General features: G+C 71.1%; 56 protein-coding genes and 1 tRNA gene (2 of these 57 cut by a window edge). 46 read left to right on the top strand and 11 right to left on the bottom strand.

The window, feature by feature from the left end:
* Positions 1-223, bottom strand: partial view of a GmrSD restriction endonuclease domain-containing protein gene (locus tag ACSURM_RS17375; RefSeq protein WP_436956094.1) — the 5' end (the start) only. Its footprint begins 1,442 nt before the window's first position; the window shows 223 of its 1,665 coding nt (coding positions 1-223); it begins with the start codon at positions 221-223; the stop codon falls past the left edge of the window.
* 100 nt (positions 224-323) lie between these two features.
* A complete protein-coding gene (locus ACSURM_RS17370; protein WP_436956093.1) occupies positions 324-1,649 on the bottom strand; it encodes a hypothetical protein in 1,326 nt (441 codons plus the stop codon).
* A gap of 533 nt (positions 1,650-2,182) precedes the next feature.
* Here ACSURM_RS17370 and ACSURM_RS17365 point away from each other — a divergent pair.
* From ACSURM_RS17365 to ACSURM_RS17295, 15 genes are all read left to right on the top strand, one after another.
* A complete protein-coding gene (locus ACSURM_RS17365) occupies positions 2,183-3,064 on the top strand; it encodes a hypothetical protein (RefSeq protein ID WP_436956092.1) in 882 nt (293 codons plus the stop codon).
* A 24-nt stretch (positions 3,065-3,088) separates the two neighbouring features.
* On the top strand, positions 3,089-3,625 hold the full coding sequence (locus ACSURM_RS17360) for a hypothetical protein (RefSeq protein ID WP_436956091.1): 537 nt from the start codon (positions 3,089-3,091) through the stop codon (positions 3,623-3,625).
* A 411-nt stretch (positions 3,626-4,036) separates the two neighbouring features.
* Complete coding sequence (locus tag ACSURM_RS17355; RefSeq protein WP_436956089.1) at positions 4,037-4,885, top strand: helix-turn-helix domain-containing protein; 849 nt, start codon at positions 4,037-4,039, stop codon at positions 4,883-4,885.
* 95 nt (positions 4,886-4,980) lie between these two features.
* Positions 4,981-5,370: an ATP-binding protein gene (locus ACSURM_RS17350; protein WP_436956087.1), complete on the top strand. Its 390-nt coding sequence runs from the start codon at positions 4,981-4,983 to the stop codon at positions 5,368-5,370.
* A gap of 175 nt (positions 5,371-5,545) precedes the next feature.
* Positions 5,546-6,397 (top strand): sigma-70 family RNA polymerase sigma factor, encoded by an 852-nt coding sequence (locus ACSURM_RS17345; RefSeq protein ID WP_436956085.1) that lies wholly within the window; start codon positions 5,546-5,548, stop codon positions 6,395-6,397.
* The gene (locus tag ACSURM_RS17340) at positions 6,394-7,215 is read left to right on the top strand and encodes an integrase (protein WP_436956083.1); all 822 of its coding nucleotides are present in this window, start codon (positions 6,394-6,396) and stop codon (positions 7,213-7,215) included. Before ACSURM_RS17345 ends, ACSURM_RS17340 begins: the two co-directional genes overlap by 4 nt.
* Positions 7,216-7,398: 183 nt before the next feature.
* Positions 7,399-7,746 carry an SCO3933 family regulatory protein gene (locus ACSURM_RS17335; protein WP_436956082.1) on the top strand — a complete coding sequence of 116 codons (348 nt, stop codon included), beginning with the start codon at positions 7,399-7,401 and terminating at the stop codon, positions 7,744-7,746.
* 5 nt (positions 7,747-7,751) lie between these two features.
* The gene (locus ACSURM_RS17330) at positions 7,752-9,113 is read left to right on the top strand and encodes an FtsK/SpoIIIE domain-containing protein (RefSeq protein WP_436956080.1); all 1,362 of its coding nucleotides are present in this window, start codon (positions 7,752-7,754) and stop codon (positions 9,111-9,113) included.
* Positions 9,114-9,200: 87 nt separating this feature from the next.
* Positions 9,201-9,899 carry a DUF2637 domain-containing protein gene (locus ACSURM_RS17325; protein WP_436956079.1) on the top strand — a complete coding sequence of 233 codons (699 nt, stop codon included), beginning with the start codon at positions 9,201-9,203 and terminating at the stop codon, positions 9,897-9,899.
* A 13-nt stretch (positions 9,900-9,912) separates the two neighbouring features.
* The gene (locus ACSURM_RS17320) at positions 9,913-10,092 is read left to right on the top strand and encodes a mobile element transfer protein (RefSeq protein WP_030734401.1); all 180 of its coding nucleotides are present in this window, start codon (positions 9,913-9,915) and stop codon (positions 10,090-10,092) included.
* Between the two features lie 14 nt (positions 10,093-10,106).
* On the top strand, positions 10,107-10,262 hold the full coding sequence (locus ACSURM_RS17315) for a hypothetical protein (RefSeq protein WP_365946786.1): 156 nt from the start codon (positions 10,107-10,109) through the stop codon (positions 10,260-10,262).
* Between the two features lie 19 nt (positions 10,263-10,281).
* Positions 10,282-10,581 (top strand): SpdD-like protein, encoded by a 300-nt coding sequence (locus tag ACSURM_RS17310; protein WP_436956077.1) that lies wholly within the window; start codon positions 10,282-10,284, stop codon positions 10,579-10,581.
* Positions 10,582-10,672: 91 nt separating this feature from the next.
* Positions 10,673-12,016: a replication initiator gene (locus tag ACSURM_RS17305; RefSeq protein ID WP_436956076.1), complete on the top strand. Its 1,344-nt coding sequence runs from the start codon at positions 10,673-10,675 to the stop codon at positions 12,014-12,016.
* The gene (locus tag ACSURM_RS17300) at positions 12,013-12,225 is read left to right on the top strand and encodes an excisionase family DNA-binding protein (protein WP_181797371.1); all 213 of its coding nucleotides are present in this window, start codon (positions 12,013-12,015) and stop codon (positions 12,223-12,225) included. Before ACSURM_RS17305 ends, ACSURM_RS17300 begins: the two co-directional genes overlap by 4 nt.
* Positions 12,225-13,394: a tyrosine-type recombinase/integrase gene (locus ACSURM_RS17295; protein WP_436956074.1), complete on the top strand. Its 1,170-nt coding sequence runs from the start codon at positions 12,225-12,227 to the stop codon at positions 13,392-13,394. Before ACSURM_RS17300 ends, ACSURM_RS17295 begins: the two co-directional genes overlap by 1 nt.
* 49 nt (positions 13,395-13,443) lie before the next feature.
* Here ACSURM_RS17295 and ACSURM_RS17290 read toward each other — a convergent pair.
* Positions 13,444-13,517 (bottom strand) — tRNA-Gly (locus tag ACSURM_RS17290).
* Between the two features lie 236 nt (positions 13,518-13,753).
* Between ACSURM_RS17290 and ACSURM_RS17285 the strand changes: the two genes are divergently transcribed.
* The 3 genes from ACSURM_RS17285 to ACSURM_RS17275 all read left to right on the top strand — a co-directional run bounded on the left by ACSURM_RS17285 (position 13,754) and on the right by ACSURM_RS17275 (position 15,106).
* Positions 13,754-13,912 carry a hypothetical protein gene (locus tag ACSURM_RS17285; RefSeq protein ID WP_181797373.1) on the top strand — a complete coding sequence of 53 codons (159 nt, stop codon included), beginning with the start codon at positions 13,754-13,756 and terminating at the stop codon, positions 13,910-13,912.
* 101 nt (positions 13,913-14,013) lie between these two features.
* Positions 14,014-14,589: a dCTP deaminase gene (gene dcd / locus ACSURM_RS17280; RefSeq protein ID WP_318202246.1), complete on the top strand. Its 576-nt coding sequence runs from the start codon at positions 14,014-14,016 to the stop codon at positions 14,587-14,589.
* A 13-nt stretch (positions 14,590-14,602) separates the two neighbouring features.
* The gene (locus tag ACSURM_RS17275) at positions 14,603-15,106 is read left to right on the top strand and encodes a phosphoribosyltransferase (protein WP_181797374.1); all 504 of its coding nucleotides are present in this window, start codon (positions 14,603-14,605) and stop codon (positions 15,104-15,106) included.
* A gap of 62 nt (positions 15,107-15,168) precedes the next feature.
* Here the strand turns inward: ACSURM_RS17275 and ACSURM_RS17270 are convergent, their stop codons facing one another.
* On the bottom strand, positions 15,169-16,218 hold the full coding sequence (locus ACSURM_RS17270; protein ID WP_436956071.1) for a YIP1 family protein: 1,050 nt from the start codon (positions 16,216-16,218) through the stop codon (positions 15,169-15,171).
* Between the two features lie 51 nt (positions 16,219-16,269).
* On the opposite strand from ACSURM_RS17270, the gene ACSURM_RS17265 reads away from it, so the two are divergent.
* Together ACSURM_RS17265 and ACSURM_RS17260 are read left to right on the top strand one after the other, a co-directional pair.
* Positions 16,270-17,099, top strand: a protein-coding gene (locus ACSURM_RS17265) for an IS5 family transposase (protein WP_436961122.1) whose coding sequence is annotated in 2 segments (ribosomal slippage) — positions 16,270-16,600 and positions 16,600-17,099 — 831 coding nt in all. Because the reading frame shifts where the segments join, the coding sequence is not laid out codon by codon here.
* A gap of 99 nt (positions 17,100-17,198) precedes the next feature.
* The gene (locus ACSURM_RS17260; protein WP_436956070.1) at positions 17,199-17,537 is read left to right on the top strand and encodes an antibiotic biosynthesis monooxygenase family protein; all 339 of its coding nucleotides are present in this window, start codon (positions 17,199-17,201) and stop codon (positions 17,535-17,537) included.
* 99 nt (positions 17,538-17,636) lie between these two features.
* Here the strand turns inward: ACSURM_RS17260 and ACSURM_RS17255 are convergent, their stop codons facing one another.
* Entirely contained in the window at positions 17,637-19,904 is a 2,268-nt protein-coding gene (locus tag ACSURM_RS17255) for a (Fe-S)-binding protein (RefSeq protein ID WP_436956068.1), read from the bottom strand.
* Between the two features lie 200 nt (positions 19,905-20,104).
* Between ACSURM_RS17255 and ACSURM_RS17250 the strand changes: the two genes are divergently transcribed.
* The 7 genes from ACSURM_RS17250 (at position 20,105) to ACSURM_RS17220 (ending at position 28,152) form a co-directional block, all read left to right on the top strand.
* A complete protein-coding gene (locus ACSURM_RS17250; protein ID WP_436956066.1) occupies positions 20,105-21,130 on the top strand; it encodes an MraY family glycosyltransferase in 1,026 nt (341 codons plus the stop codon).
* Positions 21,131-21,224: 94 nt separating this feature from the next.
* Positions 21,225-23,060, top strand: coding sequence for a molecular chaperone DnaK (dnaK, locus tag ACSURM_RS17245; protein WP_189755733.1), 1,836 nt, complete (start codon positions 21,225-21,227; stop codon positions 23,058-23,060).
* Positions 23,057-23,728, top strand: a complete 672-nt coding sequence (grpE, locus tag ACSURM_RS17240; protein WP_436956064.1) for a nucleotide exchange factor GrpE — start codon at positions 23,057-23,059, stop codon at positions 23,726-23,728. The genes dnaK and grpE overlap by 4 nt, the downstream gene beginning before the upstream one ends.
* Positions 23,729-23,761: 33 nt before the next feature.
* On the top strand, positions 23,762-24,928 hold the full coding sequence (dnaJ, locus tag ACSURM_RS17235) for a molecular chaperone DnaJ (protein ID WP_436956063.1): 1,167 nt from the start codon (positions 23,762-23,764) through the stop codon (positions 24,926-24,928).
* A gap of 5 nt (positions 24,929-24,933) precedes the next feature.
* Positions 24,934-25,401 (top strand): heat shock protein transcriptional repressor HspR, encoded by a 468-nt coding sequence (locus tag ACSURM_RS17230; protein WP_359050656.1) that lies wholly within the window; start codon positions 24,934-24,936, stop codon positions 25,399-25,401.
* A 370-nt stretch (positions 25,402-25,771) separates the two neighbouring features.
* On the top strand, positions 25,772-26,878 hold the full coding sequence (locus ACSURM_RS17225) for a sugar ABC transporter substrate-binding protein (protein ID WP_436956061.1): 1,107 nt from the start codon (positions 25,772-25,774) through the stop codon (positions 26,876-26,878).
* A gap of 233 nt (positions 26,879-27,111) precedes the next feature.
* Positions 27,112-28,152: a LuxR C-terminal-related transcriptional regulator gene (locus ACSURM_RS17220; protein ID WP_436956060.1), complete on the top strand. Its 1,041-nt coding sequence runs from the start codon at positions 27,112-27,114 to the stop codon at positions 28,150-28,152.
* Positions 28,153-28,167: 15 nt separating this feature from the next.
* Here ACSURM_RS17220 and ACSURM_RS17215 read toward each other — a convergent pair whose 3' ends face one another.
* Entirely contained in the window at positions 28,168-29,172 is a 1,005-nt protein-coding gene (locus tag ACSURM_RS17215) for a helix-turn-helix transcriptional regulator (RefSeq protein ID WP_436956059.1), read from the bottom strand.
* Between the two features lie 346 nt (positions 29,173-29,518).
* On the opposite strand from ACSURM_RS17215, the gene ACSURM_RS17210 reads away from it, so the two are divergent.
* Positions 29,519-29,854: a hypothetical protein gene (locus tag ACSURM_RS17210; RefSeq protein WP_359050645.1), complete on the top strand. Its 336-nt coding sequence runs from the start codon at positions 29,519-29,521 to the stop codon at positions 29,852-29,854.
* Between the two features lie 145 nt (positions 29,855-29,999).
* Here the strand turns inward: ACSURM_RS17210 and ACSURM_RS17205 are convergent, their stop codons facing one another.
* Complete coding sequence (locus tag ACSURM_RS17205) at positions 30,000-30,413, bottom strand: TIGR03618 family F420-dependent PPOX class oxidoreductase (RefSeq protein ID WP_436956057.1); 414 nt, start codon at positions 30,411-30,413, stop codon at positions 30,000-30,002.
* A gap of 113 nt (positions 30,414-30,526) precedes the next feature.
* Between ACSURM_RS17205 and clpB the strand changes: the two genes are divergently transcribed.
* Positions 30,527-33,124, top strand: coding sequence for an ATP-dependent chaperone ClpB (gene clpB / locus ACSURM_RS17200; protein WP_436956055.1), 2,598 nt, complete (start codon positions 30,527-30,529; stop codon positions 33,122-33,124).
* 164 nt (positions 33,125-33,288) lie between these two features.
* Complete coding sequence (locus tag ACSURM_RS17195) at positions 33,289-33,822, top strand: YbjN domain-containing protein (protein WP_359050639.1); 534 nt, start codon at positions 33,289-33,291, stop codon at positions 33,820-33,822.
* A 54-nt stretch (positions 33,823-33,876) separates the two neighbouring features.
* Here ACSURM_RS17195 and ACSURM_RS17190 read toward each other — a convergent pair whose 3' ends face one another.
* On the bottom strand, positions 33,877-35,061 hold the full coding sequence (locus tag ACSURM_RS17190) for a pyridoxal phosphate-dependent aminotransferase (RefSeq protein WP_436956053.1): 1,185 nt from the start codon (positions 35,059-35,061) through the stop codon (positions 33,877-33,879).
* Between the two features lie 785 nt (positions 35,062-35,846).
* Here ACSURM_RS17190 and ACSURM_RS17185 point away from each other — a divergent pair.
* From ACSURM_RS17185 to ACSURM_RS17115, 15 genes are all read left to right on the top strand, one after another.
* Positions 35,847-36,371 (top strand): DUF2617 family protein, encoded by a 525-nt coding sequence (locus ACSURM_RS17185; protein ID WP_436956051.1) that lies wholly within the window; start codon positions 35,847-35,849, stop codon positions 36,369-36,371.
* 111 nt (positions 36,372-36,482) lie between these two features.
* The gene (locus ACSURM_RS17180) at positions 36,483-38,117 is read left to right on the top strand and encodes a polyamine aminopropyltransferase (protein WP_436956049.1); all 1,635 of its coding nucleotides are present in this window, start codon (positions 36,483-36,485) and stop codon (positions 38,115-38,117) included.
* A 105-nt stretch (positions 38,118-38,222) separates the two neighbouring features.
* Positions 38,223-39,149, top strand: a complete 927-nt coding sequence (locus ACSURM_RS17175; RefSeq protein WP_436956047.1) for an SRPBCC family protein — start codon at positions 38,223-38,225, stop codon at positions 39,147-39,149.
* 43 nt (positions 39,150-39,192) lie between these two features.
* Positions 39,193-39,981, top strand: coding sequence for an aldose 1-epimerase (locus ACSURM_RS17170; RefSeq protein WP_189998942.1), 789 nt, complete (start codon positions 39,193-39,195; stop codon positions 39,979-39,981).
* 10 nt (positions 39,982-39,991) lie between these two features.
* Positions 39,992-40,543 (top strand): orotate phosphoribosyltransferase, encoded by a 552-nt coding sequence (pyrE, locus tag ACSURM_RS17165; RefSeq protein WP_030620592.1) that lies wholly within the window; start codon positions 39,992-39,994, stop codon positions 40,541-40,543.
* 141 nt (positions 40,544-40,684) lie between these two features.
* Entirely contained in the window at positions 40,685-41,707 is a 1,023-nt protein-coding gene (gene fbaA / locus ACSURM_RS17160; RefSeq protein WP_030790871.1) for a class II fructose-bisphosphate aldolase, read from the top strand.
* A gap of 273 nt (positions 41,708-41,980) precedes the next feature.
* Positions 41,981-42,394: a DUF3151 domain-containing protein gene (locus tag ACSURM_RS17155; protein WP_436956045.1), complete on the top strand. Its 414-nt coding sequence runs from the start codon at positions 41,981-41,983 to the stop codon at positions 42,392-42,394.
* Positions 42,395-42,549: 155 nt separating this feature from the next.
* The gene (locus ACSURM_RS17150) at positions 42,550-43,398 is read left to right on the top strand and encodes a tryptophan 2,3-dioxygenase family protein (RefSeq protein ID WP_436956043.1); all 849 of its coding nucleotides are present in this window, start codon (positions 42,550-42,552) and stop codon (positions 43,396-43,398) included.
* The gene (kynU, locus tag ACSURM_RS17145; RefSeq protein ID WP_436956041.1) at positions 43,391-44,575 is read left to right on the top strand and encodes a kynureninase; all 1,185 of its coding nucleotides are present in this window, start codon (positions 43,391-43,393) and stop codon (positions 44,573-44,575) included. Before ACSURM_RS17150 ends, kynU begins: the two co-directional genes overlap by 8 nt.
* A gap of 218 nt (positions 44,576-44,793) precedes the next feature.
* Positions 44,794-45,705, top strand: a complete 912-nt coding sequence (locus tag ACSURM_RS17140) for an alpha/beta hydrolase (RefSeq protein ID WP_436956040.1) — start codon at positions 44,794-44,796, stop codon at positions 45,703-45,705.
* A gap of 124 nt (positions 45,706-45,829) precedes the next feature.
* Positions 45,830-46,975, top strand: coding sequence for an alpha/beta hydrolase (locus ACSURM_RS17135; RefSeq protein ID WP_436956038.1), 1,146 nt, complete (start codon positions 45,830-45,832; stop codon positions 46,973-46,975).
* Positions 46,968-48,245: an acyltransferase family protein gene (locus ACSURM_RS17130; RefSeq protein WP_436956037.1), complete on the top strand. Its 1,278-nt coding sequence runs from the start codon at positions 46,968-46,970 to the stop codon at positions 48,243-48,245. Before ACSURM_RS17135 ends, ACSURM_RS17130 begins: the two co-directional genes overlap by 8 nt.
* Positions 48,238-49,638 (top strand): sensor histidine kinase, encoded by a 1,401-nt coding sequence (locus tag ACSURM_RS17125; RefSeq protein WP_436956035.1) that lies wholly within the window; start codon positions 48,238-48,240, stop codon positions 49,636-49,638. The genes ACSURM_RS17130 and ACSURM_RS17125 overlap by 8 nt, the downstream gene beginning before the upstream one ends.
* The gene (locus ACSURM_RS17120; RefSeq protein WP_436956034.1) at positions 49,635-50,315 is read left to right on the top strand and encodes a response regulator; all 681 of its coding nucleotides are present in this window, start codon (positions 49,635-49,637) and stop codon (positions 50,313-50,315) included. The genes ACSURM_RS17125 and ACSURM_RS17120 overlap by 4 nt, the downstream gene beginning before the upstream one ends.
* Before the next feature lie 181 nt (positions 50,316-50,496).
* Entirely contained in the window at positions 50,497-51,717 is a 1,221-nt protein-coding gene (locus ACSURM_RS17115) for a cytochrome P450 (RefSeq protein WP_436956032.1), read from the top strand.
* A gap of 25 nt (positions 51,718-51,742) precedes the next feature.
* Here ACSURM_RS17115 and ACSURM_RS17110 read toward each other — a convergent pair whose 3' ends face one another.
* Positions 51,743-52,582 (bottom strand): diacylglycerol kinase, encoded by an 840-nt coding sequence (locus ACSURM_RS17110; RefSeq protein ID WP_436956030.1) that lies wholly within the window; start codon positions 52,580-52,582, stop codon positions 51,743-51,745.
* Between the two features lie 197 nt (positions 52,583-52,779).
* Here ACSURM_RS17110 and ACSURM_RS17105 point away from each other — a divergent pair, with 197 nt between their 5' ends.
* Entirely contained in the window at positions 52,780-54,063 is a 1,284-nt protein-coding gene (locus tag ACSURM_RS17105; RefSeq protein ID WP_189755710.1) for an adenylosuccinate synthase, read from the top strand.
* A 99-nt stretch (positions 54,064-54,162) separates the two neighbouring features.
* Here ACSURM_RS17105 and ACSURM_RS17100 read toward each other — a convergent pair whose 3' ends face one another.
* A complete protein-coding gene (locus tag ACSURM_RS17100) occupies positions 54,163-54,813 on the bottom strand; it encodes a hypothetical protein (RefSeq protein WP_289966208.1) in 651 nt (216 codons plus the stop codon).
* A 110-nt stretch (positions 54,814-54,923) separates the two neighbouring features.
* Positions 54,924-55,556, bottom strand: partial view of a GntR family transcriptional regulator gene (locus tag ACSURM_RS17095; protein WP_436956028.1) — the 3' portion only. It continues 63 nt past the right edge of the window; the window shows 633 of its 696 coding nt (coding positions 64-696); its start codon lies beyond the right edge, outside the window; its stop codon occupies positions 54,924-54,926.

The raw sequence follows: 55,556 nt of genomic DNA, 5'->3' as shown, positions 1-55,556 counted from the left end.
CGGGAACCTGGACCCCGTTGATGGGCCTGTACTTAAAAGGTGGATCACCTTCAACTTGGAGAACAAACATTGAGCCGACTGGCAGCTCGTTCAGCACGCTTTCAAGCAAGCTTGCAATTTGGCCGTAACTCCAGGCTTCGAAGCGCTGAAAGCGGGGAAGCTGAACCTGTCCCCGGCTGATAGCAGAAACCCAATCCTTCAAGTCTCGGTTACGTGCTTCCATCGTTCCTCCCCCTGGCGTGATGCCATGTTGCGTTCAAACCAATTAGACCAGCAGTACTGCAAATTGGTGCGGCGAATAACGATGCTGCTCGACGTTTGCGCTACGACAGGACGTCATCTTCTTTGCCAGGCCAGGCCAACGTGATGCCCACTCTGCGGCACAGGTCAACCCACCTCGCGTCAGACGGCTCGCGCTCCACCCAGAGAACGGCTCTTATCGCTGATGCGCGGCGGCTGAGTTGGTCGTGGTAGTCGAGGACCTGTCCGAGGCCTGTACGGAGTTGACGGACCTCATTGGCACTCGTCAGTGACTTGACTTCGCAGACCGTCACGCGGTCCTCAGCGTCGCGCCATGCAATGTCGAAGTCGGGGTCCGCTGCGCCGGGCGACAAGGTTGCGAAGCCACGCTTCTGCGCCTCCTCAGCAAGGGCGTTTTGCAGCCGCCGGTGCGTCGACAGGTTCCGTCCGGCTAGGTCAGGGTCGGGGGCGCTCGGTGTGGCAGGGGCCGGTATCACGCTTTCGTCTGGTGCCACGTAGCTGCGCCCGATCTGTACGTCGGGGTCAGTGATTGTGGCCTTCACGGGAACCAGGTGGAAGCGGATGACCTTCCGTTCAGGGCCGCCACCTGTGGCCGGCGCCAGGCCTTCGGAATAGGGCTGCTCTGGGTCGAGGACCCACTCGCCGAGATAGCGAACCGTTCCGCGGGCGCCCTCGAACAGACGCAGCCGCTTGCCAGTTTCACGGTGTTCGTGAATGGCCTTGTTGCCACGGATCATCTTCTGATCACCGGTTTGGCCCTCACCGGTGTAGTGGAACGTGCCGTCTTCGTTCCAGGTGTCGTAGTAGCCGTGCTGGTGCCCCGAGCTTGGTGCGGTGAAGATGAGGATGTTGTTCGTCGTTCGTGACGGACTGATTCCGTTCTGGGAGCTCCCGCCGTAGCGCTCGTGCAGCTCAACCCGTCGAATCTCATCGCCAGGAGCCAAGTGCCAGTTCGGGTCCTCGCCCTTCGAGGCGTGGATGGCTGCCTGGATGGCTTCCCACTGTGCGTCGGCCAGGCGGTGAGGATTGGCCGCCCACGGCTGGGTAAAGATGCTCGCTCCGGCCATATGGGGATCACCAGCGAGCTGACTCTTGGGTACCAATCGGTCCAGCCACTCAGTCACTTCGAGGGGAACGTAGTCCCGGACTCCGGGGTCCGTCGCCCAGTACTCTGGGTCTGAGACGGTACCGCGGGCGGTCCCACCGGTGAAGCGACCGTAGGCGATCACGCCTGCATTGGGGCCGGTAGTCCAGATGGCGAAGTCGTCACCCGCGGCTACATCAGCCTTGTGACGTGCGATGGTCCATGAGTCGAGTACCTGGCCATCGCTACGGAAGCGCCCGATGTCGAAGACGTCAGGATTGCAGGTCAACAGCCACGCGGCCACGGTTCCCCCAAGGTCAAGAGGCAGGTGTGCGAACACTACGACACCCCTCTGACACTCGGGCTGTGACCGGGCAACCTCGCCTAGGGTGCTGGCCCTTGTTGACGATCAGCCCCTCGATGCGAACTGCGGGCGGGGAGTTCACTGAGGTCTGCTCGGCTGGTCAGCCGTGGTCGTGAAAGTACTGCCAGTCGTCCGCGGTCTCTGCGGTTGCTGTACCCCGCTTTGTACAGCCACAACTGATCACGGGCGGCCGTGACCTGCGGCCGGCTAACCGACCACGTCCTGACCTGTTGCCGAGCTGTCGGCACCTGTCGATGTCGGGCACCATTGAGCGCCTTTCCATGGCCCGAGGACGGCCCGGGAGGGGCGCTCGTGCGTGAGCTCCCAGTGTTGGTCACTGCGTCGGGAGTCCAGGCGAACGGTTACGGACTTCGGCGGAAGGGTCACGCACCGTCGCCGGCTAGGTCTATCATCTGCACATCACACGGAGGTGGCATATGCCGAGGCATCAGTTCGCGCTGTACGAAATTCGGGTGCGCAAGATCCAGGAACCGAAGTCGTATCGCCAGGTATATTGCTTCAATCCGCGAAAAGATGATCTTTTCGAGATCTATACGAAGTTCCTGGTGGATGGTATCGGCACGAAGGGTGCGACCGTCCAGAGGTCCGAGCGCTATGCGCGGCTGCACTCGATGGAGGAAGACCGGCGCACGCTCTGGTTCACTGTCGAGTCCGGCAGGTATGGAACCCGGGGCAAGGTTGTCGACACCGAGACTGGCGACGACGCGTACGAGATACAAGATGATGACGCGGCGGCTTACCCGCTAAGGCAAGCATTGTTCGTCCCCACGGTTGGCGACTTCGCGCTGTGGGCCACTGAAGTTATCGGCCACACGAGCGCGATCGGCTCACTCACTCCAATGTTCCGTGACTGGTTCAAGGAGCGTTACGACTCTGAGAGGCTTTCGGTCGACATCAACTACTTCCAGGACACAAATGCCTGGACGAAGTTCATCGAGGAATCCAGCCTTCAGGAGATAACCTACATCACGCGCGAGCGCGACGGTGAAGATCGAAGCGTAGGTACGCGTGTTCAGGAGCACCGCATCAAAGCCGCTCGGCGTCTCCGGCTGCCTCGCGAGTGGATCACGCGAGCGATCGAGAAGCGGCTGCCGCCCGACTCCGTTTTCTCCGTGAGTGGACTGCCGGAAGCGGATGAGGTGCGTCTCCAGATCGAGCGGGGCGGCAGGTCCCGTACCATCGTCGTCGACCGGGACTGGCCGCGCTTCAACTATGCACTTGAGGGGCCTCGTAACGGTCCCCCTGGGGACGACGTGTTCCGGCGTGAGGTGTTGTCAGAGGTAGGTGCTTCACTGGACTACCTAGGTGCGGACCGGGGTGCCTGGATGATCTAGCTAACGTCGCATGAGGGGGCCGCCGTGAGTGGTAAGTGGGATGTACGAGACATCGCGGCGGCTAACTTTCGCACCTATGTAGATGCCGATGGTAAGAGGCGAGCAGGCGACGTTGTTGTCTTCATCGGCCTCCCTTTGATGCTGGGCGTTACATGCGGGCTGCTACGGCATTTTGGTCACCTTCACATTCTTGACGTCTCTAAATTTATTGGCGGAGTCGGTGTTTTCACCGGCCTTTTGTTTGGGCTTTTGACGAACGTCTTCACTCTTAGTCTTCGTGTTCGACGTGACGAGGGGCTAGACCCTGATCACGTCGTCATCCGTAATGTCCGTGAGCTCTTTGCAAATTTGAGCTGGGCCGTGCTTGTTGGCCTACTGCTTGTTGTCCTCCTCGTTGTCGTCACCGCCACGCATGATCCAAAAAAATCCATCGGAGTGGCGTGGACGGGAATCTTGGTGACTACGTTTTCTCACCTTATTTTGTCGCTACTCATGAGCCTTAAGCGTTTGTGGTTCGCGCACCAAAACGTATCCAACCTGCCACCTAAAGTGGCATCATAGGTCGGTGGAGCGGCTTTGGGCTGGAGCTGCTTTGGCGCGAGTGATCATGGCCCCGTAAGCTTCCGGCGCGTCGGGCAGTCTGTGGACCTGCCCGCTAAAGCACGACGTTGGGGCCATGATCTGCGAGGCTCGCGCCAAAGTGGCTGCCTAAAGCCGTGGAGCCGACCGCCCCAGCCACGACGTACCCCTTCTCTGACGCCAGGCGGCTGATTGCTGTGCGCGCGGCACGGGCGCCGGCCGGGCTGGAGCGGGGCGGAGACAGGAGCGCAGGCCCGGCCGGGGGCCGGGCCGCGCGCGGGGAGCGGAGCGAGCCGCCTTGAACCAGTAGAGAAAGTTTGAATCACGCTCGGCTGGTGGTCGCTGCGTCCGGTCGTACCAGTGGCTGCTGGCTCGTGGTGTAGAACCCTGGACATGGGGAGTGAGCGGCGGGAGCGGATGAAGGCGCTGGGTGCGCGTCTTCGTGTGCTTCGTGGAGAGTCGGGTCTGACGGGTGCCGTGCTGGCGCAACGGGCCGGCGTAGGTCAGCCGACCGTGTCGAAGATCGAGACCGGGCGCATGGTGCCGAGCCGGGATGTGCTCGACCGGCTCCTGGGCGCTCTCGACGTGGATGAGTCGGTCTTTCGTGAGGTGCGGGAGCTGCTGGCGGGCGTCGTTGCCGCCGAGGACGACGAACCGACCGCTGTTGACGTCGCTGAGGGCACGACCGTTGACGAAGAGGTGCGGTCCGCTCAGTCGGTCCGCTCGTTCCAGTGCGTCGTTCTGCCGGCCATGTTGCAGAGCGCGGAGTACGCCCGGCACGTCTTCCAGAGCGCCCCGCGCTCGACGCCCGAGGCTGTTGGTCGGGCTGTCGCTGCCCGTGTGGATCGGCAAGGCGTGTTGTACGAGCCGGGGCGGGAGTCGGTGTTCGTGGTCACCGAGGCCGTGTTGCGGACCTGGCCGGGGAGTCCGGCGCTGATGCTGGCGCAGTTCGACCGGTTGCTGGCGGTGGAGAGTCTGAGCACGGTACGGCTCGGGGTGATCCCCTGGCGCCGGCCGGTGCCGATGCTGCCGCGGCACGGTTTCACCTTGTGCGACCAGCGGGCGGTCGTGATCGAGACCTTCGACAACGAACGGGTGTCTACTGACGCCGCTGAAGTGGCCGCCTACGAGGAGACCTTCGAGTGCTTCGCGCGCGCTGCCGTCTTCGGTGATGAGGTGCGCGAGCTGTTGTTGCGGGTGATGAAGGAGTTCCGCGACCTGGGGGACACCCTCATCCCTTAGAGGAATAATTCCTCGGCATGCCTAGAATGCTGCTTGCTGCTAGGAATACTCTGCCGTCACGCTGTCTAGCCCCCTAGACGAACGGAGAGGTTCCCATGCTCACCAAGTGGTGCCGTGTCTTCCCCGGCCTGCCGGAAGAGGTGTCCAATGCCCGTCACTTCGTGGCCTCCCTGCTCGGGGACCGTGGCCCGGTCGAAGACGCCGTTCTGGTCGTGAGCGAGCTGGCGACCAACGCCCTGCGGCATACGCGGAGTGGCATGCCTGGTGGGTGGTTCTTGGTGGTCGTCGGCCTTGGCGACGATCTCGTTCGCATCAAGGTGGTCGACCAGGGCGGCGACCGCGTGCCTCACCTGTGCCCCGTCACCAACCGTGAAGAGGGAGGTCGTGGGCTACGGCTGATCGATGCCTTGGCGAAGAACTGGGGCTACACGATCCTGCCTGACGGGCGCTTCGTCTGGGCCGATCTGGTGCGGGCGAGCGCATGAGCGCACAGAAAGCGGTGCGATCGCGGGTTCGCATAGTCGGCGGTGAGGTGTGAGCCCGAGAGGTGTCCCCCGGAGGAGATCGCGCTTCTACGTGATCGATGTGCGTACCGGGCGGCGGCTGCCTCCCATTCCGTCTAGGGCCCTAGACTCCTGGGTACTGCTAGGAGGTGAGGTCATGTCGGACGAGCTCCAACGGATCATGACGATCGATGATCCGTACCTGCTGTTGCGCGAGGTGACGACTCGCTTGGCGGACGCGCAGCAAGAGGTCACCGAGCTGGCCCGCCTTCGTCGCCGAGTGGTACAGGACCTGCACGCCCAAGGATTGTCGTACGCGCAGATCGCCGCGAAGGCCGGCCTGAGCCGCGGGCGGATCCACCAGATCCGGCACACCGGCCCGGCGCCCGAAGGGGCCTTCCTCGGTCGGGGCGCCGTCACCGTCGCCACACCGCTGCGGCGGGACGACGAACGCGGCCGGACCGTCGTCGCCGTGGACGACGTCAGTTCCGGCAAGAGGCTCGAAGACCTGGCGCGGTCGTACGGGCTCGACGTCGCCTCGGAGCATGTGCCGGTGACCGGCGAGATCGACCTCAACCGGGACGGCCTGATCGTGGTCTGCGGCCCCCGCATGTCCCAGGCCATGTGGGACACGTACGCCCAGGACCCGGTTTTCCACTGGGAGCGTGCGGAAGACGGGCCCTGGACCGTGGTGGACCGGCAGACCGGCACCGTGTACCGCTCGGGGCAGGACAGCGACCCGGCCCGGCCGTACGACGTCGGCTACCTCGGCCGGCTGCCGCGACCGGACGGCAACGGCTCGCTGCTCGCGATCGCCGGTATTCATACGCAAGGTTCCCTCGGCGTCGTGCAGCTCCTCGCCAACGACCTGAACGTGATGTGGGGCCAGGTCGGCGACCGCCGGTTCTCCACCCTGGTGGGTGTCGAGTACGACCCCGAGACCAGCGAACCGCAGTCGGTGGAACTGCTCTGCCCCCTGTACCGGCACGACGAGGAGTCGGCGGCGTGAGGGTCGACCTCGCCACGCTCCCCGCCGACCCCGAACGAGAGAACGAGGACTTCGCCGCCGCCGCTCCCGGCGCGGCCGTGCTCCTCGACGGAGCCGGCGTCGGCGGTGCCGAGACCGGGTGCACACACGGTGTCGCCTGGTTCTCCGGGACGCTGGGCGGCCTGCTGCTCCAAGCCATCACCGCGTCCCCCGCCCGACCGCTCACCGAGTGCATGGCCGACTCGATCGACCGCGTCCGCTCGCTGCACGGCGACAGCTGTGACCTGATGTACCGGGCCAGTCCCACCAGTACGGTCGTCGCCGCACGGATCAACGGGGAAAGGCTGGAGTACCTGGTCCTCGGCGATTCCTCCTTGCTCCTGGAGGGGAAGGACGGCAGTACGACCGTCGTCACCGACCGGCGCCTGGACGAAGTCGGCAAACGACTGCGCGGGCCGGTCGACGCGCTGCCCACCGGCTCACCCGAGCATTCCGCCGCGCTCGCCGAATACCGGGAGGCTCTGACCGGTCTGCGTAACCGGCCGGGAGGCTTCTGGATCGCCGGCCCCGATCCGCGGGCGGCCGAACACGCGTTGACCGGCACGGTGGCACTGGACTCGCTGTCCACCGTGACGCTTCTGAGCGACGGTGCGACTCGGCTCGTCGATCGCTTCCAACTCGCCGACTGGGCGCAGTACTTGGACGTGCTCGCTTGCTCCGGTCCGGACGAACTGATCCGCCGTGTCCGAGAGGCCGAGAAGAGTGACCCCGACGGCCGGCGCTGGCCGCGAGGTAAGGCGCACGACGACGCGACCGTCCTCCACTGGGCCGTTCGGTAGTACTTTCGCGCGCTTGCGCGGCTACACCGTATACCCCCCTAGACAGTTGATGGGCTGTCGGCTACCTTCACTGTCAACCCCCCTAGACAGTTGGGGGTGGTTGCCCCCGCTGCTGTCTAGGGGGCTATTCAGCTCGCTCGGCGCCGATCTCAGGGCGCCCGAAGACTCCGTGAGGTACTGACAGTGCGTGTGATCCCCGTAGACACCTCCGCCGCGACGCTGCTCGTCACCAAGCTCCCCGAGGTCAAGGTCAGGGACCGTCAGACCGGCGAGGTCGCCGTGGACCCGGTGACCAACCAGCGGCTCATGACGCTGGAGCTGGTGTTCATCTCGGCCGGCGGCTCGGACATGATCAAGGTGACCATTCCCGAAGAGGGGATCGGAGACGGCCTGGTCATGGGCGCGCCGGTCATCCTGTCGGGCCTGGTCGCCCGGCCGTGGGAGAGCGAGTTCGGCGGGCGTAGCCGTCACGGCATCGCCTACCGGGCCGACGCGGTCATGGTCAACACCCCGGTTGCGTCCCAGGGTTGATCGCCATGACTGACGTCGCTTGGGTGCTGCTGGTCCTGCTCCTCGTGGTCGTGCTGCTGGTAGTCCGTCGGCGGATGCCGGTGGTGTTCTGGTGGCTGGTCGGGTATCCGGTCGTCGCGTTGCGGGTGCTGCTGTCGTACCGGGCGACGATGGACGCGTGCGGCCTGACGGTCCCGGCTTCCGCCGTCCGGGTCGCCACGGCCCGGGTGATCGGGCGGCACGCGGCCCCCGTGCCGCCACGGCGGTCCTTCCCCCGGCCCAACGCATCCGGACTCGTCATGCGGCTGCGCATGGCGACCGGGCAGGCGCCCGAGGACTTCACCGCCTCGGCCGACCGACTGCGCCATGCCTGGGGCGCTCACGCCGTCCACGTACGCCCCACGAAACCGGGCTGGCTCGAACTGCGGCTCGTTGGGTGGGACGTGCTCGCCGATGTGCGGCCCGCCCGGCGGCAGGCTTCGGCCGAGCCGCTTCGCCTGCCGCTGGCGCTGCGAGAGGACGGCGACTGGCACGTACGCGACTTCCGCATGGTGCCGCACGAACTGATTCTCGGCGCCACGCAGTCCGGAAAGTCCGTCTACCTGCGCAACTTGCTGTGCGGCCTGGCCCGGCAGCGGGTCGTCCTCGTTGGGATCGACTGCAAATGGGGTGTGGAACTGGCGCCCTTCGCACCCCGGTTGTCGGCGCTGGCCGACGACCCGGATCGGGCGAACGACCTCCTCGACGCGCTGTTGGAAGAGATGGAGGACCGGTTTCGGCTGATCGGGCTCAGTGGTGCCGATCCGGACGCTGTTCTCACCTCGGACGTCTGGGGGCTGCCGGACGCCGTGCGGCCAGTCCCGGTAGTGCTGGTCGTTGACGAGGTGGCGGAACTCTTCCTCGCCGCGAACCGGGACGACGAGAAACGGCGCGACGCGATGGTCACCAAGCTCATCCGCCTCGCCCAGCTCGGCCGCGCGGCCGGCATCTACCTCGAAGTCTGTGGGCAGCGCTTCGGCTCGGAACTCGGCAAGGGCGCCACCATGCTGCGTGCGCAACTGACCGGCCGCGTCTGCCACCGCGTCAACGACGAAGCCTCGGCGAACATGGCCCTGGCCGACATCTCTCCCGAAGCAGCTCTGGCCGCCACATCCATTCCTGCCGACCGGCCCGGCGTCGCAGTCGTCGGCGACTCGTCCGGCGGATGGTCCCGCGTCCGCTCTCCTCTTCTCTCGCTCGAAGATGCGGCGGCCGTCTGCCGTGACACCTCGGCTCTGGTCCCTGAACTGCCCCGGCTCGACCGCTTCCGGCCCGCCGTCGCCGTCGCCTGGGCCGGGCCGTCCTCCTCGACCGGCGCCACGCCCACCGTGCGCCCGGTGACCGAGTAATCCCCTCTCTTCCCCTGCGGCCGGCGTGACCGCCTCGCGCCATGTCCCTACCCCTCCCATGCCCGAGACAGAAAGGAACCGGAGCCGATGCGTGCCCACCTGGCCCGCGTGGACGCCGTCGTCGTCCAGGCCGTCATCGCGGGCGCCCTGTCCTTCTCCCACTTGCACGACCTCGCCGCAGCGGCCGGACAGGGCGGATGGAAGGCGTGGGCCTATCCCGTCAGCGTCGACCTGTTGCTGGTCGCCTCCTGGCGCCGGATGCGCCAGTTGCAGCGAACGGGGCAGGCGGCGGGCAGTCCACGGCTGTGGTTCCTGGTGGCCCTTGCCGCCTCCCTCGGTGCCAACGTCGCCACCGCCGGACTCCTCGACCTGGACCACGTTCCCGCCTCGCTCCGCGTGGTGGTCGCAGGCTGGCCCGCCGTCGCCTTCTTCGGCGGCACTCTGCTGGCCCACACACCGCCCGGCCAGGAATCCCTGGTGCTCCCAGACTCGCCGACAGCTACTCCGCACGAGCAACGGGACCCTGCTCCGGCTGCTGTCGACGGTCCGGAGCCGGAAGAACTGCCGGCACCTACCCCGGCTCCCGCCCCCGCCGAACCGGAAGCCGTTCCGGCTCCGCCTCCGCCCGGTCCCGCCGTCGCGCTCCCACCCGCCCTCATCCAGCGCGCCCGGGCCCTGGCCGACGAACACCGCTCGGCCACCGGCCGCCCCGCCGACCCCGACGCCGTCCGCGCACGGCTCGGCCTTCCCCCGTCCATGACCGCCTCCGTCGCCGCCCACCTGTGAGAGGAGCACCGCCATGAACCGCCGCTTCCGCAACGTCCGCCGTATCGGCCCCGTGAACGTCGCCTCCTACATCGACCGCGGCAGGCACCGCCATCTGGCCGCCTGCACCGCACCCCGCTGCGACTTCTCGGCCGAGTACGACTCCCGCGCCGCCGCCGAACTCGCCGCCCGCACCCACCGCTGCTCGGCCTGACAGGAGATCACCGCATGCGCGTCCCGCTCTGGCTCGCCCTGCTCTGCGTCGCGGTCCTGGGCGTCAAGCTCATCCGCCCGCCCTGGTGGCTCGTCGCCGTGCTCCTCCTCGGCGGCTACCTGCTGACCGACAGCCTGCTGGCCCCCGTCATCGACTCCCTCGTCAAGTGACCCGTAAGGAGCCCTGCTCATGATCCGGCCGAAGATCCCCACCATGCCGCAACCGACCGTCCCGGTCGCCGCGCCTACGACTGCCGTGGAACCGTCCGCAGCTACCCCGGTCACGCCCTCGACGCCCACTCCTCTGGTGCCGGCCCGCCCGACCATCCAGTTGACGCCCGGCACGGCGCTCGCCCTCGTTGGTGGTGGGACCGCCGTGGTCCTGGTCGTGGGTGCCGTCCTCGTCTCCATGCTGCTCGCCGTCACCGTGACCGCCACCTCGGTCGCCGTGTGCGCCGTCGTTCTCCGCTCTCTCCTCACCCGCCGCTGAACCAACGACTCCTTTCGTCTGCCCTGACTGTCTAGACCCCTAGACAGTCAGGGCGGGATCCAGCACCCGCACCACAAGGAGGAACCTGCACATGCGTCCACCGGCTCCCCTTGGAGCCATCCGTCACCTGGCCGCCCTCGCCCGGCACGGTGACCTCGGCTCCTACGCCCGGCAGATCCAGCGTCTTGGCGGCTGCGAGCGGCCCGTACGAATGGAGGGGCACCGGCTCGACGTCCACGCGACCACCGGTGAGATCGTCCGGGAGATCACCGACCGCGACCTTCCGGCGGGGCAGCTCCTCATCCGCTGCAACAACCGTCGCGCCACCAGGTGTGCCACCTGCGCGGAGACGTACCGCAAAGACACCTTCCACCTCGTCACGGCCGGGCTGAGCGGCGGCAAGGGCATCGGTCCGGCGGTCGCCCGGCACCCCCGCGTCTTCGCGACCTTCACCGCGCCGTCCTTCGGCCCGGTCCACAACCGCCCGGCCGGTGGGCGATGCCGCTGCGGGCGCACGCACGCCGAGGACGACCCCGCTCTGGGCACGCCGCTCGACCCGGAGCGCTACGACTACCGTGCGGCCGTCCTCTGGAACGCGCACGCGGGTGCGCTCTGGGGCCGGTTCGCTACCTATCTGCGCCAGCAGATCGCCTCCCGCGCGGGCCTCACCCGCTCAGCGTCACGCGACTGCGTCCGGGTGTCGTACGCCAAGGTCGCCGAGTACCAGCGGCGCGGCGCCGTCCATTTCCATGCGGTCATCCGCCTCGACGGTCCGGGAGGCGCGGAGGACGACCCGCCGGCCTGGGCGACGACCGAACTCCTCACCGACGCGATCCGCTCGGCCGCCCGCCTCGCCGAGACACCCGGCCCGGTCATCGACGGCCGCGCCTACGCCTTCCGCTTCGGCGACCAGCTCGACATCCGCCCCATCCGCTCGGCGGACTTCGCGGGCACCTCGGAGCTGTCCAGCCGGGCCGCGGCCGCCTACATCGCCAAGTACGCCACCAAGGGAGCCGAGACGGCCGGCACCCTCGACCGCCCCGTCCGCAACCCGATCACCGACCTGATCGGCTCCGGCGTCACCGACCACGCCCGCCGGATGATCCTCACCTGCTGGCACCTCGGCGCGCTCCCCGAACTGGAAGCGCTGCGCCTGCGCAAGTGGGCCCACATGCTCGGCTTCCGCGGCCACTTCTCCACCAAGTCCCGCACCTACTCCGTCACCCTTGGCGCCCTCCGCCAGGAACGCGCCGACCACAACGAAGCCCTGGCTCGTGCCCGCGCGGCCGAAGCGGGCCACCCCCTGCCCGACCCGGACACCGTCCTCGTCCTCTCCCACTGGCGCTTCGCCGGGACCGGGCTGACCTCCGCGGAAGCCTGGCTCTCCACCTCTCGCCCAACCGCAACCGGCACGGAAGGGGATCTCGCAGCATGAACGACCGCTACCTGTCCGTGGACCAGGTCGCCGAACTGCTCGGCACGACCGCTCGCTTCCCCCGGCGGCTGATCGAGGAGCGGCGCATCCGGTACGTGAAGGTCGGCCGGCATGTGCGCATCCCGGAGAGTGCGGTGGAGGAGTTCATCAGGGCCCGCACGGTGGAGCCGCTGAGGCGTCCTCGTACGCGCTACGGGCGGGCTGCCTGATGGCCAACAACAAGGGCAGGCGCCGCCGTTTCGGTGCGATCAGGCGGCTTCCCTCCGGCCGTTATCAGGCGCGGTATCCCGGACCGGACGGTGTGATGCGCCCGGCGCCCGAGACCTTCGCGACGATCGCGGACGCGGACGACTGGCTCGCGGAGAAGCAGACCGAGATCCGACGGGGAGAGTGGCGGGACCCGGAGGCCGGTGCGGTGAGCTTCCGGGCCTACGCCGACAAGTGGGTGGAGGAACGGGAACTGGCCCCGCTCACCCGCGACCTGTACCGCTACCTTCTCGACAAGTATCTGGCCGCCTTCGCCGACTCCGACCTGGACGAGATCACGGCGCCGCTCGTGCGTGAGTGGCGGGCCGAGCGGCTGCGGGTGACCGGGGCCAAGACCATGACGGCCAAGGCCTACCGCCTCCTGAAGGCCATCATGGAGACGGCCGTGGACGATGAGCTGATCACGCGCAATCCGTGCCGGATCAAGGGCGCCGGGAAGGAGAAGGCGGCCGAACGGCGCATTGCCACCGTGGCCCAGGTCGACGCGCTCGCCGAAGCGGTCGGGATGCGGTGGCGGCTGATGGTCTACCTCGGCGCCTACGGCCCGATGCGGCCGGAAGAGCTGGCCGGCCTGCGCCGCCGGGACGTCGACCTGGAGAACCTGCGGATCAGGGTCCGCCTTGCCGAACCCGAGCGGATGAACGGACGACGCGTCCGGGGCGAGACGAAGTCGGAGGCAGGGACCCGGACTGTGATTCTTCCCGCGTTTCTCCGCCGGGAGCTGCGCTGGCACCTGGAGTCGTACGCCGAGCCGGGGCCGGACGGGCTGGTCTTCGTGGGGGAGAAGGGCGCCCCCTTCCGCCGTAGCACCTTCGGGCGGAAGTGGCGTAAGGCACGTGAGATCGTCGGCATGCCCGAGGGCTTCCGGTTCTACGACCTCCGCCACACCGGGCACACGCTCTCCACCCGGTCCGGCGCCACCCTCAAGGACACGATGGTCCGCGCCGGGCAGTCCTCCGAGAAGGCCGCGCTGATCTACCAGCACTCCGACGAGGAGCGCCAGGAAGAGGTCGCCGCCGGCCTCGACGCCACCGTTCGGAAGGCTCGGGCGGAGGCTGCCAAGAAGAGGGCCGACAAGTCTTCTGGCACGGATCTGGCACGCGGCGACTGATCACCGGACACAACAACAAGGCCCAGGTCTCTGACCTGGGCCTTCAGCGTGGAGCGGGTGACGAGAATCGAACTCGCGCTCTCAGCTTGGGAAGCTGATGTTCTACCATTAAACTACACCCGCGTATGTACGGACATGGGGTTCGGGGAATCCCTTGTCCGGACGCTCGCTCACTCTACATCATCGCGGAGTCCTGGTGTTCCAGGGTCGGGGATCCGGCTGCGGGTGGCGTGAGTTGGGGCGTACCGTGGGGGCCGGAGTGCCGCCTGGAGAGTCGTCTCTTTGATCCCGTAATGTGGCTTTTGGCGTCCGGGTAGAACGCCGGACGCGGCTCTTGGGGAAGGGACTTGAGGGACTTGATGCAACGCACCGTCGTCCGCTGCGCGGACGGGCACGTCTTCAGCACCGCTTCGTTCCCGATGCAGCAGGCCGAGCGGCTCGGCCCCGGTCGGCTCGTGCGGTGTCCGCGATGCGCCCGGCTGCGGAGCGCGGTGCCCGTCGTACTGGAGAAGCGGTAGGCGGGAGAGCAGCGCACACCGGTCGTAGCCGGGGCGTGACAGGGAGCGCGCGGCGCCGTCGTGATTGCGATGGTTCCGCGCGCCTTGCGTATCCTCGCTACGTGCTTCTCTCAGACAAGGACATCCGGGCCGAGATCGACGCCGGGCGGGTACGGATCGATCCCTATGACGAATCCATGGTGCAGCCGTCGAGCATCGACGTGCGGCTGGACCGGTACTTCCGGGTGTTCGAGAACCACCGCTACCCGCACATCGACCCCTCGGTCGAGCAGGCGGACCTGACGCGGCTGGTGGAGCCCGAAGGGGACGAGCCGTTCATCCTGCACCCCGGGGAGTTCGTGCTCGCCTCCACCTACGAGGTCATCACGCTGCCCGACGACCTCGCCTCGCGGCTCGAGGGGAAGAGCTCGCTCGGGCGGCTCGGGCTGGTCACGCACTCCACCGCCGGGTTCATCGACCCCGGCTTCAGCGGGCACGTGACCCTCGAACTGTCCAACCTCGCCACGCTCCCCATCAAGCTGTGGCCGGGCATGAAGATCGGCCAGCTGTGCATGTTCCGGCTGACCTCGCCCGCCGAGTCCCCGTACGGCAGTGAGCGCTACGGTTCGCGGTACCAGGGGCAGCGCGGGCCGACCGCCTCGCGGTCCTTCCTCAATTTCCATCGGACCCAGGTGTGAGGGCCACTACAGCATGAGCAGCGCAGACGTGCGGGAGAACCTGACCTACGAGCGGTTCGGCACCGCCATCCGGGAACTGGCGCAGACCATCGCCGACGACGGGTACGAGCCCGACATCGTGCTGAGCATCGCCCGGGGCGGTGTCTTCGTCGCGGGCGGGCTCGCCTACGCCCTCGACTGCAAGAACATCCACCTGGTCAACGTGGAGTTCTACACCGGCGTGGGGACCACCCTGGAAATGCCGGTCATGCTCGCCCCCGTTCCCAACGTGATCGACTTCTCCGACAAGAAGGTCCTGATCACCGACGACGTCGCCGACACCGGCAAGACGCTCAAGCTCGTCCGCGACTTCTGCCTGGACACCGTCGCCGAGGTGCGCTCCGCGGTGGTCTACGAGAAGTCCCACTCGCTCGTGAAGTGCGAGTACGTGTGGAAGCGGACCGACGACTGGATCAACTTCCCCTGGAGCGTCGAGCCGCCCGTCGTGAAGCGGGCCGGGCAGGTTCTCGACGCCTAGCCTCCGGCGCGCAGACATGGGAAAGGGGCCCTCGCGGGGGCCCCTTTCCCATGCGCCGGTACCTAGAACGTGCCGAGCTTCACGATCGACAGCAGCGCGATCAGCTGGATCGCCGCCGCCCCCAGCGCCCTCGGCCAGGGCAGGTCGTGGGAGCGGGAGACCATCAGCGTCAGCAGGGCGCCGGCGCCGAGCCAGGTGGCCCAGCCGAGGATCTGGACGAAGCCGGCGTCGCCGCCGAAGAACATGGCCACGATCAGCCGGGGCGCGTCGGTGAGGGCCGTGATCAGCATGGACAGGCCGACCGTGGGCTGCCAGGCGCCGTCGCCGCCGAGCTGGCGGGCCAGGGTGTGGGTGACCGCGCCCAGGACGAACAGGCCCAGCACCATCACGATCGCCGTCACCAGCACGATGGGCACCGCGTTGGACAGGGTCGCGCTGATCGCGTCCTCGCGGGCGCCGTCGAAGCCGAAGACGGCGAGCAGGCCGTAGAGGAAGGTCACGATGAGGGCGGGGATCCACATCGTGTAGTCCCGCATGCGCAGGAACGTCTCGTTGGGGGCGAGCACGATCCCCTTCAGCAGGTCCTTCCAGTGCAGCGGCGGGCCGATCGGTGCGGCCGGCGCGGGGGCGGACCCGGCCTGGTAGGTCGCGCCCTGGGTGTAGGTCGCGGCCTCGTCGACCGAGAACGCCTGGGTGTGGCCCGGCTGGTTCGCCGCGTAGGGGTCGTGCCCGCCGTGGCCGCCGCCCTGGTGGCCGCCGTCGCCGAAGTACTCGGGGCCGTCGTCCGCGGGGCCCGGGTAGCCGTAGGGCTGTCCCTGATGCGGGTACGGCGGCTGTGGCGCCGACGGGTAGCCGTACGAGGGGCCCGCGGGACCCGAGGGGCCCGGGCGGCCGTACGGCGGCTGCCCGTACGCCGGTCCCCCGGGCTGTGCGGGGCCGTGCCCGTGTCCGTACGCCGGTCCCTGGGGCGCCTGCTGTCCTTGGGGGGTACGGTCGTCCCGGCCCCCGCGTCCGATCCTGAATCCAGCCACGTCATCGAACGTACCTGGTCCGGACGGCCCGCGTGACGGGGCCTGTGGCCTTCGCCCGGCTTTGCGGCCGACCTGTGACATCCCCTAGGCCGTGTCTTCAAATGATCTTGAGTAGTGGATCATGGTTGGGTGATACGTCGTCATGAACTGTCCGATGCTGAGTGGGAGTTCGTTCGACCGTTGTTGCCCGAGTCCTTGCGGGGGCGGAAGCGGTTGGACGACCGCACCGTGCTCAACGGGATCGTGTGGAAGTTCCGGACCGGCACCGCTTGGCGGGATGTGCCCGAGCGGTACGGTCCGTGGCACACGCTCCACACCCGCTTCCGCCGCTGGGCCCTGGACGGCACCTTCGAGCGGATGCTCCGTGCCGCCCAGGCGCGGGCGGACGCGGCCGGGAACATCGACTGGCTGGTGTCGGTCGACTCCACCGTCGTCCGTGCCCACCAGCACGCCGCCGGGGCCAGAAAAGGGGGCTGCGCGTCCCCGGCCTCGGACGCTCCCGAGGCGGACTGACCAGCAAGATTTACCTGGCCTGCGACGCCTTTGGCCGCCCGCTCGCCTTCACGGTCACGGGCGGGAACACCAACGACTGCACGCAGTTCACCGCCGTGATGGAGCAGATCCGCGTGCCCCGCATCGGCCCGGGACGGCCCCGCGTGCGGCCCGCCCACGTCCTGGGCGACAAGGGCTACAGCTCCAGGGCCATCCGGACCTGGCTGCGACGCCGGGGCATCAGCCACACCATCCCCGAGCGGGCCGACCAGGTCCGCAACCGGCTCCGGCGCGGCAGCCGGGGCGGGCGCCCGCCGGTCTTCGACAAGCAGCTCTACAAGCGGCGCAACGTAGTGGAACGGTGCTTCAACCGCCTGAAGCAATGGCGAGGCATCGCGACCCGCTACGACAAGACCGCCGAGTCCTACCAAGCAGCCGTCACCCTCGCATCGCTGCTGATGTGGGCGTGACATTTGAAGACAGGACCTAGGGGACCGTCCGGCGTCCCACCCCGAATTCCCTCGGGGTTCCGCGTCGTTCGGCGGGGGGTCATGGTCCAGGATGGGTCCATGAGCGTAGTGAAGATCAACGTGCTGACCGTTCCCGCCGAGCAGCGGGAGGTGCTGGAGAAGCGGTTCGCGTCGCGGGCCCACGCGGTGGAGAACTCCGACGGCTTCGAGTGGTTCGAGCTGCTGCGGCCCGTGGAGGGCACCGACCAGTACCTCGTCTACACCCGCTGGCGGGACGAGGAGTCCTTCCAGGCCTGGATGGAGGGGCCGATGAAGACCGCGCACCAGGGCGGCGGCGAGGGCGGCGGCGAAGGCGGCGAGCGTCCGAAGCCGGCGGCCTCCGGCTCGACCCTGTGGTCCTTCGACGTGGTCCAGCAGGCCGGTCCCAAGGGCGCCTGAGCCGGACGCCCCCGCGGAACCCCGCCGAACCCCGCGGAGACATGACGGCGCCCCCTGCCTGTGCGAAGCAGGGGGCGCCGTACATCGGTGGGAGCGGAGCTACTTCACCGGCTCCGGCTCCGGCTCGCTCGCGGCCTCCGCGTCGCCCGCCGGGTCGGCCGGCGTCTTGACGGACTCCAGGAGCAGCTGGGCGACGTCGACCACCTGGATCGACTCCTTGGCCTTGCCCTCGTTCTTCTTGCCGTTCACCGAGTCGGTGAGCATGACCAGGCAGAACGGGCAGGCGGTGGAGACGATGTCCGGGTTGAGGGAGAGGGCCTCGTCGACGCGCTCGTTGTTGATGCGCTTGCCGATCCGCTCCTCCATCCACATCCGCGCGCCGCCGGCGCCGCAGCAGAAGCCGCGCTCCTTGTGGCGGTGCATCTCCTCGTTCCTGAGGCCGGGGACCTTGCCGATGATCTCGCGCGGGGGCGTGTAGATCTTGTTGTGGCGGCCCAGGTAGCAGGGGTCGTGGTAGGTGATGATGCCCTCGACCGGGGTGACGGGGACGAGCTTGCCCTCGTCCACCAGGTGCTGGAGCAGCTGGGTGTGGTGGATGACCTCGTAGTCGCCGCCGAGCTGCGGGTACTCGTTGCCGAGCGTGTTCAGGCAGTGCGGGCAGGTGGCGACGATCTTCTTCGCGGACTTCGGCTTCTTGGTGGCCGGGTCCTCGTCATCCTCGCCGAACGCCATGTTCAGCGCGGCGACGTTCTCCATGCCGAGCTCCTGGAACAGCGGCTCGTTGCCCAGGCGGCGGGCGGAGTCACCGGTGCACTTCTCGTCGCCACCCATGATCGCGAACTTCACGCCCGCGATGTGCAGCAGCTCGGCGAAGGCCTTGGTGGTCTTCTTGGCGCGGTCCTCCAGGGCGCCGGCGCAGCCGACCCAGTACAGGTACTCGACCTCGGTGAGGTCCTCGATGTCCTTGCCGACGACCGGGACCTCGAAGTCGACCTCCTTGGTCCACTCCAGGCGCTGCTTCTTCGCCAGGCCCCAGGGGTTGCCCTTCTTCTCCAGGTTCTTGAGCATCGTGCCCGCCTCGGAGGGGAAGGCGCTCTCGATCATCACCTGGTAGCGGCGCATGTCCACGATGTGGTCGACGTGCTCGATGTCCACCGGGCACTGCTCGACGCAGGCGCCGCAGGTGGTGCAGGACCACAGCACGTCCGGGTCGATGACGCCGTTCTCCTCGGCGGTACCGATCAGCGGGCGCTCGGCCTCGGCCAGCGCGGCCGCGGGCACGGAGGCGAGCTGCTCCTCGGTCGCCTTCTCCTCGCCCTCCACGGTCTTGCCGCCGCCCGCGAGCAGGTACGGCGCCTTGGCGTGCGCGTGGTCCCGCAGGGACATGATCAGCAGCTTCGGCGAGAGCGGCTTGCCGGTGTTCCAGGCGGGGCACTGCGACTGGCAGCGGCCGCACTCGGTGCAGGTGGAGAAGTCCAGCAGGCCCTTCCAGGAGAACTGCTCGACCTGGGAGACGCCGAAGACGTCGTCCTCGCCCGGGTCCTCGAAGTCGATCGGCTCGCCGCCCGAGGTCATCGGCTGGAGCGCGCCGAGCGCGGTGGAGCCGTCGGCGTTGCGCTTGAACCAGATGTTCGGGAAGGCCAGGAAGCGGTGCCAGGCCACGCCCATGTCGGTCTTCAGCGAGACCGTGATCATCCAGATGAAGCTGGTCGCGATCTTGAGGCCGGAGAAGAAGTAGGTGAGGTTCTGGAGCGTGGAGAGGTCCATCTCGCGCAGCCAGGCGACGACCGGGTACGAGATGAAGAACGAGGCCTCGTAGCCGTCCACGTGGTGCTGGGCGCCTTCGAGGGCGTGCAGCATGAAGATGCAGACGCCGACGATGAGGATGACGGTCTCGACGAAGTAGGCCTGGCCGAAGTTGGAGCCGGCGAAGCGGGACTTGCGGCCCGGGTCGCGCGGGTGGCTCAGCTGGCGGACCGCGATCAGCACGAGGATGCCGAGCACGGTCATCGTGCCGATGAACTCGACGTAGACGTTGTACGGTGCCCAGTCGCCGATGACCGGCAGGATCCAGTCCGCCTTGAACAGCTGCCCGAAGGCGTTGACGATCGTCAGCAGCAGGGTAAAGAAGCCGACGGCGACGAACCAGTGCGCCACGCCGACGATGCCCCAGCGGTTCATGCGGGTGTGACCGAGGAACTCCCGGACCACGGTCATGGTGCGCTGTGTGGGATCGTTGGTCCGCGTGCCGGCCGGTACCGGCTGGCCCAGCCGCATGTGGTTGTAGATCTGGAGGAGGGCGCGGCCGAACAGTGCCACGCCGACCACGATCAGGACCAGCGACACGATGATCGCGGCGAGTTGCATTGGGGCTCCTGAAGCGGCCTCGGTCGGAACGAGCTGTCTGGGCTGACGAACATTACTAAGCGGTAACTTATGTAGTCCGTCTGAGACTACCCCCATCTTCCGTCGCGATGCAGCAGAGCGCGGGGTGATCTGGATCGCCGCCAGGCAATCGGATCGTGTTATTCGTACCGAATTGATACTTTCGCCCCTACCTTAGAGCCGTGCTCTACGGGATCGCCGCCGCTACCGCCGCCCTCCTCCTGACCGCCGTGCTCGCCGCGGCGCTCCGGGCGCCCGCCCTGCGGGCCGGGATCCTCGACCGGCGCCGGCAGCGTCCCCTCCCGCTGCTCGGCGGGCTCGCCGTGGTGGCCGTCACCTGCCTGGTCGCCGGGATGGGGCAGTGGAGCCGGGTGGCCCCGCTCGGGGAAGGGGTCGGGGAGCTGCTGACGGCCGCCGCCGCGGTCGCCGCCCTGGGGCTGGTGGCCGACGTGTGGCGGCTGCGCGCCCGCGTGCTCGCCGCCGGCACCGCCGTGGCGGCGGTCTGGGTGGTGCCCTACGACGACACCGGCCTGCCCGGCGGGCTGCTGGCCGTCGGCTGGATCGTGCTCACCACCCTCGCCTTCCGGGGGCTCGACCACGCCGACGGGCTGGCCGGGACGGTCGGGGTGATCACCGCCTTCGGGGTGGGCGCCTGCGCGGCCGCCGAGGTGATGGACGGCCTCGCCGTGCTGCTGAGCGTGGTCGCCGCCGCGCTCACCGGCTTCCTGATGCACAACTGGCATCCCGCGCGGATCGGCCTCGGCGCGTGCGGCTCGCTGTTCACCGGGTTCGTGCTGTCCTCCGCCGTCGTCTTCACGCGCGCGGGGTACGCGCTCGGGCCGAGCGCGGCGGTGGTGTTCTGCCTGGGCGCCGTCGCGGTCGCCGACGCCCTGCTCGTGGTGCTCGCCCGGACCACCGCCCGGCGCCCGCTGCTGCGACGCGGCCCGGACCACCTCGCGCACCGGCTGCGCCGGCTCGGGCTCACCCCGCCGGGGTCGGCCGTCCTGCTGGGGGCCGCCTCGTTCTCCTCGGTGCTCGTGGGGGTACTGGTGCACGCGGGGTGGACGGGGGAGGGGGCCGCGCTCTGGGTGGCCGGCGCGGTCGCCGTCGCCGTGGCCGTCCTCGCACTCCTTCGGGTGCCTGTCCCGCCGGCTCAGCGCACGGCGTCCACGCAGGTCAGCGGGCGGTTGCGTGTAAGGAGCGGATAAGAGTTGAGTCCGATTGACTCAGGTCTGTTGACCCCGTGGCCCTCCTCGGGCACACTTGAGCCTGTTCCACTCAAGTCAGCTGGAGGAATCAACCATGGCACGTGCGGTCGGCATCGACCTGGGCACGACTAACTCCGTCGTCAGCGTTCTGGAGGGCGGCGAGCCCACCGTCATCACCAACGCCGAGGGTGCCAGGACCACGCCGTCCGTCGTCGCCTTCGCGAAGAACGGCGAGGTGCTCGTCGGCGAGGTGGCCAAGCGCCAGGCGGTCACCAACGTCGACCGGACCATCCGGTCCGTCAAGCGCCACATGGGCACCGACTGGAAGATCGGGCTGGACGGGAAGGACTTCAACCCGCAGCAGATCTCCGCGTTCATCCTGCAGAAGCTGAAGCGGGACGCCGAGGCGTACCTGGGCGAGAAGGTCACGGACGCGGTCATCACCGTCCCGGCCTACTTCAACGACTCCGAGCGCCAGGCGACGAAGGAGGCCGGCGAGATCGCCGGTCTGAACGTCCTGCGGATCGTCAACGAGCCGACCGCCGCGGCGCTCGCCTACGGCCTCGACAAGGACGACCAGACGATCCTCGTCTTCGACCTCGGCGGCGGCACCTTCGACGTGTCCCTCCTGGAGATCGGCGACGGCGTCGTCGAGGTGAAGGCCACCAACGGCGACAACCACCTCGGTGGTGACGACTGGGACCAGCGCGTCGTCGACTACCTGGTCAAGCAGTTCCAGTCCGGCCACGGCGTGGACCTGTCCAAGGACAAGATGGCCCTCCAGCGCCTGCGTGAGGCCGCCGAGAAGGCCAAGATCGAGCTGTCCTCCTCGACCGAGACCTCGATCAACCTGCCGTACATCACGGCGTCCGCCGAGGGCCCGCTGCACCTGGACGAGAAGCTCACCCGCGCCCAGTTCCAGCAGCTGACGGCCGACCTGCTGGAGCGCTGCAAGACGCCGTTCCACAACGTCATCAAGGACGCCGGCATCTCCATCAACGAGATCGACCACGTCGTGCTCGTCGGTGGCTCCACCCGTATGCCCGCCGTCGCCGAACTGGTCAAGGAGCTGACCGGCGGCAAGGAGGCCAACAAGGGTGTGAACCCGGACGAGGTCGTCGCCATCGGCGCCTCGCTCCAGGCCGGTGTCCTCAAGGGCGAGGTCAAGGACGTCCTGCTGCTCGACGTCACCCCGCTGTCCCTCGGCATCGAGACCAAGGGCGGCATCATGACCAAGCTCATCGAGCGCAACACCACGATCCCGACCAAGCGCTCGGAGATCTTCACGACGGCCGAGGACAACCAGCCGTCGGTGCAGATCCAGGTCTACCAGGGCGAGCGCGAGATCGCGGCGTACAACAAGAAGCTCGGCATGTTCGAGCTGACCGGTCTGCCGCCGGCGCCGCGCGGTGTCCCGCAGATCGAGGTCTCCTTCGACATCGACGCCAACGGCATCATGCACGTCACGGCGAAGGACCTCGGCACCGGCAAGGAGCAGAAGATGACCGTCACCGGCGGCTCCTCGCTGCCGAAGGACGAGGTCGACCGCATGCGCGAGGAGGCCGAGCGCTACGCGGAGGAGGACCACAAGCGTCGCGAGGCCGCCGAGACCCGCAACCAGGGCGAGCAGCTCGTCTACCAGACCGAGAAGTTCCTCAAGGACAACGAGGACAAGGTCCCCGGCGAGGTCAAGACCGAGGTGGAGTCCGCCGTCGCCGAGCTGAAGGAGAAGCTCAAGGGCGAGGACACCGCCGAGATCCGCACCGCCACCGAGAAGGTCGCGGCCGTCTCGCAGAAGCTGGGCCAGGCCCTGTACGCCGACGCCCAGGGCGCCCAGGCGGCCGGCGGTGCCACCGCCGGTGACGCCAAGGACGACGACGTCGTGGACGCCGAGATCGTGGACGACGAGCGCAAGGACGGTGCCGCGTGACGGAGGAGACCCCGGGCTTCGAGGAGAAGCCCGACGTCCCCTCCGGCGCCACCTCCGACGACGCCGAGCCGAAGGCCGCCTCCGAGGAGGGGGCGGCCCCGGCCGGGGACGGGAACGCAGAGAACGCCGGGCTGGTCGCCCAGCTGGACCAGGTGCGCACGGCGCTCGGCGAGCGCACGGCGGACCTCCAGCGCCTCCAGGCCGAGTACCAGAACTACCGCCGCCGCGTCGAGCGCGACCGGGCCGCGGTCAAGGAGATCGCCGTGGCGAACCTCCTGACCGAGCTGCTCCCGGTGCTCGACGACATCGGCCGGGCACGGGAGCACGGCGAGCTGGTCGGCGGCTTCAAGTCGGTGGCCGAGTCGCTGGAGACCGTCGCGGCCAAGATGGGCCTGCAGCAGTTCGGCAAGGAGGGCGAGCCCTTCGACCCGACCATCCACGAGGCCCTGATGCACAGCTACGCGCCGGACGTCACGGAGACGACCTGCGTGGCGATCCTCCAGCCGGGGTATCGCATCGGCGAGCGCACCATCCGCCCCGCGCGGGTGGCCGTGGCCGAGCCGCAGCCCGGCGCGCAGACCGTCAAGGCGGACCAGGCGGAGGACGCCGCCGAGGACAAGACCGCGGCGGACGGCGACAAGGAGAACGGTGGCCCGGACGAGGGCTGACGTGTCGGCACAGGGGAAGGAGGGACGTCGGGGATGAGCACCAAGGACTTCATCGAGAAGGACTACTACAAGGTCCTCGGCGTCCCCAAGGACGCCACCGAGGCCGAGATCAAGAAGGCGTACCGGAAGCTCGCCCGCGAGTTCCACCCGGACGCCAACAAGGGCAACACCAAGGCCGAGGAGCGCTTCAAGGAGATCTCCGAGGCGAACGACGTCCTCGGCGACCCCAAGAAGCGCAAGGAGTACGACGAAGCGCGCGCGCTGTTCGGCAACGGCGGCTTCCGCCCCGGACCGGGCGCGGCCGGCGGCTCCTTCAACTTCGACCTGGGCGACCTCTTCGGCGGCGCCGCCCAGGGCGGAGGCTTCGGCGGCGGCATCGGTGACGTCTTCGGGGGCTTGTTCAACCGTGGCGGCGCCGCGGGTCCGCGGACCCAGCCCCGGCGCGGCCAGGACGTCGAGTCCGAGGTGACGCTGAGCTTCACGGAGGCCATCGAGGGCGCCACGGTGCCGCTGCGGATGTCCTCCCAGGCGCCCTGCAAGGCCTGTTCGGGCACCGGCGACAAGAACGGCACACCGCGCGTGTGCCCGACCTGCGTCGGCACCGGGCAGGTCGCGCGGGGCTCCGGCGGCGGCTTCTCGCTCACCGATCCCTGCCCCGACTGCAAGGGCCGCGGCCTGATCGCCGAGCACCCCTGCGAGGAGTGCAAGGGCAGCGGGCGCGCCAAGTCGTCGCGGACGATGCAGGTCCGCATCCCCGCGGGGGTGACCGACGGCCAGCGCATCCGGCTGCGCGGCAAGGGCGCGCCCGGCGAGCGGGGCGGCCCGGCCGGCGATCTGTACGTGGTCATCCACGTCCGGGAGCACCCGGTGTTCGGGCGCAAGGGCGACAACCTCACCGTCACCGTGCCGGTGACGTATCCCGAGGCGGCCCTCGGCGGCGAGGTGCGGGTGCCGACCCTCGGCGGTCCGCCCGTCACCCTGAAACTGCCCCCGGGCACCCCGAACGGCCGTACGATGCGGGCCCGGGGCAAGGGCGCGGTCCGCAAGGACGGCACCCGCGGCGATCTGCTGGTCACCGTGGAGGTGCGTGTTCCCGAGGACCTGTCGGGGAAGGCTCGTGAGGCGCTGGAGGCGTATCGCGAGGCGACCGCGGGCGAGGACCCGCGGGCGGAGCTGTTCGAGGCCGCGAAGGGAGCTTGAGAGAGATGGATGGCCGTCGTCCCCGCCAGCGCGGGGGTTTCGCACCGTACGAACTGACCGATGAGACACCGGTCTACGTCATCTCGGTGGCGGCCCAGCTCTCCGGACTCCACCCGCAGACGCTGCGCCAGTACGACCGTCTGGGCCTCGTCTCCCCCGACCGCACCGCCGGCCGGGGGCGGCGCTACTCGGCCCGTGACATCGAACTGCTCCGCCAGGTGCAGCAGTTGTCGCAGGACGAGGGCATCAACCTGGCCGGTATCAAGCGGATCATCGAGCTGGAGAACCAGGTCGCCGCGCTCCAGTCCCGGGTCGCGGAGCTGGAGGCGGCCCTGGACGGCGCGGCGGCGGCGATGCGGCAGCGCGAGGCCGCGGTGCACGCCTCCTACCGGCGCGACCTGGTGCCGTACCAGGAGGTCCAGCAGACCAGCGCGCTGGTGGTGTGGCGGCCCAAGCGGCAGCAGCAGGACTGAACGCGTACAGGCGCGTGGAGAGGGGCCCGGTGTGTACCGGGCCCCTTTCGCGTTGTCCCGAGAACTGGCCGAAATCATTCGTTCGCCTGACCGAGCCGGAGCGCGGCCCGGGGGTGCCGATGATCACGACTCGTGGTGAACCGGGCCGGTTGCGCGGGTCTGGTCCGCCGCGTGAACTTCCTTGAGGTGGAGGGTGGGTAAAGGCCCTTTGCAGGTGGTTTCGCGTGACCTTCACAGGGGCAGCTGAGCGTGGTGTTGCGCACTCGTTAAGTGATTTTTCTTGACGCCGGGCGGGCGCTCCGCGTTGTCTTTTCAGACATCTGGTCGTAGCGCAGTACCCCTCCGTACCACTCCTGAAGTGAGTCCCCGAATGCGTCGTATCGCCATGTCCGTGGCCGCCTCCACGATGACCCTCTCGCTCGCCGGCTGCGGTGTGCTGAACGCGACGGAGGACGGGGCGAGCGCGAGTCCGACCAAGGGCGACGACGTCACCGTGGGCCTGCTGCTGCCGGAGAAGGCGAACACCCGCTACGACATGTTCGACTACCCCATCATCAAGCGCAAGGTCGCCGAGCTCACCAAGAACAAGGGCAAGGTCGAGTACGCCAACGCCGAGGCGAGCGCCGCCCGCCAGGCCGAACAGCTGCGGAACATGATCGACGCCAAGGCCGACGTCATCCTGCTGGACGCGGTGGACGCGCACGCCATCGCCGGCGAGGTGCAGAAGGCCAAGGACGCGGGCATCCCGGTCATCGCCTACGACCGCCTGGCCGAGGGGCCGATCGACGCCTACGTCTCCTTCGACAACGAACTGGTCGGCGAGGTGCAGGGCCGGACCCTGCTGGAGGCGCTGGGCTCGACCGCCGACACCTCCGACAAGATCGTGATGATGAACGGCTCGCCCACCGACCCCAACGCCAAGCAGTTCAAGCAGGGCGCGCTCTCCGAGCTGAACGGCAAGGTGACGATCGCCGACAGCTACGACACCACGGACTGGAAGCCGGAGAACGCCGAGGCGAACATGGCCAAGGCGATCGCCAAGCTCGGCAAGGCCGGCATCGCCGGTGTCTACTCCGCCAACGACGGCATGGCGGGCGGTGTCATCAAGGCCCTGAAGGCGGCCGGCGTCACCAGTCTGCCCCCGGTCACCGGCCAGGACGCCGACCTGGACGCGGTGCAGCGGGTCGTGGCCGGCGAGCAGTACATGAGCGTCTACAAGTCCTACCCGGACGAGGCCGAGGCCGCCGCGCAGATGGCCGTCCTGCGCGTCCAGGGCAAGGACATCCAGTTCGACGCCCTCACCCGGGACCGGGTGGACAGCCCCACCACCAAGGACATCCCGGCGCGGCTGCTCCAGGTGAGCGCGCTGACCAAGGACACCATCAAGGACACGGTCATCGCGGACGGCATCTACTCGGCCGGTGACATCTGCACCGCCAGGTACCGGACGGCCTGCGCGGCGCTCGGGCTGAAGTGACCCGCCCGGCGGGTGACCGGCGGTGAGCCGGTCCGGGGCGTGACCGGCGGCGCCGAAGCCGCCGGCGCGCCGCCCCAACCGCCCTGGTGTGACGCGAAGGCCGAGCGCCACCCAAACCCGGGCGGAACGCCACCACTTGGACGCCGTCGTCGGGGCACCCGTGTTGCGGAGCCGGTCGGCGCCGCGCATAGTTGCGCTGCGGAAGTGGCAGCACACCGGGGGTGAAATGGGCGATGGCCGGGCACGGGGCGGAGGAGCATCCTCACGGTGCCGACCGGCTGTGTGAGGCCGGGGACCGGGTGTACTCCCGTGCCGTGCGCCGGGGGCGGGTGCCGCGCTCGGACGCCGAACCCGTGCCCTGCCTGCTGGACCTGGCGCTGCTGCACCCCGATCCCGACGACATGGACTGGCTGGTGCCGACCTCCCCGCAGGAGGTCATGACCCGGCTGCTGCGCGGGGTCTACGACGAGGTCAGCGCGAGCCAGCGGCGGGTGGGTTCGGCGGTGGCCGCGTTCGAGTGGTACGCGGGCCTGGGCCGGCAGCGGGACGCCCTGGCGGCACCGGCCGAGGGCAGCGCCATCCGGGTGCTGGACGGGCTCTCGCGCATCCAGGCCGCGATGGACGAGGCGACCGAGGCATGCACCACCGAGGTGCTCACCGTGCAGCCCGGCGGCATCCGGCGGGAGGCGGAACTCACCGAGGGCCTGCACCGGGCGCTGGCGCTGCGCGGCCGGGGCGTGCGCATGCGCGCCCTGTACACGCACGTGGCGCGGCACGGGCAGGGACTGCTGAACTACCTGGAGCTGATGGGCGACACGGTGGAGGCCCGGACCCTGGACGAGGTGATCGACCGGCTGATCCTCTTCGACCGCACGGTTGCCTTCGTCCCCGCCAACGCCGACCGCACGATGGCCCTGGAACTGCGCCACCCGGCGCTGGTGGAGTATCTGGTGACGGTCTTCGAGCGGCTGTGGCGGCTGGCCATCCCGCTGACGGCGCCGCTGCCGGACACCGGTATCGAGGGGATCTCGCACCGGGAGCAGTCCATCGCCGCGCTGCTGGCGGAGGGCCACCAGGACGCGGTGATCGCCGAGCGGCTGGGCATCAGCGTGCGTACCTGCCGGGCGCACATCGCCCGGCTGTCGGAGACCCTGGGCGCGGCCAGCCGGACCCAGCTCGGCGTGCGCATCGCCCAGGTGGGCCTGGACGGCCACCGTCCGTCCCGGCCGGCCGGGACGATGGCCGGCGCGGACCCGGAACCCCCGGCGGGCTGAACCGGGCGTGGCGGCTCAGTGGCCGCGGTCCAGGATGCCGGACTGGGCGATGAGATAACCGAGTTGGGCGCGGCTGCCGCTGCCGAGGGCGTGGGCCAGCTTGGCGATGTGGGCCCGGCAGGTGCGCACGTTCATGCCGAGGCGGCGGGCGATGGCCTCGTCCACATGCCCCTCGACCAGGAGCTTGGCTATGGAGTGCTGGACCTCGGTGATGCCGTCGGAGGCGGTCTCGTAGGGCGCGCCGGCGCTCAGCGGGACCGCGCGGGCCCACATGAACTCGAAGACCTTGACCAGATAGCGCACGAGCCCGGGGTGGCGCAGTTCGAGCGCGACCTCCCCGTCGTCCCGGGTGGGGATGAAGGCCACCGTCTCGTCGCAGATGATCAGCCGCTCGGCCAGTTCGTCGATCGTCCGGTACTCCACCTTGCCGTCGGCGAACTGGGCCACGTAGGCCAGCGTCTCGGGGCTGTAGCGGGCGGGGTGCTGGTAGAGGGTGCGGATGCGGCAGCCCCGCTCGATCAGCGGGCGGTCGCGCTCCAGGGCCTTGGCGAGGGTGTGTTCGAGCCGTCGGCGGCTCGGCTGGACCGTGAGCATCTCGCTCTGGCACTGGGAGGTGGCCAGATCCAGCGCGGCGTTGATCCGGTCCAGGCCCTCCAGCACGGTGATGGAGTGGGTGGTCGCCGTCGGCTGGGCGCTGATGCTCATGAACGGCTCGAAAGCGTCGGCGAGTTCGATGGACTCCCGGCGGCGCTGGGTGATCTCCTGCTCGATCGGGTTGAGTCGCTGGGCCAGGGCGATGGTCGGGGGCACCGGGCGCAGCCAGTTGGGATCGTCGGGGTCGGGGTGGAGGAGGGCGAACTCCATCAGGCAGGGCGCGGCTTCCACGTCGGCACGGGCTATGCGCCCCGTCCGGAGGGCATTCCCGTACAGACGGCTCCCTTCCTCGCACAGGTCGGTCAGCCCGTGGGGATGTGTCCGTTTAATCTCGTTTATCGCCAAATCTCCACCCCCCAGGGTCATGAACGTGCAGGAACATGATGCATCGTTTGTGTGGCCATGACGTGCCGGAATGGGCCATCGTCGTATCCGGACGGGGGAGAGGTGACCTTCACATGAGGACGAAGCCGACTATGCATAAGACAATGCTTCGCTCGGCGCTTGTCGCCGCCTTCTCCGCCGCCTTGGCCTTCGGCGTACTGACCGGTCATGCGGGGACGAAGGATGCTGTCGCACAGGACAGCAGTTGGCGCGTACAGGCCGCTGCTGGCGCCGGCGCCGGTGACAGCAGCTGGGTGATCGTGGCGTCCGATGTCCCGGGCGACAGCTCGTGGGTCCCGCCGGCGGACAGCAGTTGGGCCGTGGAGTCATGACCACTCCACCCGACGACCGCTCCTTCCGTCGCGAAATGGCCACCGCGTACCGGTCCGGCTGGCACTTCATCGACCTGGTCACCGCCATCCCCCACAGCGGTGATTCGCTGATGGTGACCGTGTTCGGCGAACCGGTCGTCGTCACCCGGGACGAGGACGGGGACGTGCGGGCGTACCGGTGCCTGCGCAGGCCGCGCGGTGCCCCGCAGCCGGTGCGATGTGCCATCCGGTACGGAATGATCTTTGTGAACCTGGACCAGCGGGACCACCGGCTGACCGAGCCGGAGGAGTCCGACCTGAGGACCATCTCGGCCACCCCCCGCAGTGCCTGACGCGATTCCCCCGTCGTAAAAGATCGCTCAGGTACTTCCCCCCGCAGCGGCGTCACCGTGACCTGAACACGGTGACGCCGCTGCCGTTTGCGGGGATATATCGAGGTATGCAGACATTTCCATGCTGGCCGAAAATCGCCGCTCATCAGGCGTTGCCGAGCGTCCGGGAGACCTCGATCTCGATCACCACGCGCGCCGGGTTCCGCCGGGGCGCGCGCTGATAGCGCTCGGCGTAGCGCCGCTCCGCCTCGGCCACCCGCTCCGGCTCGGTCCGCACCCGCGCCCGCCCCTCCAGCGTCGCCCAGCGCCGGCCGTCCACCTGGCACACCGCGACCCGGGCGCCCGCCTCGCCCGCCGCCGCCACGTACCGGGCCTTCGCGCTGGTCCCGCTGGTGATCACCCGGGCCAGCCGGGCCCCGGCGTCGTACGTCACCCCCACCGGGACCACGTGCGGGCTGCCGTCCGGGCGCAGGGTCGTCAGGGTGCACAGATGCCGTTCCCGCCAGAAGGCGAGGTACGACTCGCCGGGGGCACCCGGGTCCGTGGAGTTCCTCGTCATGCGCGCAACCTAGCCCCTCGGCACTCCCCTTCGAAGCTTGAGCGGAATAGACTCAACTTTGTGTACGCTGGTTAAGTCAGCACTGGGAAGCGGTCGAGGAGGAGAACGCAGACGTGGACGCCGAGCTGACCAACAGGAGCCGGGACGCGATCAACGCCGCGAGTCATCGCGCCGTGACCGGGGGGCACCCGGACCTGACCCCCGCCCACCTGCTGCTGGCTCTGCTCCAGGGGCGGGACAACGAGAACATCACCGACCTGCTCGCCGCGGTCGACGCCGACCAGGCGGCCGTGCGCTCCGGCGCCGAGCGGATCCTGGCCGGGCTGCCCAGCGTGACCGGGTCCACCGTGGCGCCGCCGCAGCCCAACCGCGAGCTGCTGGCCGTGATCGCCGACGCCGGGGAGCGCGCCAGGGAGCTGGGCGACGACTACCTGTCCACCGAGCACCTGCTGATCGGCATCGCCGCGCAGGGCGGTGCCGCGGGCGAACTGCTCACCGGGCAGGGCGCCGACGCCAAGAAGCTGCTGGAGGCCTTCAGAAAGGCCAGGGGAGGACGCCGCGTGACCACCGCCGACCCCGAGGGCCAGTACAAGGCCCTGGAGAAGTTCGGCACCGACTTCACCGCCGCCGCCCGCGAGGGCCGGCTGGACCCGGTCATCGGACGGGACCAGGAGATCCGGCGGGTCGTCCAGGTGCTCAGCCGCCGCACGAAGAACAACCCGGTCCTCATCGGCGAGCCCGGCGTCGGCAAGACCGCCGTCGTGGAGGGGCTCGCCCAGCGGATCGTCAAGGGCGACGTGCCCGAGTCGCTGAAGGACAAGCGGCTGGTCGCGCTCGACCTCGGCGCGATGGTGGCCGGCGCCAAGTACCGCGGCGAGTTCGAGGAGCGGCTGAAGGCCGTCCTCGCCGAGATCAAGGACTCCGACGGCCAGATCATCACCTTCATCGACGAGCTGCACACCGTCGTGGGCGCCGGCGCCGGCGGCGACTCGGCCATGGACGCGGGCAACATGCTCAAGCCCATGCTCGCCCGCGGCGAACTGCGCATGGTCGGCGCCACCACCCTGGACGAGTACCGGGAGCGGATCGAGAAGGACCCCGCGCTGGAGCGCCGCTTCCAGCAGGTCCTGGTCGCCGAGCCCTCCGTCGAGGACACCATCGCCATCCTGCGCGGGCTGAAGGGCCGCTACGAGGCCCACCACAAGGTGCAGATCGCCGACAGCGCGCTGGTGGCCGCCGCCACCCTGTCCGACCGGTACATCACCTCCCGCTTCCTGCCGGACAAGGCCATCGACCTGGTGGACGAGTCCGCCTCCCGGCTGCGCATGGAGATCGACTCCTCCCCGGTGGAGATCGACGAGCTCCAGCGCGCCGTCGACCGGCTGCGGATGGAGGAGCTGGCGATCGGCAAGGAGACCGACCCGGCTTCCCGCGAGCGGCTGGAGAAGCTGCGCCGCGACCTCGCCGACAAGGAGGAGGAGCTGCGCGGCCTCACCGCCCGCTGGGAGAAGGAGAAGCAGTCCCTCAACCGGGTCGGCGAGCTGAAGGAGAAGCTGGACGACCTGCGCGGACAGGCCGAACGGGCCCAGCGCGACGGTGACTTCGACACCGCGGCCAAGCTGCTGTACGGGGAGATCCCGCAGCTGGAGAAGGAGCTGGAGGCCGCCTCCGCCGCCGAGGAGGAGGCCGCCCCGGACACCATGGTCAAGGAGGAGGTCGGCGCCGACGACATCGCCGACGTGGTCGCCGCCTGGACCGGCATCCCGGCCGGCCGGCTGATGGAGGGCGAGACGCAGAAGCTGCTGCGCATGGAGGAGGAGATCGGCAAGCGGCTGATCGGCCAGAGCGAGGCCGTGCGCGCCGTGTCGGACGCCGTGCGCCGCTCCCGCGCCGGCATCGCCGACCCCGACCGTCCCACCGGCTCCTTCCTCTTCCTCGGCCCGACCGGCGTCGGCAAGACCGAACTGGCCAAGGCGCTCGCGGACTTCCTCTTCGACGACGAGCGGGCCATGGTCCGCGTCGACATGTCGGAGTACGGCGAGAAGCACAGCGTGGCCCGGCTGGTCGGCGCGCCCCCCGGCTACGTCGGTTACGAGGAGGGCGGCCAGCTCACCGAGGCCGTGCGGCGGCGCCCGTACAGCGTGGTGCTGCTGGACGAGGTGGAGAAGGCCCACCCGGAGGTCTTCGACGTCCTGCTCCAGGTGCTGGACGACGGCCGGCTCACCGACGGCCAGGGCCGCACCGTCGACTTCCGCAACACGATCCTGGTGCTCACCTCCAACCTGGGCAGCCAGTTCCTGATGGACCCGCTGACCGGCGAGGAGCAGAAGCGGGAGCAGGTGCTGGAGGTGGTGCGGGCCTCGTTCAAGCCCGAGTTCCTCAACCGGCTGGACGACCTGGTGGTCTTCTCCGCGCTGACCAAGCCCGAGCTGGAGCGGATCGCCCGGCTGCAGATCGACCGGCTCGCCCGGCGGCTGGCCGAGCGGCGGCTCACCCTGGAGGTGAGCCCGCAGGCGCTGGCCTGGCTCGCGGAGGAGGGCCTGGACCCGGCCTACGGCGCCCGCCCGCTGCGCCGCCTGGTGCAGAGCGCCATCGGCGACCGGCTGGCCAAGGAGATCCTGTCCGGCGAGGTCAAGGACGGCGACACGGTCCGCGTGGACCGCTTCGGCGAGGGGCTGCTGGTGGGCCCGGCCACCGGCAAGACGCTCTGACGCGCTCCCCGGACCTGGGCCGGGCGGTCCGGCCCGGCCCCCGGTTCCAGGGCCGGGCGCTTTGACACGGCCCTTCAGCTCAGGGCTGAGCGGTGGGTCGGGGCTTGCCACGCCCCTCCCCGCATGGGGGAGGATGGCGGCATCCGCATGAAGGGAAAAACACGGTGAGCATCGACCCGTCCTCGATTCCGAACTTCGGGGGCCAGCCCGAACCGCAGCCCCAAGGACCGGCGGGCCCCGTCCTCCCGGATCAGGACCTTGTGAAGCAGCTCCTCGACCAGATGGAGCTGAAGTACGTCGTGGACGAGGAGGGTGACCTCGTCGCGCCGTGGGAGCAGTTCCGCACCTACTTCATGTTCCGCGGGGACGAGCCCGAACAGGCGATCTTCTCGGTGCGGACCTTCTTCGACCGCCCGCACGCGATCGAGGACAAGCCGCGGCTGCTGGAGACCGTGGACGAGTGGAACCGCCGCACCCTGTGGCCCAAGGTGTACACCCACACCCACGAGGACGGCACCGTCCGGCTGATCGGCGAGGCCCAGATGCTGATCGGCACGGGCGTCGACATCAACCACTTCGTCTCCTCCACGGTCAGCTGGGTGCGGGCCGCGATCGAGTTCGACAAGTGGCTGGTGGAGCAGCTCGGCCTGGACCCGGAGGGCGGCGAGGACGGCGCGCCCGAGGGCGACGCCGAGTAAGGCGGCCCCCCGCGTCCGGCCGGGGCCCCGCCCCGGCCGGACGCGGCACCGCGCTCACATGGTCCGCAGCCGCTCCGCCGCCTCCCGCAACACCTCGACGCCTTTGCAGAAGGCGAACCGCACGAACGGCGCCCCCGCCTCCCGGTTGTCGTAGAAGACCGCGTTCGGGATGGCCACCACGCCCGCCCGCTCCGGCAGGGCCCGGCAGAAGGCGAAGCCGTCCTTCTCGCCCAGCGGCCGGATGTCGGTGGTGATGAAGTAGGTACCGGCCGGCCGGTACACCTCGAACCCGGCCGCCGTGAGCCCCTCGGCGAGGATCTCCCGGCGGGCCAGCATGCCCCGGCGGAACTCCTCGTAGTAGGAGTCGGGCAGCGCGAGCGCCTCGGCGACCGCGTACTGGAAGGGCCCGGAGGCGACGTAGGTCAGGAACTGCTTGGCCGAGCGGACCGCGCCGACCAGCTCCGGCGCGGCCGTCACCCAGCCGACCTTCCAGCCCGTGAACGAATAGGTCTTGCCCGCCGAACCGATGCTCACCGTGCGCTCGCGCATCCCCGGGAACGTGGCGAGCGGCAGGTGCTCGGCGTCGTCGAAGACCAGGTGCTCGTACACCTCGTCGGTCACCACCAGCAGGTCCCGCTCCACCGCCAGCTCGGCGACGGCGGCCAGCTCTGCGCGGGTGAGGACGGTGCCGGTCGGGTTGTGCGGGGTGTTGATCAGCAGCAGCCGGGTGCGGTCGGTGACGGCCGCGCGCAGCTCGTCCAGGTCCAGCCGGAAGCGGCCCTCGTGCGGCCGCAGGGTCACCGGCACCCGCCGGCCGCCCGCCATCGCGATGCTCGCCGCGTACGAGTCGTAGTACGGCTCCAGCGCCACCACCTCGTCGCCCGGCTCGACCAGCGCCAGCAGCGCGGCGGCGATCGCCTCCGTCGCGCCCGCCGTGACCAGCACCTCGGTGTCGGGGTCGTAGGACAGGCCGTAGCGGCGCTGCTGGTGCGCGGCGATCGCGGTGCGCAGCTCGGGGACGCCGGGGCCCGGCGGGTACTGGTTGCCGCGGCCGTCGCGCAGCGCCCGCACGGCGGCCTCCCGGATCTCCTCGGGGCCGTCGGTGTCCGGGAAGCCCTGGCCCAGGTTGATCGACCCGGTCGCCACGGCGAGCGCCGACATCTCGGCGAAGATCGTGGTCCCGAACTCGGCGAGCCGGCGGTTCAGATGAGGTCGCGCGCTGGAGGTCATGCCCGTCATCCTGCGCTCAAGCTCTGGAGTTCCTCAACTCCGCTTTGGCCGCCGTGGCGGCCGGGCATCTCCCCGGCACCGCTTGCGAGGCGGTGACACGGCGAGGCGCCCACGGGGGGCCGCTTCGGGGGAACGGAAGGAGGGTGACGCCATGATCGTGGGCATCATCCTGGTGGTGATCCTGGTGGCGTTCATCGCGCTGGGCCAGGGCCACAGGAGCCGGCGGACGAGGCCGGCGCCCGGCAGGGGCCGGGGACGCGGCAGGGCGTACCGCGGGTCGTCGTCCTCGTCGGCCGCGGTCTACGGCGGCTCGGAGTCGGGCAGCTGGTGGGCCGGCGACTCCGGCTCGTCGGGGCACCACGGGGGACACGGGCACGGGGGGCACTCCTGCGGCGGGGGTTCGTCCTGTGGCGGCGGCTCGTCGTGCGGCGGTGGCGGCGGCGGGGGCGGATGCGGGGGAGGCGGCTGACACGGGGCAGCCGGCTTCCTGAGCAAGGGGGGAAGCGCATCCGGGCCACACCGCGCCGGGCGTCCGCCGGACAGAGATCCGGTAGGCGCCCGGCGTGTCTTATTCACGACCGGCGCACGCCGTAGTTGAACACGTGAGCTGTGAGCCCCCCGAGGGATGGAAACCCAACGAAGTTGGGTAAAAACCCTGTGGCGGCAGCCTTGTTCATGGTTCCCTCTAAACGCCGACGCAGCCCCTCGAACGCCCCCTGACTCCCCATACCGGCCGGGCCGGCTGGGCTGAAATTGGCTGATTTCCCCCCATTGCGTGTTAGCGGAGCCGATCCATGCTCACGACCCTGAATACCTCCTATACCGATACGCGCGCTGCCGACCTCGCCTGGGCCCTGGGCCGTGAACCGCTGCCCGCCCTGGCCACCCTCGACCTCGAACTCACCGGCGCCAGACTCCAGTTGCGGCTGCTCGGCGCCTCCCACCAGGTGCTCCTGGAGGAGGAGCGGGGCAACTGCTCGGAGACGGTCGCGTGCATCCCGGGCTCCAGTACCCCGCTGCCGCTGGGCGTCGCCAAACGGGTCGGCGACTGGGAGTACGAGTTCGCCGCCCGCGTCGAGGTGCTCAGCCCCGGCTCGTTCGCGGGCCGCGCCCAGGAACTGCTGGCCCTCGTCTCCGACCATCCGCACGGTCTCGCCGGGGTCTTCCCGGGCAGCCCGCACGCCTTCACCGCGATGCTGGCCCAGCGGTACGAGGGTCAGGTGCACTGGCGCACCTGGCACGCCTACCCGCAGGACGGGCAGCTGGTGGCCACCCGGACCCGGGTCGGCGAGCGGGCGCGGGTGGCCCAGCCGAGCTGAGCGCCGGGCCTACGCGTTTTCCGGCGACATAAACCCGCAATGCGTCAACCGCCCCCAGATCCACACGTGTGGGTGACGAAGCGTGCCCGGGATGTGACGTAACGTCGCAGCGTGATCGAACCGCACGCCCCCGCGCCCCCAGGCGCCCCGCCCTCCTGGACGAGCCCCGCACGGCTGCCCGTCCGGCCCGGCACCGGGCGGTTCCTGGTCCTCGCGTGCGTCTTCGTGTGCGCGGCCTGCGGACTCGTGTACGAACTCGAACTCGTGGCGTTCGCCTCGTACTTGACCGGCGACTCGGTCACCCAGGCGTCCGTGGTGCTGTCCGTGATGGTGTTCGCCATGGGCATCGGCTCCCTCGGCGCCAAACGGCTGCGCCGCCACGCCGCGGCCGGCTTCGTCGCGGTGGAGACGGCCCTCGCGCTGGTCGGCGGATGCAGCGCCATGGCGCTGTACGCCGTGTTCGCCTGGACCGCCGGCTGGGGCGGGGTCTGGGCCGCCGGTCCGCGCTGCCTGCTCGTCGCCTTCTCCCTGGCCATCGGCCTGCTCATCGGCGCCGAGGTGCCGCTGCTGATGGAACTTATCCAGCGCGTCCGGCGGCAGGACGCGGGCGGCGCGGTGGCCGACCTGTTCGCCGCCGACTACGTCGGCGCCCTGGTCGGCGGCCTCGCCTTTCCCTTCCTGCTCCTGCCGTTCCTCGGCCAGCTGACCGGCGCGCTGCTGACCGGCACGGTCAACGTGGTCGCGGGCGGTGCCCTGGTCCTCGGCCTGTTCCGGCGCGACCTCGGCCGCCGCGCCCGCCGGCTGCTGCTGTGCGCCGGCCTCCTCGTCCTCGGCGTCCTCGTCTGTGCCGCCGCCCTCGCCGGTGACTTCGAACGCGCCGCCCGGCACGCCGTGTACGGCGGGGACGTCCGGGTGGCCGTGCGGACCGGCGTGCAGGAGATCGTCCTGGCCGGCGGCACCCATGGTCGGCCCCTCGACCTCTTCCTGGACGGCCGGCTCCGCGTCGGTGGCCGCGACGAGCGCCGCTACCACGAGGCCCTGGTCCACCCGGCCCTGACCGGCCCGCACGCGCGCGTGCTGATCCTCGGCGGCGGCGACGGACTGGCCGCCCGCGAGGTGCTGCGCCGCCGCGACGTACACCGCGTCGACCTCGTCGAACTGGACCCGGGCCTGCTGGAGCTGTCCCGCCGCGACCCCGGCCTCGCCGCCGCCAACGCGCACGCCTTCGCCGACCCGCGCGTCCATGTCACCACCGGCGACGCGCTCGCCTGGCTGCGGGGGGCGCGCGGGCGGGCGTACGACGTCGTGGTCGCCGACCTGCCCGATCCCGGCATCACCGCCGGCGCCAAGCTGTACTCCCAGGAGTTCTACGGCCTGGCCCGCCGGGTGCTGGCCCCGCACGGCCGCCTGGCGGTGCACGCCGGTCCCGTCACCACCCGCCCGCGCGCCTACTGGACCGTCGCCGCGACCCTCCGCGTGGCCGGCTTCGGCGTCTCCCCGTACCGGGTGCCGGGCCACGACGGCGGCTCCCGGGCCGGGCCCGACCGCTCGGCGGGCGCGTCCCGGACCCCACACGACTGGGGCTTCCTGCTGGCGGCGCCGGGCCGCACCCCGCCGCCCCTGCGCCTGGGCACCTGGCGGCCGGGCACACTGACCCAGGCCCGGCTGACGGCGGACGCGCGGGCCGCCGACCGCACCCGGATCGACGGGCTGCGGGCCTCCACGCTGGTGCGTCCGCGGTACTGAGGCCCTGTCCCGGGCCGGTGGGCGCGCGGGTGAACGGGGGGCCGGGCGCGGAGCCGTCCGCACGCCCGGGTGAGTTCCGGCCGCGAGTGGGTAGGCTCCCGGACCATGGAGCACCAGGTCTTCGTCCAGGCTTCCACCGACCGGCTCGGCGCGGCCCTGAGCGACCCCGCTCGCGTCGTCCGCGCCGTCCCCGGGCTGCACCAGGACGCCGGTGCCGAACCGATCACCGGCCGCCTGAAGCTCCGCGTCGGCGGGCACTCCGTGACCTATCGGGGCACGGCCCGGGTGACCCCGCGCGCCGACGGCACCTACGGTGTCGAGGCCGACGCCACCGAGGCCCGCGGCACCGGTTCGGTCAAGCTGTCCCTGACCCTGCGCCTCACGGCCGCCGAGGACGGCTGCACGGTCACGGCGGAGGGCACGGCGACCGCGTCCGGCCGGATCACGGAACTTCCGGCGGAGTCGGTGACGTCGGCGGCGACGAGGCTGCTGAGCCGGTTCCTGGAGTCGCTGGCGGCGGAGGAGGCGCCGGCGGGGGGCGAGCCGTCGGCGGACGACGAGCCGTCGGCGGAAGGCGAGCCGTCGGCGGGCGACGAGTCCGCGGTGGCCGGTGGTGAACCCCACCGCTCCGTCTTCGACACCGAGGTCCCGCCGCCCTCGCTGGACCGCGACGACCACGACGACCGCGACGACCAAGACACGGTCCACCCGGACGGGGACGCGGACGACGGCAACGCGGCGGCCGATGACACCCGTGGCGCCGCGGACGCCGGCCCCGTCCACCCCGACGTGCCCGCCGAGGACTTCGCCGAGATCGGGGAGCCGCCCGCCGAGGCCGCGCACGCCCGGCGGACGATGATCGGGCGCAGCGCCGAGGAGGTCGACCACGCCCCGCCGCGCGGCCGGTACGCCCCCGTGCCCGCCCCCCAGACCGTCGTCGGCAACCCGGCCCTGCGCTGGGCGGCCCCCGCCGCGGCCTTCGCCCTGGCCTCGGCGATCGTGGTCACCCGCGCCCTGCGCAGACGACGCTGACCGGCCGCCGCACAGCCGCCGCGCGCCCCAGTAGTGTCGACCCGTGAGCAACGAAGACATCACGCTGACCGCAGGCGAAGCGGAAGTGCGCGTCAGCCCCGCGAACGGCGGCCGGATCAGCGGGCTCCGGATCGGCTCCCTGGAGCTGCTGCGGCAGGGCCCGCGCTACGGCTGCTTCCCGATGGTGCCCTGGTGCGGCCGGATCCGCGACGGCCGCTTCCTGGACGGCGGCACCGTCCGCCGGATGCCGCTCAACTCCCCGCCGCACGCCATCCACGGCACCGCGCGCGACGGCGCCTGGCGCACCGCGCGCGTCTCGGCGGACGAGGCGGTGATCACGTACGAGCTGACCGACCCCTGGCCGCACCCCGGGCGCGTCACCCAGGTCGTCGCGCTCACCGAGGACGGCCTGACCCTGACCATGTCCGTGGAGGCGTACGACGACTCCTTCCCGGCGCAGCTCGGCTGGCACCCGTGGTTCAACCGGAACCTCGACGGCGCGGACGTACGGCTGGACTTCGCGCCCGCCTGGCAGGAGGAGCGCGGCGCCGACCACCTGCCCACCGGCAACCGCACCGACCCCCGGCCCGGCCCCTGGGACGACTGCTTCGGCATGCCCGGCGGGGTGGACGTCACCCTGACCTGGCCGGACCGGCTGGAGCTGAAGGTGGCGAGCCGCGAGGAGTGGGTGGTGGTCTACGACGAGCAGGCCGAGGCCGTCTGCGTGGAGCCGCAGACCGGCCCGCCCAACGGCCTGAACACCCTTCCGCGCCTGGTCACCCCGCTTCAGCCGCTGGAGGCGAGTACGACCTGGAGCTGGCGTCGGCTCTAAGCTGGTCGGCATGACGGACGACGTGCGCGGCGCGCTGCTGCAGCAGATCAAGGACAAGGCCGTGGTGCACGGCAAGGTGACGCTCTCCTCCGGTCTGGAGGCCGACTACTACGTCGACCTGCGCCGCATCACCCTCGACGGCGAGGCCGCCCCGCTGGTCGGCCAGGTGCTGCTGGACCTGACCGCGGACCTGGAGTTCGACGCGGTCGGCGGGCTCACCATGGGCGCCGACCCGGTGGCCGCCGCCATGCTGCACGCCGCCGCCGCGCGCGGCCGCCGCCTGGACGCGTTCGTGGTCCGCAAGGCGGCCAAGGCGCACGGGCTCCAGCGGCGCGTCGAGGGCCCGGACATCGCGGGCCGCCGGGTCCTGGTGGTCGAGGACACCTCCACCACCGGCGGTTCCCCGCTGACCGCCGTCGAGGCCGTGCGGGAGGCCGGCGCGGAGGTCGTCGCCGTCGCCACGATCGTGGACCGGGCGACGGGAGCCGCAGAGAAGATCGAAGCGGGCGCGGGTGTTCCCTACCGCTTCGCCTTCTCGAAGGACGAACTGGGGCTGGACTGACGATCCGGTCGTTCCGGTCTTGACCGGCGCGTGGACCATCGGGTCATGTCTGGGAAGATGGGGCCGACGATGATGTCGCCCCCCAGGTCTAGGTCAGGGCCGTAACGCAGAACCCCTACCCGCAACACAAGGAGCGGACAGATGCCCATCGCAACCCCCGAGGTCTACAACGAGATGCTCGACCGGGCGAAGGCAGGCAAGTTCGCCTACCCGGCCATCAACGTGACCTCCACGCAGACCCTGAACGCGGCGCTGCGCGGCTTCGCGGAGGCCGAGAGCGACGGCATCGTCCAGATCTCGACCGGCGGTGCGGAGTTCCTCGGCGGCCAGTACAGCAAGGACATGGTGACCGGCGCGGTCGCGCTCGCCGAGTTCGCGCACGTCATCGCCGAGAAGTACCCGGTCAACATCGCCCTGCACACCGACCACTGCCCGAAGGACAAGCTCGACGGGTACGTGCGTCCGCTGATCGCGCTGTCCAAGAAGCGCGTCGACGCCGGTCTCACCCCGCTGTTCCAGTCGCACATGTGGGACGGCTCCGCGGAGACCCTCGCCGACAACCTGGAGATCGCGCAGGAGCTGCTGGAGCAGGCCCGCGCCGCCAAGATCATCCTGGAGGTGGAGATCACCCCGACCGGCGGTGAGGAGGACGGCGTCACCCACGAGATCAACGACGAGCTGTACACCACCGTCGACGACGCCATCCGCACCGCCGAGGCCCTGGGCCTGGGCGAGAAGGGCCGCTACCTGCTGGCCGCGTCCTTCGGCAACGTGCACGGCGTGTACAAGCCGGGCAACGTCGTGCTCCGTCCCGAGCTGCTGAAGGAGCTGAACGAGGGCGTCGCCGCCCGGTTCGGCAAGGAGTCCCCGTTCGACTTCGTCTTCCACGGCGGCTCCGGCTCCACCGAGCAGGAGATCCTGACCGCGCTGGAGAACGGCGTGGTGAAGATGAACATCGACACGGACACCCAGTACGCCTTCACCCGCCCGGTCGCCGCCCACATGTTCCAGAACTACGACGGCGTCCTGAAGGTCGACGGCGAGGTCGGCAACAAGAAGGCCTACGACCCGCGTACCTGGGGCAAGCTGGCCGAGGCGAGCATGGCCGCGCGCGTCGTGCAGGCCACGCAGCACCTGCGCTCGGCGGGCAACAAGATCAAGTAAGCGATACCCCACGGCGGGCCCGGCGGCAGTCCCTGCCGCCGGGCCCGCCGTACACCTGGGGCACGCCCGAACGGCGGGAGGCCACGGTCCTCGCCTCCGTCGACACCGCCCGGGCGGGCCCGGCCGGCGGCGTCGACAACGCGGCGGCGCGCGTGGCGGGGCTGATAGGTACGGCCGCTTCCCGGGTACGGCTCCTGTGGGGATGTTCCGGGTGCGGGCCGCTCGCGCGCCCCTTTGGGACGCCTCCCGTGGCCCGTGCGACACACTGAACCCATGACGATTCACCAGAACCTCCTCGGCGGACCGCCCCCGACCCACCTCCCCGACGACCCGGAGCCCCGCGAGGCGCTCGCGGCCGGTACCGCGCCGGCGGAGGTCGCCGCCCAGCACCCCACCTCGTCCCTCGCCTGGGCCCAGCTGGCCGACGACGCGTTCGAGCGGGGCTCGGTCGTGGAGTCGTACGCCTACGCCCGTACCGGCTACCACCGCGGCCTGGACGCCCTGCGCCGCAACGGCTGGAAGGGGCACGGACCGGTCCCGTGGGAGCACGAGCCGAACCGCGGCTTCCTGCGCGCGCTGCACGCCCTCGCCCGCGCCGCCCAGGCGATCGGGGAGCAGGAGGAGTACGAGCGCTGCTCCCAGTTCCTGGCGGACTCCTCGCCGACGGCGGCCCAGACCCTGGGCTGACCGGCCCGGCGCGCGTCACCGGTGTGGCCCGTCTGGCGGCAGGCGGGCCTTGCCGTCCCCCGGGGCATTGCGGAGGATGGCTGGGTGGGGACCGGGGCCCCCGTGCCGGCATCGGCAGGGGCGGACCGCTACCCGGAGTTACACAGGAGACAGCGATGTCCCAACAGGCTCACCACCCTCATCAGGCCGCTGAGCCCGAGACCCCGAACCTGGATTTCGCGGGGACGACGCCGTACGAGGACTACGTCAAGGCCGACGTCCTCACCCACCTCCAGCACACCCTCTCCGACGACCCCGGGGAAATGGTCTTCCTGGTGACCACCCAGGTCATGGAGCTGTGGTTCACCGTGATCGTGCACGAGTGGGAGACGGCCGCCCATGCGCTGCGTTCGGACGACGTACCCACGGCGCTCGCCGCGCTGAAACGTTCCGTGCGGGAGCTGGAGGCGCTGAACGCCTCCTGGAAGCCGCTCGGCCAGCTGACCCCGGCGCAGTTCAACGCCTACCGCGGCGCCCTCGGCGAGGGCTCCGGCTTCCAGTCGGCGATGTACCGGCGCCTGGAGTTCCTGCTCGGCGAGAAGTCCGCCTCCATGCTCGTACCGCACCAGGGCGTCCCGCGCGTCCACGCGGAGCTGGAGAAGGCCCTGCACGAGCCCAGCCTGTACGACGAGGCGCTGCGGCTCCTTGCCCGCCGCGGGCACCCGATCCCGGACTCCGTGCTGCGCCGGGACCTCTCCGCCCGGTACGAGCCGTCAGAGGCCGTGGAGGCCGCCTGGACCGCCGTCTACGCGGGCGACGAGAGCGACGAACTCGCCCGGCTGGGCGAGGCGTTGACGGACGTGGCCGAACTGGTGTGGCGCTGGCGCAACGACCACCTGGTGGCCACCCGGCGCGCGATGGGCGCCAAGCCCGGCACGGGCGGCTCCGCCGGCGTGGCCTGGCTGGAGAAGCGCGCCCGCAAGAACGTGTTCCCCGAGCTGTGGACGGCGAGGTCCCATGTCTGAGTTGGCCCTGCACGCGGAGAAGCTGGACGCGGAGGACGGACTCGCGTCCCTGCGGGACCGGTTCGTCCTCGACGACGTCGTGTACCTGGACGGGAACTCCCTGGGCGCCCTGCCCGCGCACGTCCCCGGCCGGCTGGCGGACGTCGTCCGCCGCGAGTGGGGCGAACTGCGCATCCGCTCCTGGGAGGAGAGCGGCTGGTGGACGGCGCCCGAGCGGGTCGGCGACCGGATCGCCCCGCTGGTGGGCGCGGCCCCCGGCCAGATCGTCGTGGGCGACTCGACCAGCGTGAACGTCTTCAAGGCGCTGGTCGCGGCGGTCCGCATGGCGGGCGACGACCGGGACGAACTCCTGGTCGACGCCACGACGTTCCCCACGGACGGCTACATCGCCGCCTCGGCGGCCCGGCTGACCGGCCGCACCCTGCGCCCGGTCACCCCGGACGAGGTGCCGGGCGCGCTGTCCGGCCGTACGGCCGCGGTGCTGCTCAACCACGTCGACTACCGCACCGGCCGGCTGCACGACCTCCCGGCGCTCACCGCCGCGGTCCACGCCCGCGGCGCCCTCGCGGTGTGGGACCTGTGCCACAGCGCGGGCGCGCTGCCGGTGGGCCTGGACGAGCACGGGGTGGACCTCGCGGTCGGCTGCACCTACAAGTACCTGAACGGGGGCCCGGGCGCACCGGCGTACCTGTACGTCCGCAAGGAGGTGCAGGACCGCTTCGACTCCCCGCTGCCCGGCTGGAACTCCCACGCCGAGCCGTTCGGGATGAGCCCCGAGTACGCCCCGGCGGCGGGTGCCGTACGGGGGCGGGTCGGCACACCGGACATCCTCTCCCTGCTGGCGCTGGAGTCCGCGCTCGACGTGTGGGACGGGGTGTCCGTCACCGCCGTCCGCGCCAAGTCCCTTGCGCTGACGGACTTCTTCCTGCGGTGCGTGGCCGCGTACACCGAGCCCGGCCGGGTGGAGTGCGTGACCCCCGAGCGGCACGCGGAGCGGGGCAGCCAGATCGCCCTGCGCTGCCCCGACGCCGGTGAGGTGATGAAGCGCCTGATCGCCCGGGGCGTCGTGGGCGACTTCCGGCACCCGGACATCCTCCGCTTCGGCTTCACCCCGCTGTACGTGGGGTTCCGCGACGCGGAGCGGGCGGCGCGGGTGCTGGGGGAGGAGCTGGCCTAGGGACGGAGGACCGGGCGCGGGCGCGGGCGTAGGCGTGCGGTGTGGGGGCGGGGGGGTCGGGGGCTCGGGTCCGGGCCGGATCCCCTGGCTTCCCCCCGCCCCCTCGACGGGCGGGAAATGCCCGTGTCCCCGCACGTCACCGGCCTGGTACCGTCCCGGCCAACGGCCGTTCCCCACCTGGTCCGCCACCCCCGTTTCCGTAGCTGAGAGGTTGGAGCATGCCGGACGACGCCGCAGCCGCCCGCGCCGCCGCCGAAGAGGAGTCGGCCTTCTCGCACCCGCCGGTCGACCCCGACGCCACCGCCGCGTACGGCGACCATCCCGACCAGGTGATCGACTTCTACGTCCCCCGCCCCGGCCGGGGCGGGGCCGCCCCCACGTCCTCCGCCCCGCTGGTCGTCGTCCTGCACGGCGGCGCCTGGCGGGCGCGCTACGACCGCCGCCATGTCACCCCGTTCGCCGCCTACTTGGCCCGCAGGGGGTTCGTGGTGGCCAACGTCGAGTACCGGAGGGGCGGAGAGGACGCGGACGGTGCCGGAGGTGCTGCCGATGAGGGCGGCGTGCCGCCCGCCGGCCGCTGGCCCGACACGTTCGACGATGTCGCGGCGGCCCTGGACGCCCTGCCCGCGCTGGCCGGCGAGGTGGCTCCGCAGGCGGACCCCGGACGTACGGTGCTGACCGGGCACTCGGCGGGCGGCCACCTGGCGCTGTGGGCGGCGGCCCGGCATGTGCTCCCGGCGGACGCGCCATGGCGCACCGGCCGCCCGGCGCCGCTGCGCGGTGTCGTCGCGCTCGCGCCGATCGCGGACTTCGAGGTGGCGGAGAAGCTGGAGGTGTGCGACCACGCGACCCGCCAACTCCTGGGTGGTCAGGAGGGGTTCGTCGAGCGGTGCCGGTACGCGGATCCGGCGCGGCTGCTGCCGACGGGCATCGCCACGACGCTGGTGCAGGGCCGGGCCGATGTCACGGTGCCGCATCAGGTGGCCGAGTCGTACGCGGACGCGGCGGCGAAGGCGGGGGAGGTGGTCGGGCTGACGCTGCTGGAGGACGTGGGCCACTTCCCGCTGATCGACCCGGCGGCCGACGCCTGCGCGGTGGTGGCGGAGGAGATCGCCCAACTGGCCTGGTGATACCCGTAGTACCTGAGAGCTACGCGCCAGCACAGCTCCCTGGCGGGACGCCGGCGACACCCCCCGATCCGTAATTTCCTTTCCAGTCGAGCCCGACGGCCGGGCGACCGGAAAGGAAGCCACCATGGGGGGCCACCCGCGACCCACGACGTTGCTGCGGCTTTCGGCGGTGGTGGGGGCGTACGGGGGCATCCCGCGTCCGGCGTCGATCGCCGCGCAGGTGGCGACCCCTCCCACCACGCACCCGCAGCCGTCGACGGCGAGTGTCCGCCACGGGGGTCACCCCCACTTCCTCCGCCGCGCCCTCCTCCGTCTCCTGCTCCCCGCCCTCCTGGTCGCCGCCATAGTCCTCCCCCTCGCGGGCGCGGCCCGTCCCGCCGTCCCCGCTCCGCCTCCCGCGACCCTCACCACGCCCCTGACCCCCGCCGCCCTCCCCACCGCCTACGAGGCGAACCGGGAGAACGCAGCCGAGGCCGCCCGCATGGCCGCCGCGCACGGCGACACCCACCGCGCCGCGGCCGACCGCGCCCTCGCCGCGCCCTCCCGCCACCTCCTCGCCTTCGACGGCCGGGGCAGCGGGCAAGTCACCGAGGTATTGGGCGACTTGGCCCACGCCCGTCACATCGCCGTACTGGTCCCCGGCTCGGACACCACCCTCGACACCTACCCCCGCTTCCACCGCGCCGCCGCGTCCCTGTACGCGGCCCTCATCCACCGCCCCACCGAAAGCCGGACGCCCGGAGACACCGTCGCCGTCATAGCCTGGCTCGGTTACGACACCCCGGCCACGGTCAGCACCACCGTCACCACGACCACCCGCGCCGACGAGGCCGCCCCGCGCCTGGGCGCCTTCGTCCGCGACCTGCGCGCCGCCGCACCCGCCGGCGCCCACCTCACCCTCCTGTGCCACTCCTACGGCTCCGTGGTCTGCGGCCGGGCCGCCCCCGGCCTCGCCGCGGACGACATCGCCCTGATCGGCAGCCCCGGCACCGGCGCCGGCTCGGCCACCGCCCTGCACACCCGCGCCCGCGTCTGGGCGGCCCGCGGCACCGCCGACTGGGTGGCGCACGTCCCGCACGTCCGGACCGGCCTGTTCGGCACCGGCGTCACCGTCGGCTTCGGCACCGACCCCGTCTCCGCCGCCTTCGGCGCCCGGGTCTTCGACGCGGCCGGCGCCGGCCACAGCGGCTACTTCGCCCCGGGCTCGGCCTCTCTCGCCAACCTGGCCCGGATCACCCTCGGCGAGACCTCGGAGGTGACCCGTGCCTGAACAGACCCCCCGGGCCCACGCCCCGCGCCGCCCCCTGGACGCCCTCCGCAGGGGCGCCCGCGTCCCGGACGCCTTCGGCGCCGCCTTCCGCCTCGCCGCCCTCCGCCAGGGCGCCCGGCGCCTGGACGCCGCCACCCCCGCCTCCCGGGACCGCGCGGTCGACGCGCTGCGGGCCCTCGCGATCCTCGGTGTCGTCCTCGGCCACTGGCTGGTCACCGCCCTGGTCGCACAGGACGGCGCCCTGCACACCGAGAGCCCGCTGCGCCACCAGCCCTGGCTGGCCCCGCTCTCCTGGCCGCTCCAGACGCTGGCCGTGTTCTTCCTGGTCGGCGGCCATGTGGCGACCCGCGGTCTGGCCACCGCCCGGGCCCGCGGCGACTCCTACGGCCAGTGGCTGCGCGCCCGCACGGCCCGGCTGCTCCGCCCGGTCACCGCCCTGTTCGCCCTGTGGACGGTGACCGCCGCCGCCCTGCTGCTCAGCGGCGCTCCGCCGGCCACCGTCCACAGCCTGGTGAAACTCGCGCTGTCCCCGCTGTGGTTCCTGCTGGTGTTCGCCGCGCTGACGGCCGCCACCCCGCTCGTCGCCCGGCTCAACCCCCTGTGGCCGCTCGCCGTCGTCCTGCACGTGGACCTGCTCCGCTTCGGCCTGCACCTCGGCCCGTCCTGGCTCGGCTGGACCAACCTGGCCGCCGGCTGGCTGGTGCCCTACACCCTCGGCGCGGCCTGGGCCCGGGGCGAGCTGCGCAGCCGCCGTTCGGCCCGGGCCCTGCTGCTCGGCGGTACGGCGGCCACGGCGCTCCTCATCGGCTGCGCGGGCTACCCGGCGTCCATGGTCGGCGTCCCCGGCGGCGCGGTCTCCAACCTGAACCCGCCTACCTTGGCGGTCGTCACGTTCGGCCTGGCCCAGTGCGGGCTTGCGCTGCTGCTGCGCGACCGGCTGCGCCGGGCGGCGGCCCGCCCCCTGGTCTGGGCGGCGGTGGCCCTGGTCAACCTGTCGGCGATGACGGTCTTCCTGTGGCACCAGACGGCGATGATGGCCACCACCGCCACCGGGCTCGCGGCCGGCCGCCTGCCCGGTCTGCACACGGCGCCCGATTCCCCGCTCTGGGTGGCGTACCGGCTGGCCTGGCTGCCCGTGTTCGCCGTGGCGCTGGCCCTGTGCCTGGCGGCCTTCCGTCACCGCGAGCGGGGCCCGCGCCGCCCGCGCCGCCGTCCGTCCCGGGTCGTCCACCGCCATCTGCCGCCGAGGAAGTCCCCGCACCATGCCTAAGGTTGACCCCGTGCAGCACGAGGACCCGACCACCACCCCCGCCGAGGGCCCTCGTACCCCGCCCCGCGCCACCGCCCGCCTGCGGGCCTGGCTGGGCGAGGCCCCCACCCGCACCTCGCCCCCGTACTCCCGGTACCGCTGGGCCCGCCTGCTCACCTACCTCGTCCTCGGCTGGATCGGGCTGACCATCGCCGTGGGCGGCGGCGCCGAGGTCTCCGAGTCCTACCGCATCGCCTTCCCCGTCGCCCTCGCCACCACCGCCCTCCAGGCCGTCGCCCTCCTCCTGGCCGGCTGGCGTCCCGTCCTCGCCTGGGCGCTGTCGCTGGCCGCCGCCACCGGCACCGCCCTGCTCGCCCGCCCCCACCTGGCCGCCCTCCCGCCCGACGGCCCCCACCCCAACTGGCCCTGGACCACGCCCACGCTGATCGCGCACATGGCGGTCTTCCTGCTGTTCGCGCTGCGCGTCCGGCCGGCCGGCGTGGTGGCCGCGGCCGGCGTGACCACCGCGGTGACCTGGGTCCTCCAGGCACTGATGGGCCCGGGCCGCTACTCCGGCACCGGCACGCTGACGGTGGCCCTGTGCGCCGTCATGGCCGTCACCGGCGCCGCCCTGCGCGGCCGCCAGCAGGCCCGTAGCGAACTGGTCCAGCAGACGACGATCAGCGTGGAGGAGCGGGCCCGCCGCACCCTGCTTGAGGAGCGCAGCCGGATCGCCCGGGAGCTGCACGACGTGGTCGCCCACCACATGTCGGTGATCTCCATCCAGGCACAGGTCGCCCCGCACCTGGTGGAGAACCCCTCCCCGGAGCTGCTGGAGAACCTCTCCGGCATCCGCGCCAACGCGCTGGAGGCGCTGACCGAGCTGCGCCGGGTCCTCGGGGTGCTGCGGTCCGAGCACGCCGAGAACCCCGACGACCCCTACGGCCTGGGCGCCCCCGGCACCGGAGCGGCCCCGGACGCCCCCCAGCCCACGCTGGACCGGCTCGGCGCGCTGATCGAGAACACCCGCGCGGCGGGACTGGACGTGAGCGCCGAGGTCGTGGGCGGGATACGGCCCTACGCGCCGGGCGTGGAGCTGTCGGCGTACCGGATCGTGCAGGAGGCGCTGAGCAACGCCCTGCGGCACGCGCCCGGGTCCCGGGTGCGGGTGGAGGTCGGGCACCTCCCGGACGGACTGCGGCTGAAGGTGGACAACTCCGCGCCCCGGCACCCCGCCCCGCCGTCCCCGGGCGCCGGTCACGGGCTGCTCGGCATGCGGGAGCGCGTGGCCATGCTCGGCGGCCGTCTCGTGGCGGGCGGCACCGAGGACGGCGGCTTCAGCGTCAGGGCCTTCCTCCCCGGGGACGTCCCGGACCCGCCCGACCAGCGCCCGACAGGAGAACAGACCCCATGACGAGCGGTACCGGCAGCATCCGTGTCCTGATCGCCGACGACCAGCAGATGGTCCGGCAGGGCTTCACCGTGCTGCTCAACGCCCAGAGCGACATCGAGGTGATCGGGCAGGCGGTGGACGGCCGGGACGCGATCGCCCGGACCGCCGAACTGGCCCCGGACGTGGTGCTGATGGACATCCGCATGCCGGAGCTGGGCGGCATCGAGGCGACCCGCCGCATCACCGAGGACCACCCCGCCGTGCGGGTGCTGGTGCTGACGACGTTCGACCTGGACGAGTACGTGTACGACGCGCTGCGGGCGGGCGCCTCCGGCTTCCTGCTCAAGGACGCCTCCGCGGACCAGCTGGCCGAGGCGGTCCGGGTCGTGGCCGCGGGCGACGCCCTGCTGGCCCCCGGCATCACCCGGCGGCTCATCGCGGAGTTCTCCCGCCTGGACGGCGGCGGTCGGACCCCGCTCAGACGGCGCGTCGGCGAGCTGACCGAGCGGGAGACGGAGGTGCTGGCGCTGATCGCGCAGGGCCTGTCGAACGCGGAGATCGCCGAGCGGCTGGTCGTGGCCGAGCAGACCGTGAAGACGCATGTGGGCCGCATCCTGGTGAAGCTCGGCCTGCGCGACCGCACCCAGGCCGCGGTCTACGCCTACGAGTCCGGCCTGGTCCGCCCCGGCACCCGCTGACAGCGGGCCCGGCCCGCGCGAAGGCCGGTCACGTGGGGCGGGCCCGGGCGGAGGCTGGCCAGGTGGGCGGGCTCGGGCGGAGGCCGGTCACGTGGGGCGGGCCCGCGCGGAGGCCGGTCACGTGGGGCGGGTGCGCGGGCGGAGGCTGGTCAGGTGGGGCGGGCCGGGCTAGCGTCCGTCCATGGCAGCTGCTGCGGACCATGTCTTCGACCCCTGGGACCCGGCGTTCGTCGCCGACCCCTACCCGGCCTACGCCGAGCTGCGCGCCCGCGGCCGGGTGATCCGGTACGAACCGAGCGACCAGTGGCTGGTGCCGCACCACGCGGACGTCTCGGCGCTGCTGCGGGACCGCCGGCTCGGCCGCACCTATCTGCACCGGTTCACGCACGAGGAGTTCGGCCGTACCCCGCCCCCGCCCGAGCACGAGCCCTTCCACACCCTCAACGACCACGGGATGCTGGACCTGGAGCCGCCGGACCACACCCGGATCCGGCGCCTGGTGGCGAAGGCGTTCACCCCGCGCACGGTGGAGCGGCTGGCACCGTATGTGCGGGGGCTGGCCGACGAGCTGGTGGCCGCCCTGGTCGGCAACGGCGGCGGCGACCTGCTGACGGACGTGGCCGAACCGCTGCCGGTCGCGGTGATCGCCGAGCTGCTCGGCATCCCCGCGGCGGACCGGCCCCTGCTGCGGCCGTGGTCGGCGGACATCTGCGGGATGTACGAGCTGAACCCGTCCGAGGAGACGGCGGCCCGGGCGGTGCGGGCGTCGGCGGAGTTCTCCGGCTACCTCCGGGAGCTGATCGCGGCCCGCCGCGCCGAGCCCGGCGAGGACCTGGTCTCCGCCCTGATCGCGGCCCACGACGAGGGCGACCGCCTCACCGAGCAGGAACTGGTCTCCACGGCGGTGCTGCTCCTCAACGCGGGACACGAGGCGACCGTCAACGCCACGGTGAACGGCTGGTACGCCCTGTTCCGCCACCCCGGGCAGCTCGCGGCCCTGCGCGCCGACCACTCCCTGGTGCCGTCCGCGACCGAGGAGCTGCTGCGCTACGACACCCCGCTCCAGCTTTTCGAACGCTGGGTCCTGGACGACATCGAGATCGGCGGCACCACGATCCCGAGGGGCGCCGAGGTCGCCCTGCTCTTCGGCTCCGCCAACCACGACCCGGCCGTCTTCGCCGACCCCGGCCGCCTGGACCTCGCCCGCGCGGAGAACCCGCACATCTCCTTCGGCGCCGGCATCCACTACTGCGTCGGCGCACCCCTGGCCCGTATCGAGCTGGCCGCCTCCCTGACCGCCCTGCTGGAGCGGGCGCCCACGCTCGCCCTCGCGGCGGAGCCTGAACGCCGGCCGAACTTCGTGATGAGGGGACTGCGGGGGCTGCGCGTGGAGCTGCGCTGAGCCGGGCGCGCCCATCCCTGAGGCTTCAGTGGTCGGCGGGCAGGACCAGGCTCCAGGCGCCCGCCACCACCCGCCAGGTCCGCCGGCGCACCGGCCCGGACACCGCCGCGTCCGCCCGGTAGCGGAACTCCGCCCCGGTGACCGTCACCGTGTGCCCGGAGGCCAGCAGCGGGGTCGCCTCCGCGCCCACCGACAGCGGCCGGACCTCCACCGAGGCCACCCCGGCCGCGCCCGGCGTCACCGACACCGCCTCCACCGGCTCGTCCGTGTCGACCACCGGCCGCCCGTCGACCTCCACCCGCAGCCGGGCCGCGTGCGGGGCGGGCACGGCGGACAGCCGGGCCGGGCGGGCGGCGAGCGTGCGGACCAGCGAGCGGTACCAGGGCCGGCCCGCGGAGAGCGGCAGCGGGGAGGCGGCGCCCGACCGCACCGGCACCGGCGGGATGCGCAGCGCGCCCAGCACCACCCCGTCCCCGTCGTCGACCAGCAGGTCCAGCCGCCGCTCCACGCCGTCCAGGACCGCCCGCGCCGCCGCCACCGCGCCGCCGGGCACCCCGAGCGACTCGGCGAGCGCCGTGTCCCCGACCGGCACCACGGACAGCGCGCATCCGGCCAGCTCCCCGCGCCGGTGCAGCAGGGTGACGGCCCGCGTCAGCGCCCGGCCGTCCCCCACCACGACCGGCCGCCGCGACCCCCTGCGGGCCAGGGCGCGGGCGAATTCCTCCGGCCCGTCCGGCAGGCACAGCTTGGCCGGCGCACCCGCGCTGAGCACGTCTTTCGCGATCCGTACGGACTCCCCGTCCGCCTGCCGTGCCGCCGGATCGATGATCACCAGCAGCTGATCGGACGTCGCGGAAGTCGCCACCTCGGTCCTGCCTCGCTTCCTCGGGTAGCATCTTTGTGCAAGAGCCCCTTGCGCTATTGCGCCAGGGGCTTCGTCTATTCCGGGGCATCCGGTCCGACGGTTGTGCGACCGACGACGGTCGCGGTGGTACGCGGCGGTGAACGTTACGCCCATGCCCCCGACCTTGGACATGCCCCGCCCGGAAGGGGTGTACGCGCGTGCCCGCACTTGTGCTGCTCGGTGCTCAGTGGGGTGACGAAGGCAAGGGAAAGGCGACGGATCTCCTCGGTGGTTCCGTCGATTACGTGGTGCGTTACCAGGGTGGCAACAACGCCGGCCACACGGTCGTCGTGGGCGACCAGAAGTACGCACTGCACCTCCTCCCTTCCGGAATCCTGTCGCCCGGCTGTACGCCGGTCATCGGCAACGGTGTCGTCGTCGACCCGTCGGTCCTGCTCTCCGAGCTGAGCGGTCTGAACGAGCGTGGCGTCGACACGTCCAAGCTCCTGATCAGCGGTAACGCGCACATCATCACGCCGTACAACGTGACCGTCGACAAGGTGACGGAACGCTTCCTCGGCAAGCGCAAGATCGGTACGACCGGCCGCGGCATCGGCCCGACCTACGCCGACAAGATCAACCGCGTGGGCATCCGGGTCCAGGACCTGTACGACGAGTCGATCCTCCAGCAGAAGGTGGAGGCGGCCCTCGACGTCAAGAACCAGATCCTGACGAAGCTGTACAACCGGCGCGCGATCGCCGCCGACCAGGTGGTCGAGGAGCTGCTGGGCTACGCCGAGCAGATCCGGCCGTACGTCGCCGACACGGTGCTGATCCTGAACCAGGCCCTGGAGGACGACAAGGTCGTGCTCTTCGAGGGCGGCCAGGGCACGCTGCTGGACATCGACCACGGCACGTACCCCTTCGTCACCTCCTCGAACCCGACCGCGGGCGGCGCCTGCACGGGCGCGGGCGTGGGCCCGACGAAGATCAGCCGGGTGATCGGCATCCTGAAGGCCTACACGACCCGCGTCGGCGCGGGCCCGTTCCCGACGGAGCTGTTCGACGAGGACGGCGAGGCGCTGCGCCGCATCGGCGGCGAGCGGGGCGTCACCACCGGCCGGGACCGCCGCTGCGGCTGGTTCGACGCGGTCATCGCCCGGTACGCCACCCGCGTCAACGGCCTGACCGACTTCTTCCTCACCAAGCTGGACGTCCTCACCGGCTGGGAGCAGATCCCGGTCTGCGTCGCCTACGAGATCGACGGCAAGCGGGTCGAGGAGCTGCCCTACTCGCAGACCGACTTCCACCACGCGAAGCCCGTCTACGAGATGCTGCCGGGCTGGTCCGAGGACATCAGCAAGGCGAAGTCCTTCTCCGACCTGCCGAAGAACGCCCAGGCGTACGTCAAGGCACTGGAGGAGATGTCCGGCGCCCCGATCTCCGCGATCGGCGTGGGCCCGGGCCGCGACGAGACGATCGAGATCAACTCGTTCCTGTAGGACGAGCACCCTCATGGGACGCCCTGCCGGTCCGGCCGGCAGGGCGTCTTCCTTTTTCCGCGCTTTTTCCCGCGCTTCGACCGCGCTTTTCCGTGTGGCTCAGCTGAACACGATCATCGAGCCCTGCGCCAGGGATCGGGTGGCCGCCGCGTGGAGGCCCAGCCAGACGTGGCGTTCGCGGGCGAAGGGGCTGGGGTCGTAGGGGGCCGGGACCGCCGGTTCCTCCAGCTCCGTGGGGGCCGGGGGCGGGGCGGGCGCGGCCGGGGGGTTGGCCGGGTCGATGCCGATCACGGGGGCCACGTACTGGAGTTCCCGCAGCAGGGTCTGGGAAGAGCCCAATGGGCCGCCGCCCGCGAGGAGTTCGTCGTTGGACAGCGGGTGCGGGAAGTCCACGGGGACGTAGGCGCCCGCGTGGTCGTAGTGCCAGACCAGATGTGACCGCTGGGCCGTCGGCTCGAACATCTCCAGCAACTGCTCGTAGTCGCCGCCCAGTTCGTCCACCGGCGTCACCGGCAGGCCGCAGACCTGGAGCAGGTAGGCGCGGCGCAGGAAGTGCAGGGCGTCGTAGTCGAAGCCGGCGACCGGGGCGACGTCGCCGGACAGGCCGGGCATGTACTGGTACACCGGCACCGGCGGCAGGCCGGCCTCGGCCAGTGCCTTGTCGTACTGCGCGAGTTCCTCGGCGAAGGGGTTGTCCGGGGTGTGGCACAACACGTCCACGAGCGGTACCAGCCACAGGTCACAGGCCAAAGAGGGCTCCTCGCATCGGCGGGCGCGCCGTCACGCGCGGCGGCGGGTGGTCAGGGAAGGGTAGTCGCTGTGGCCCGGGGGCGCTTCCCCGCGGGGCCGCTATCGGTCGTCTACCCGCCCGCCAGGTGTTCCAGCAGCGTCAGCGAGTGCGCGCTCGCGTCGGCGACGATCGCGCGGGCCGTCTCCGCCTCGCGCCGGGCCAGCGCGTCGACCAGTTCGGTGTGCCGGTCCCAGAGCCGGCCGCGCAGCTCCGGCAGGCGCAGCAGGTACTGCACCGCGCACACCCAGGACTGCACGCGCAGCCGGTGCAGGAAGTCGCCGAGGTAGGGGTTGCCGAACAGGGCGCTCAACTCGCGCCAGAAGCGCAGGTCGTAGCCGATGAGGACGGTCAGGTCGCCCGCCGCCGCCGCCCGCTGGGCCTCCTCGCCGCGGCGCCGCACGGTGCTCAGCGCCGCGCCCGTGCGGGGGTCCTCCGGCGGGGTGCGGAAGGCGGGGTGGTCGGCGGTGAGGGCCCGGAACATGCCGTCGGTGACCAGGCCGCGGGCCTCGATCATGTGCCGGTAGTCGCCGACCGAGTACTCCGGCACCCGGAAGCCGCGGTGCTGGTCGGCCTCCAGGATGCCCTGCGCGGACAGGTCGACCAGCGCCTCGCGGACCGGTGTGGCGGAGACGCCGTACTGGTCGGCTATCTCCTTGACGGTGAACGCCCGGCCCGGGCGCAGCCGTCCCCCCAGCACCTCGTC

Origin of the sequence: Streptomyces sp. SudanB182_2057 (assembly GCF_964272715.1) — a bacterium.
Lineage (GTDB): Bacteria > Actinomycetota > Actinomycetes > Streptomycetales > Streptomycetaceae > Streptomyces > Streptomyces rubradiris.
The sequence above is the reverse complement of the archived record's forward strand: the minus strand, read 5'-3'. Positions and strand labels throughout refer to the sequence as shown.

What these genes read in the sequence shown, in the direction of transcription:
- ACSURM_RS17355 (WP_436956089.1), top strand. Translation starts at nt 4,037, where the DNA reads ATGGGGAGTGAGCGGCGGGAGCGGATGAAGGCGCTGGGTGCGCGTCTT.
- ACSURM_RS17350 (WP_436956087.1), top strand. Translation starts at nt 4,981, where the DNA reads ATGCTCACCAAGTGGTGCCGTGTCTTCCCCGGCCTGCCGGAAGAGGTG.
- ACSURM_RS17345 (WP_436956085.1), top strand. Translation starts at nt 5,546, where the DNA reads ATGTCGGACGAGCTCCAACGGATCATGACGATCGATGATCCGTACCTG.
- ACSURM_RS17330 (WP_436956080.1), top strand. Translation starts at nt 7,752, where the DNA reads ATGACTGACGTCGCTTGGGTGCTGCTGGTCCTGCTCCTCGTGGTCGTG.
- ACSURM_RS17325 (WP_436956079.1), top strand. Translation starts at nt 9,201, where the DNA reads ATGCGTGCCCACCTGGCCCGCGTGGACGCCGTCGTCGTCCAGGCCGTC.
- ACSURM_RS17320 (WP_030734401.1), top strand. Translation starts at nt 9,913, where the DNA reads ATGAACCGCCGCTTCCGCAACGTCCGCCGTATCGGCCCCGTGAACGTC.
- ACSURM_RS17315 (WP_365946786.1), top strand. Translation starts at nt 10,107, where the DNA reads ATGCGCGTCCCGCTCTGGCTCGCCCTGCTCTGCGTCGCGGTCCTGGGC.
- ACSURM_RS17310 (WP_436956077.1), top strand. Translation starts at nt 10,282, where the DNA reads ATGATCCGGCCGAAGATCCCCACCATGCCGCAACCGACCGTCCCGGTC.
- ACSURM_RS17305 (WP_436956076.1), top strand. Translation starts at nt 10,673, where the DNA reads ATGCGTCCACCGGCTCCCCTTGGAGCCATCCGTCACCTGGCCGCCCTC.
- ACSURM_RS17300 (WP_181797371.1), top strand. Translation starts at nt 12,013, where the DNA reads ATGAACGACCGCTACCTGTCCGTGGACCAGGTCGCCGAACTGCTCGGC.
- ACSURM_RS17295 (WP_436956074.1), top strand. Translation starts at nt 12,225, where the DNA reads ATGGCCAACAACAAGGGCAGGCGCCGCCGTTTCGGTGCGATCAGGCGG.
- ACSURM_RS17285 (WP_181797373.1), top strand. Translation starts at nt 13,754, where the DNA reads ATGCAACGCACCGTCGTCCGCTGCGCGGACGGGCACGTCTTCAGCACC.
- ACSURM_RS17275 (WP_181797374.1), top strand. Translation starts at nt 14,603, where the DNA reads ATGAGCAGCGCAGACGTGCGGGAGAACCTGACCTACGAGCGGTTCGGC.
- ACSURM_RS17270 (WP_436956071.1), bottom strand. Translation starts at nt 16,218, where the DNA reads ATGTCACAGGTCGGCCGCAAAGCCGGGCGAAGGCCACAGGCCCCGTCA.
- ACSURM_RS17260 (WP_436956070.1), top strand. Translation starts at nt 17,199, where the DNA reads ATGAGCGTAGTGAAGATCAACGTGCTGACCGTTCCCGCCGAGCAGCGG.
- ACSURM_RS17255 (WP_436956068.1), bottom strand. Translation starts at nt 19,904, where the DNA reads ATGCAACTCGCCGCGATCATCGTGTCGCTGGTCCTGATCGTGGTCGGC.
- dnaK (WP_189755733.1), top strand. Translation starts at nt 21,225, where the DNA reads ATGGCACGTGCGGTCGGCATCGACCTGGGCACGACTAACTCCGTCGTC.
- dnaJ (WP_436956063.1), top strand. Translation starts at nt 23,762, where the DNA reads ATGAGCACCAAGGACTTCATCGAGAAGGACTACTACAAGGTCCTCGGC.
- ACSURM_RS17230 (WP_359050656.1), top strand. Translation starts at nt 24,934, where the DNA reads ATGGATGGCCGTCGTCCCCGCCAGCGCGGGGGTTTCGCACCGTACGAA.
- ACSURM_RS17225 (WP_436956061.1), top strand. Translation starts at nt 25,772, where the DNA reads ATGCGTCGTATCGCCATGTCCGTGGCCGCCTCCACGATGACCCTCTCG.
- ACSURM_RS17220 (WP_436956060.1), top strand. Translation starts at nt 27,112, where the DNA reads ATGGCCGGGCACGGGGCGGAGGAGCATCCTCACGGTGCCGACCGGCTG.
- ACSURM_RS17215 (WP_436956059.1), bottom strand. Translation starts at nt 29,172, where the DNA reads ATGACCCTGGGGGGTGGAGATTTGGCGATAAACGAGATTAAACGGACA.
- ACSURM_RS17210 (WP_359050645.1), top strand. Translation starts at nt 29,519, where the DNA reads ATGACCACTCCACCCGACGACCGCTCCTTCCGTCGCGAAATGGCCACC.
- ACSURM_RS17205 (WP_436956057.1), bottom strand. Translation starts at nt 30,413, where the DNA reads ATGACGAGGAACTCCACGGACCCGGGTGCCCCCGGCGAGTCGTACCTC.
- ACSURM_RS17190 (WP_436956053.1), bottom strand. Translation starts at nt 35,061, where the DNA reads ATGACGGGCATGACCTCCAGCGCGCGACCTCATCTGAACCGCCGGCTC.
- ACSURM_RS17185 (WP_436956051.1), top strand. Translation starts at nt 35,847, where the DNA reads ATGCTCACGACCCTGAATACCTCCTATACCGATACGCGCGCTGCCGAC.
- ACSURM_RS17175 (WP_436956047.1), top strand. Translation starts at nt 38,223, where the DNA reads ATGGAGCACCAGGTCTTCGTCCAGGCTTCCACCGACCGGCTCGGCGCG.
- pyrE (WP_030620592.1), top strand. Translation starts at nt 39,992, where the DNA reads ATGACGGACGACGTGCGCGGCGCGCTGCTGCAGCAGATCAAGGACAAG.
- fbaA (WP_030790871.1), top strand. Translation starts at nt 40,685, where the DNA reads ATGCCCATCGCAACCCCCGAGGTCTACAACGAGATGCTCGACCGGGCG.
- ACSURM_RS17155 (WP_436956045.1), top strand. Translation starts at nt 41,981, where the DNA reads ATGACGATTCACCAGAACCTCCTCGGCGGACCGCCCCCGACCCACCTC.
- ACSURM_RS17150 (WP_436956043.1), top strand. Translation starts at nt 42,550, where the DNA reads ATGTCCCAACAGGCTCACCACCCTCATCAGGCCGCTGAGCCCGAGACC.
- kynU (WP_436956041.1), top strand. Translation starts at nt 43,391, where the DNA reads ATGTCTGAGTTGGCCCTGCACGCGGAGAAGCTGGACGCGGAGGACGGA.
- ACSURM_RS17140 (WP_436956040.1), top strand. Translation starts at nt 44,794, where the DNA reads ATGCCGGACGACGCCGCAGCCGCCCGCGCCGCCGCCGAAGAGGAGTCG.
- ACSURM_RS17135 (WP_436956038.1), top strand. Translation starts at nt 45,830, where the DNA reads ATGGGGGGCCACCCGCGACCCACGACGTTGCTGCGGCTTTCGGCGGTG.
- ACSURM_RS17125 (WP_436956035.1), top strand. Translation starts at nt 48,238, where the DNA reads ATGCCTAAGGTTGACCCCGTGCAGCACGAGGACCCGACCACCACCCCC.
- ACSURM_RS17120 (WP_436956034.1), top strand. Translation starts at nt 49,635, where the DNA reads ATGACGAGCGGTACCGGCAGCATCCGTGTCCTGATCGCCGACGACCAG.
- ACSURM_RS17115 (WP_436956032.1), top strand. Translation starts at nt 50,497, where the DNA reads ATGGCAGCTGCTGCGGACCATGTCTTCGACCCCTGGGACCCGGCGTTC.